At 72.0% G+C, this 53,317-nt stretch carries 60 protein-coding genes and 2 pseudogenes (1 of these 62 cut by a window edge); 42 read left to right on the top strand and 20 right to left on the bottom strand.

The genetic code is table 11. The annotated features are described in order from the left end of the window. The first annotated feature begins 74 nt into the window (after positions 1 to 74). Complete coding sequence (locus tag ACIO5D_RS09755) at positions 75 to 812, top strand: pyridoxamine 5'-phosphate oxidase family protein (RefSeq protein WP_400794600.1); 738 nt, start codon at positions 75 to 77, stop codon at positions 810 to 812. Here the strand turns inward: ACIO5D_RS09755 and ACIO5D_RS09750 are convergent. Next, positions 787 to 1,794 carry a diacylglycerol kinase gene (locus tag ACIO5D_RS09750; RefSeq protein ID WP_400794598.1) on the bottom strand — a complete coding sequence of 336 codons (1,008 nt, stop codon included), beginning with the start codon at positions 1,792 to 1,794 and terminating at the stop codon, positions 787 to 789. The genes ACIO5D_RS09755 and ACIO5D_RS09750 overlap by 26 nt on opposite strands. Further along, complete coding sequence (locus ACIO5D_RS09745) at positions 1,791 to 3,413, bottom strand: FAD-binding oxidoreductase (RefSeq protein ID WP_400794596.1); 1,623 nt, start codon at positions 3,411 to 3,413, stop codon at positions 1,791 to 1,793. The genes ACIO5D_RS09750 and ACIO5D_RS09745 overlap by 4 nt, the downstream gene beginning before the upstream one ends. A gap of 20 nt (positions 3,414 to 3,433) precedes the next feature. Between ACIO5D_RS09745 and ACIO5D_RS09740 the strand changes: the two genes are divergently transcribed. After that, complete coding sequence (locus tag ACIO5D_RS09740; protein ID WP_400794594.1) at positions 3,434 to 4,033, top strand: TetR/AcrR family transcriptional regulator; 600 nt, start codon at positions 3,434 to 3,436, stop codon at positions 4,031 to 4,033. Then, complete coding sequence (locus ACIO5D_RS09735) at positions 4,030 to 5,640, top strand: glycerol-3-phosphate dehydrogenase/oxidase (RefSeq protein ID WP_400794592.1); 1,611 nt, start codon at positions 4,030 to 4,032, stop codon at positions 5,638 to 5,640. Before ACIO5D_RS09740 ends, ACIO5D_RS09735 begins: the two co-directional genes overlap by 4 nt. Positions 5,641 to 5,648: 8 nt before the next feature. On the opposite strand, the gene ACIO5D_RS09730 is transcribed toward ACIO5D_RS09735, so the two are convergent. After that, the gene (locus ACIO5D_RS09730) at positions 5,649 to 5,942 is read right to left on the bottom strand and encodes a hypothetical protein (protein ID WP_363604334.1); all 294 of its coding nucleotides are present in this window, start codon (positions 5,940 to 5,942) and stop codon (positions 5,649 to 5,651) included. 214 nt (positions 5,943 to 6,156) lie between these two features. On the opposite strand from ACIO5D_RS09730, the gene ACIO5D_RS09725 reads away from it, so the two are divergent. Beyond that, positions 6,157 to 6,732: a TerD family protein gene (locus tag ACIO5D_RS09725; RefSeq protein WP_363604335.1), complete on the top strand. Its 576-nt coding sequence runs from the start codon at positions 6,157 to 6,159 to the stop codon at positions 6,730 to 6,732. On the opposite strand, the gene ACIO5D_RS09720 is transcribed toward ACIO5D_RS09725, so the two are convergent. Beyond that, the gene (locus ACIO5D_RS09720) at positions 6,714 to 7,991 is read right to left on the bottom strand and encodes an FAD-dependent monooxygenase (RefSeq protein ID WP_400794590.1); all 1,278 of its coding nucleotides are present in this window, start codon (positions 7,989 to 7,991) and stop codon (positions 6,714 to 6,716) included. The genes ACIO5D_RS09725 and ACIO5D_RS09720 overlap by 19 nt on opposite strands. Before the next feature lie 207 nt (positions 7,992 to 8,198). On the opposite strand from ACIO5D_RS09720, the gene ACIO5D_RS09715 reads away from it, so the two are divergent. The 8 genes from ACIO5D_RS09715 (at position 8,199) to ACIO5D_RS09680 (ending at position 15,123) form a co-directional block, all read left to right on the top strand. Continuing rightward, entirely contained in the window at positions 8,199 to 10,256 is a 2,058-nt protein-coding gene (locus ACIO5D_RS09715) for an FAD-dependent oxidoreductase (protein ID WP_400794588.1), read from the top strand. A gap of 126 nt (positions 10,257 to 10,382) precedes the next feature. Beyond that, positions 10,383 to 10,922: a PadR family transcriptional regulator gene (locus ACIO5D_RS09710; protein WP_363604341.1), complete on the top strand. Its 540-nt coding sequence runs from the start codon at positions 10,383 to 10,385 to the stop codon at positions 10,920 to 10,922. Positions 10,923 to 11,030: 108 nt separating this feature from the next. Continuing rightward, positions 11,031 to 11,807: a hypothetical protein gene (locus tag ACIO5D_RS09705; protein ID WP_400794586.1), complete on the top strand. Its 777-nt coding sequence runs from the start codon at positions 11,031 to 11,033 to the stop codon at positions 11,805 to 11,807. A 156-nt stretch (positions 11,808 to 11,963) separates the two neighbouring features. Then, positions 11,964 to 12,383, top strand: coding sequence for a hypothetical protein (locus ACIO5D_RS09700; RefSeq protein WP_400794584.1), 420 nt, complete (start codon positions 11,964 to 11,966; stop codon positions 12,381 to 12,383). A gap of 305 nt (positions 12,384 to 12,688) precedes the next feature. After that, entirely contained in the window at positions 12,689 to 13,120 is a 432-nt protein-coding gene (locus tag ACIO5D_RS09695; protein WP_400794582.1) for a hypothetical protein, read from the top strand. Positions 13,121 to 13,502: 382 nt separating this feature from the next. After that, positions 13,503 to 13,739, top strand: coding sequence for a hypothetical protein (locus ACIO5D_RS09690; RefSeq protein ID WP_400794580.1), 237 nt, complete (start codon positions 13,503 to 13,505; stop codon positions 13,737 to 13,739). A 113-nt stretch (positions 13,740 to 13,852) separates the two neighbouring features. Then, on the top strand, positions 13,853 to 14,146 hold the full coding sequence (locus tag ACIO5D_RS09685; RefSeq protein WP_400794578.1) for a hypothetical protein: 294 nt from the start codon (positions 13,853 to 13,855) through the stop codon (positions 14,144 to 14,146). Between the two features lie 551 nt (positions 14,147 to 14,697). Continuing rightward, complete coding sequence (locus ACIO5D_RS09680) at positions 14,698 to 15,123, top strand: spore-associated protein (RefSeq protein WP_363604353.1); 426 nt, start codon at positions 14,698 to 14,700, stop codon at positions 15,121 to 15,123. A 165-nt stretch (positions 15,124 to 15,288) separates the two neighbouring features. Here ACIO5D_RS09680 and ACIO5D_RS09675 read toward each other — a convergent pair whose 3' ends face one another. Continuing rightward, on the bottom strand, positions 15,289 to 15,948 hold the full coding sequence (locus tag ACIO5D_RS09675) for a hypothetical protein (RefSeq protein ID WP_400794575.1): 660 nt from the start codon (positions 15,946 to 15,948) through the stop codon (positions 15,289 to 15,291). A 121-nt stretch (positions 15,949 to 16,069) separates the two neighbouring features. On the opposite strand from ACIO5D_RS09675, the gene ACIO5D_RS09670 reads away from it, so the two are divergent. From ACIO5D_RS09670 to lanL, 9 genes are all read left to right on the top strand, one after another. After that, entirely contained in the window at positions 16,070 to 16,477 is a 408-nt protein-coding gene (locus ACIO5D_RS09670) for a hypothetical protein (RefSeq protein WP_400794573.1), read from the top strand. Between the two features lie 754 nt (positions 16,478 to 17,231). Continuing rightward, positions 17,232 to 18,707 (top strand): aldehyde dehydrogenase family protein, encoded by a 1,476-nt coding sequence (locus tag ACIO5D_RS09665; RefSeq protein WP_400794571.1) that lies wholly within the window; start codon positions 17,232 to 17,234, stop codon positions 18,705 to 18,707. A gap of 75 nt (positions 18,708 to 18,782) precedes the next feature. Next, positions 18,783 to 20,357 carry a GMC family oxidoreductase gene (locus tag ACIO5D_RS09660; RefSeq protein ID WP_400794569.1) on the top strand — a complete coding sequence of 525 codons (1,575 nt, stop codon included), beginning with the start codon at positions 18,783 to 18,785 and terminating at the stop codon, positions 20,355 to 20,357. 70 nt (positions 20,358 to 20,427) lie between these two features. Then, on the top strand, positions 20,428 to 21,642 hold the full coding sequence (locus ACIO5D_RS09655; protein WP_400650068.1) for an LLM class flavin-dependent oxidoreductase: 1,215 nt from the start codon (positions 20,428 to 20,430) through the stop codon (positions 21,640 to 21,642). A gap of 12 nt (positions 21,643 to 21,654) precedes the next feature. Then, positions 21,655 to 22,797 (top strand): substrate-binding domain-containing protein, encoded by a 1,143-nt coding sequence (locus tag ACIO5D_RS09650; RefSeq protein WP_363604362.1) that lies wholly within the window; start codon positions 21,655 to 21,657, stop codon positions 22,795 to 22,797. Continuing rightward, the gene (locus ACIO5D_RS09645) at positions 22,794 to 24,398 is read left to right on the top strand and encodes a sugar ABC transporter ATP-binding protein (RefSeq protein ID WP_400794567.1); all 1,605 of its coding nucleotides are present in this window, start codon (positions 22,794 to 22,796) and stop codon (positions 24,396 to 24,398) included. The genes ACIO5D_RS09650 and ACIO5D_RS09645 overlap by 4 nt, the downstream gene beginning before the upstream one ends. Then, entirely contained in the window at positions 24,395 to 25,426 is a 1,032-nt protein-coding gene (locus ACIO5D_RS09640; protein ID WP_400794565.1) for an ABC transporter permease, read from the top strand. Before ACIO5D_RS09645 ends, ACIO5D_RS09640 begins: the two co-directional genes overlap by 4 nt. Before the next feature lie 146 nt (positions 25,427 to 25,572). Further along, entirely contained in the window at positions 25,573 to 25,740 is a 168-nt protein-coding gene (locus ACIO5D_RS09635) for an SflA family class IV lanthipeptide (protein ID WP_363604368.1), read from the top strand. Positions 25,741 to 25,868: 128 nt separating this feature from the next. After that, a complete protein-coding gene (gene lanL, locus ACIO5D_RS09630; RefSeq protein ID WP_400794563.1) occupies positions 25,869 to 28,487 on the top strand; it encodes a class IV lanthionine synthetase LanL in 2,619 nt (872 codons plus the stop codon). Positions 28,488 to 29,015: 528 nt separating this feature from the next. Here the strand turns inward: lanL and ACIO5D_RS09625 are convergent. Further along, positions 29,016 to 29,768, bottom strand: coding sequence for an SDR family NAD(P)-dependent oxidoreductase (locus ACIO5D_RS09625; protein ID WP_363604370.1), 753 nt, complete (start codon positions 29,766 to 29,768; stop codon positions 29,016 to 29,018). A 280-nt stretch (positions 29,769 to 30,048) separates the two neighbouring features. On the opposite strand from ACIO5D_RS09625, the gene ACIO5D_RS09620 reads away from it, so the two are divergent. After that, positions 30,049 to 31,833: a hypothetical protein gene (locus tag ACIO5D_RS09620; RefSeq protein ID WP_400794561.1), complete on the top strand. Its 1,785-nt coding sequence runs from the start codon at positions 30,049 to 30,051 to the stop codon at positions 31,831 to 31,833. A gap of 172 nt (positions 31,834 to 32,005) precedes the next feature. On the opposite strand, the gene ACIO5D_RS09615 is transcribed toward ACIO5D_RS09620, so the two are convergent. Together ACIO5D_RS09615 and ACIO5D_RS09610 are read right to left on the bottom strand one after the other, a co-directional pair. Further along, on the bottom strand, positions 32,006 to 32,416 hold the full coding sequence (locus ACIO5D_RS09615) for an Imm10 family immunity protein (protein WP_363604372.1): 411 nt from the start codon (positions 32,414 to 32,416) through the stop codon (positions 32,006 to 32,008). Between the two features lie 71 nt (positions 32,417 to 32,487). Next, the gene (locus ACIO5D_RS09610) at positions 32,488 to 32,964 is read right to left on the bottom strand and encodes a DUF1453 domain-containing protein (RefSeq protein ID WP_363604373.1); all 477 of its coding nucleotides are present in this window, start codon (positions 32,962 to 32,964) and stop codon (positions 32,488 to 32,490) included. A 71-nt stretch (positions 32,965 to 33,035) separates the two neighbouring features. Here ACIO5D_RS09610 and ACIO5D_RS09605 point away from each other — a divergent pair, with 71 nt between their 5' ends. Next, on the top strand, positions 33,036 to 33,653 hold the full coding sequence (locus ACIO5D_RS09605; protein ID WP_400794558.1) for a TetR/AcrR family transcriptional regulator: 618 nt from the start codon (positions 33,036 to 33,038) through the stop codon (positions 33,651 to 33,653). Positions 33,654 to 33,774: 121 nt separating this feature from the next. Next, entirely contained in the window at positions 33,775 to 34,650 is an 876-nt protein-coding gene (locus tag ACIO5D_RS09600) for an aminoglycoside phosphotransferase family protein (RefSeq protein WP_400794556.1), read from the top strand. Between the two features lie 268 nt (positions 34,651 to 34,918). On the opposite strand, the gene ACIO5D_RS09595 is transcribed toward ACIO5D_RS09600, so the two are convergent. Continuing rightward, positions 34,919 to 35,389 carry an ATP-binding protein gene (locus ACIO5D_RS09595; protein ID WP_363604376.1) on the bottom strand — a complete coding sequence of 157 codons (471 nt, stop codon included), beginning with the start codon at positions 35,387 to 35,389 and terminating at the stop codon, positions 34,919 to 34,921. 189 nt (positions 35,390 to 35,578) lie between these two features. Here ACIO5D_RS09595 and ACIO5D_RS09590 point away from each other — a divergent pair, with 189 nt between their 5' ends. The 10 genes and pseudogenes from ACIO5D_RS09590 (at position 35,579) to ACIO5D_RS09545 (ending at position 40,496) form a co-directional block, all read left to right on the top strand. Further along, complete coding sequence (locus ACIO5D_RS09590) at positions 35,579 to 36,409, top strand: Scr1 family TA system antitoxin-like transcriptional regulator (protein ID WP_400794554.1); 831 nt, start codon at positions 35,579 to 35,581, stop codon at positions 36,407 to 36,409. Then, positions 36,406 to 36,594: a DUF397 domain-containing protein gene (locus tag ACIO5D_RS09585; protein ID WP_400794552.1), complete on the top strand. Its 189-nt coding sequence runs from the start codon at positions 36,406 to 36,408 to the stop codon at positions 36,592 to 36,594. Before ACIO5D_RS09590 ends, ACIO5D_RS09585 begins: the two co-directional genes overlap by 4 nt. A gap of 85 nt (positions 36,595 to 36,679) precedes the next feature. Then, on the top strand, positions 36,680 to 36,922 hold the full coding sequence (locus tag ACIO5D_RS09580) for a DUF397 domain-containing protein (RefSeq protein WP_400794550.1): 243 nt from the start codon (positions 36,680 to 36,682) through the stop codon (positions 36,920 to 36,922). 87 nt (positions 36,923 to 37,009) lie between these two features. After that, positions 37,010 to 37,198, top strand: coding sequence for a DUF397 domain-containing protein (locus tag ACIO5D_RS09575; RefSeq protein WP_400794548.1), 189 nt, complete (start codon positions 37,010 to 37,012; stop codon positions 37,196 to 37,198). Positions 37,199 to 37,549: 351 nt separating this feature from the next. Next, positions 37,550 to 37,813: a hypothetical protein gene (locus tag ACIO5D_RS09570; RefSeq protein ID WP_400794546.1), complete on the top strand. Its 264-nt coding sequence runs from the start codon at positions 37,550 to 37,552 to the stop codon at positions 37,811 to 37,813. Then, the gene (locus ACIO5D_RS09565) at positions 37,785 to 38,315 is read left to right on the top strand and encodes a DUF6879 family protein (RefSeq protein WP_363604384.1); all 531 of its coding nucleotides are present in this window, start codon (positions 37,785 to 37,787) and stop codon (positions 38,313 to 38,315) included. The genes ACIO5D_RS09570 and ACIO5D_RS09565 overlap by 29 nt, the downstream gene beginning before the upstream one ends. Positions 38,316 to 38,342: 27 nt before the next feature. After that, positions 38,343 to 38,546, top strand: a pseudogene (locus ACIO5D_RS09560) (helix-turn-helix domain-containing protein); the annotation flags it as partial. Positions 38,547 to 38,608: 62 nt separating this feature from the next. Further along, entirely contained in the window at positions 38,609 to 39,841 is a 1,233-nt protein-coding gene (locus ACIO5D_RS09555) for an ASCH domain-containing protein (RefSeq protein ID WP_400794543.1), read from the top strand. After that, the gene (locus ACIO5D_RS09550; protein WP_363604389.1) at positions 39,834 to 40,256 is read left to right on the top strand and encodes a low molecular weight phosphotyrosine protein phosphatase; all 423 of its coding nucleotides are present in this window, start codon (positions 39,834 to 39,836) and stop codon (positions 40,254 to 40,256) included. The genes ACIO5D_RS09555 and ACIO5D_RS09550 overlap by 8 nt, the downstream gene beginning before the upstream one ends. Positions 40,257 to 40,292: 36 nt before the next feature. Then, positions 40,293 to 40,496, top strand: a complete 204-nt coding sequence (locus ACIO5D_RS09545; protein ID WP_400650024.1) for a DUF397 domain-containing protein — start codon at positions 40,293 to 40,295, stop codon at positions 40,494 to 40,496. A gap of 67 nt (positions 40,497 to 40,563) precedes the next feature. Here ACIO5D_RS09545 and ACIO5D_RS09540 read toward each other — a convergent pair whose 3' ends face one another. Then, a complete protein-coding gene (locus ACIO5D_RS09540; protein WP_400650022.1) occupies positions 40,564 to 41,055 on the bottom strand; it encodes a pyridoxamine 5'-phosphate oxidase family protein in 492 nt (163 codons plus the stop codon). A 419-nt stretch (positions 41,056 to 41,474) separates the two neighbouring features. Here ACIO5D_RS09540 and ACIO5D_RS09535 point away from each other — a divergent pair, with 419 nt between their 5' ends. From ACIO5D_RS09535 to ACIO5D_RS09525, 3 genes are all read left to right on the top strand, one after another. Beyond that, entirely contained in the window at positions 41,475 to 42,185 is a 711-nt protein-coding gene (locus tag ACIO5D_RS09535) for a hypothetical protein (RefSeq protein ID WP_400794541.1), read from the top strand. Between the two features lie 90 nt (positions 42,186 to 42,275). After that, positions 42,276 to 42,530 carry a hypothetical protein gene (locus ACIO5D_RS09530; RefSeq protein WP_400759635.1) on the top strand — a complete coding sequence of 85 codons (255 nt, stop codon included), beginning with the start codon at positions 42,276 to 42,278 and terminating at the stop codon, positions 42,528 to 42,530. 292 nt (positions 42,531 to 42,822) lie between these two features. Next, the gene (locus ACIO5D_RS09525; protein ID WP_363604601.1) at positions 42,823 to 43,467 is read left to right on the top strand and encodes a dihydrofolate reductase family protein; all 645 of its coding nucleotides are present in this window, start codon (positions 42,823 to 42,825) and stop codon (positions 43,465 to 43,467) included. A 144-nt stretch (positions 43,468 to 43,611) separates the two neighbouring features. On the opposite strand, the gene ACIO5D_RS09520 is transcribed toward ACIO5D_RS09525, so the two are convergent. Next, positions 43,612 to 43,815 carry a hypothetical protein gene (locus tag ACIO5D_RS09520; protein ID WP_400794540.1) on the bottom strand — a complete coding sequence of 68 codons (204 nt, stop codon included), beginning with the start codon at positions 43,813 to 43,815 and terminating at the stop codon, positions 43,612 to 43,614. Between ACIO5D_RS09520 and ACIO5D_RS09515 the strand changes: the two genes are divergently transcribed. Beyond that, positions 43,814 to 44,296 carry a hypothetical protein gene (locus ACIO5D_RS09515; protein WP_400794538.1) on the top strand — a complete coding sequence of 161 codons (483 nt, stop codon included), beginning with the start codon at positions 43,814 to 43,816 and terminating at the stop codon, positions 44,294 to 44,296. The two genes, ACIO5D_RS09520 and ACIO5D_RS09515, sit on opposite strands and share 2 nt — an antisense overlap. A 114-nt stretch (positions 44,297 to 44,410) precedes the next feature. On the opposite strand, the gene ACIO5D_RS09510 is transcribed toward ACIO5D_RS09515, so the two are convergent. The 3 genes from ACIO5D_RS09510 to ACIO5D_RS09500 all read right to left on the bottom strand — a co-directional run bounded on the left by ACIO5D_RS09510 (position 44,411) and on the right by ACIO5D_RS09500 (position 47,726). Continuing rightward, the gene (locus tag ACIO5D_RS09510) at positions 44,411 to 45,742 is read right to left on the bottom strand and encodes a M64 family metallopeptidase (RefSeq protein ID WP_363604403.1); all 1,332 of its coding nucleotides are present in this window, start codon (positions 45,740 to 45,742) and stop codon (positions 44,411 to 44,413) included. 259 nt (positions 45,743 to 46,001) lie between these two features. Next, positions 46,002 to 46,472, bottom strand: a complete 471-nt coding sequence (locus tag ACIO5D_RS09505; RefSeq protein ID WP_400794536.1) for a GNAT family N-acetyltransferase — start codon at positions 46,470 to 46,472, stop codon at positions 46,002 to 46,004. A 66-nt stretch (positions 46,473 to 46,538) separates the two neighbouring features. Beyond that, on the bottom strand, positions 46,539 to 47,726 hold the full coding sequence (locus tag ACIO5D_RS09500; RefSeq protein WP_400650006.1) for a GDSL-type esterase/lipase family protein: 1,188 nt from the start codon (positions 47,724 to 47,726) through the stop codon (positions 46,539 to 46,541). 341 nt (positions 47,727 to 48,067) lie between these two features. On the opposite strand from ACIO5D_RS09500, the gene ACIO5D_RS09495 reads away from it, so the two are divergent. The 3 genes and pseudogenes from ACIO5D_RS09495 to ACIO5D_RS09485 all read left to right on the top strand — a co-directional run bounded on the left by ACIO5D_RS09495 (position 48,068) and on the right by ACIO5D_RS09485 (position 49,631). Next, entirely contained in the window at positions 48,068 to 49,051 is a 984-nt protein-coding gene (locus ACIO5D_RS09495) for a DUF4331 family protein (RefSeq protein ID WP_400794534.1), read from the top strand. Between the two features lie 53 nt (positions 49,052 to 49,104). Further along, positions 49,105 to 49,269: pseudogene (locus tag ACIO5D_RS09490) on the top strand (type II toxin-antitoxin system RelE/ParE family toxin); the annotation flags it as partial. After that, positions 49,266 to 49,631: a helix-turn-helix domain-containing protein gene (locus ACIO5D_RS09485; protein WP_400794532.1), complete on the top strand. Its 366-nt coding sequence runs from the start codon at positions 49,266 to 49,268 to the stop codon at positions 49,629 to 49,631. The pseudogene ACIO5D_RS09490 and the gene ACIO5D_RS09485, both read left to right, overlap by 4 nt. A 118-nt stretch (positions 49,632 to 49,749) precedes the next feature. Here the strand turns inward: ACIO5D_RS09485 and ACIO5D_RS09480 are convergent, their stop codons facing one another. Beyond that, entirely contained in the window at positions 49,750 to 50,025 is a 276-nt protein-coding gene (locus tag ACIO5D_RS09480) for a hypothetical protein (RefSeq protein WP_363604410.1), read from the bottom strand. Then, on the bottom strand, positions 50,022 to 50,312 hold the full coding sequence (locus ACIO5D_RS09475; RefSeq protein WP_400794530.1) for a hypothetical protein: 291 nt from the start codon (positions 50,310 to 50,312) through the stop codon (positions 50,022 to 50,024). Before ACIO5D_RS09475 ends, ACIO5D_RS09480 begins: the two co-directional genes overlap by 4 nt. Positions 50,313 to 50,755: 443 nt before the next feature. Between ACIO5D_RS09475 and ACIO5D_RS09470 the strand changes: the two genes are divergently transcribed. After that, on the top strand, positions 50,756 to 51,811 hold the full coding sequence (locus ACIO5D_RS09470) for a right-handed parallel beta-helix repeat-containing protein (protein WP_400794528.1): 1,056 nt from the start codon (positions 50,756 to 50,758) through the stop codon (positions 51,809 to 51,811). A 141-nt stretch (positions 51,812 to 51,952) separates the two neighbouring features. Here the strand turns inward: ACIO5D_RS09470 and ACIO5D_RS09465 are convergent, their stop codons facing one another. The 4 genes from ACIO5D_RS09465 to ACIO5D_RS09450 form a co-directional block, all read right to left on the bottom strand. Further along, on the bottom strand, positions 51,953 to 52,123 hold the full coding sequence (locus ACIO5D_RS09465) for a hydrophobic protein (RefSeq protein ID WP_363604414.1): 171 nt from the start codon (positions 52,121 to 52,123) through the stop codon (positions 51,953 to 51,955). A 74-nt stretch (positions 52,124 to 52,197) separates the two neighbouring features. Continuing rightward, positions 52,198 to 52,551: a hypothetical protein gene (locus tag ACIO5D_RS09460; protein WP_363604416.1), complete on the bottom strand. Its 354-nt coding sequence runs from the start codon at positions 52,549 to 52,551 to the stop codon at positions 52,198 to 52,200. Beyond that, the gene (locus ACIO5D_RS09455) at positions 52,548 to 53,021 is read right to left on the bottom strand and encodes a hypothetical protein (protein ID WP_363604417.1); all 474 of its coding nucleotides are present in this window, start codon (positions 53,019 to 53,021) and stop codon (positions 52,548 to 52,550) included. Before ACIO5D_RS09455 ends, ACIO5D_RS09460 begins: the two co-directional genes overlap by 4 nt. Positions 53,022 to 53,123: 102 nt before the next feature. After that, positions 53,124 to 53,317 carry the final stretch of a putative bifunctional diguanylate cyclase/phosphodiesterase gene (locus ACIO5D_RS09450; RefSeq protein WP_400794526.1) on the bottom strand. It continues 2,980 nt past the right edge of the window, so 194 of the gene's 3,174 nt are visible here — the last part of the coding sequence; its start codon lies off the right edge, out of view; the stop codon is at positions 53,124 to 53,126.

Genomic DNA, 53,317 nt, shown 5'->3' with positions numbered 1-53,317 from the left:
ACGTCGGGCGTCGGCCGGACCGGAATCCGGCCGACGCCCGCGGAGCAACGAGCAGCCACCAAACAGGAGATGACATGGAGCGATCCGCCACCAATCCGGCCACCTACACGCCCCCTTTGAAGGACGAGGAGTCCATCAGGAAGGTTCTCAAGGAGGGCTTCGTCTGCCACGTCGCGTACATCGACACCACGTCGACGCCCCATCGCCCCCTGGCGGTGCCGATGGTGTACGGGTACAAGGACGGTGGTGGCGACGCACTCGGAACGCTGTACGTGCACGGCGCGCCGGACCAGCCCCAGCACCCCGACCCTTCCCGACTGCACGTCCTGGTCGGCAACAGCAAGGGGCTGGGGGTGCCCGTCTGCCTGACGGTCACCCTGCTGGACAGTCTGATCCTCGGACGCTCGGCGTACCACAGCTCCGTCGGCTACCGATCGGTGGTGGTGAAGAGCACCGCGTACGCGATCGAGGAGAAGGACGACTTCGGCACGCTGGAGACGCTCGTCGAACACATCGTCCCGGGCCGCTGGGCCGACACCCGGCAGCCCAGCACGCTTGAGATTCACGGGGATTCGGGAGCGACGCACCCCGGGACCATGGTCCTGCGCATCGGCCTGGACGCTCCGGCCGAGGCCACGTTCAAAGCCCGTACCGGCGGGCCGAAGAGCGAAGAGAAGGTGGATGTGGACAGCGACTACTGGGCCGGGACGCTCCCGATTACGGAGGTCTACGGACCCCCGAGCCCGGCGAGCAATCTCAAATCCGGCATCAAGACCCCCGACTACCTCACGAAATACTCCCGGAAGGGGTGACGCCCGGGCGCGGCATCGTCGGTGGCGCGGCCGGACGGGGCGTCAGGACGTGCAGGGCGCCCCGGGTGACGGTGACGTCGATCGGGAGCGGGGCGATGAACTCGCCGTCGGCGTAGGCGGTGATGCCGGGGGACTCGACGCGTACCGATGCGGTGCGGTGGGTGGTGACCTCCGGGTGGTGGACGTGGGTGCCCTTGAAGATGCTGGGGAAGAAGCGGGCGATCCGCAGCCGGGGCATGGCCGCGACCAGGGTGAGGTCGAGGAGGCCGTCGGTGTGGTCGGCGGCCGGGCAGATGATCATGCCGCCGCCGTAGCTGCGGGTGTTGCCGATGGCGGCCAGGGTGAGATCGCGTTCGATGACGGTGCCGTCGGCGAGGGTGAGGCGGAACGGCAGCGGGCGCAGGTTGGCGAACTCGGCGAGGATGGCGAGGTTGTAGCGCATCCGGCCGCGCGGCCGTCGCAGCCGGTTGGCGCGGTCGCTGACCAGCGAGTCGAACCCGGTGGCGAGGACGGAGCCGAACCACCGGGACGCCCCGTCGGCGCCGGTGATCCGGCCGAGGTCCACGGCCGTGGTGTGCCCGCCGGCTATCACCTCGGCGGCGGCCTCGGGGGAGCGGCGCGGGAGACCGTACTCGCGGGCGTGGTCGTTGCCGGTGCCCGCCGGGACGATGCCGAGCGGGACGGCGGTGCCGGCCACCGCCTGGAGGGCGAGGTTGACCATGCCGTCGCCGCCGACCACCACCACCGCGTCGTAGCCGTCCGCCACGGCCTGCCGGGCGAGACGGCGGGTGTCGTCCGCCGAACCGCCCGCCAGGGAGGCCGTGTCGACGCCGAGCGCGCGCAGCCGGGCGGTGGCGCGGCGGGCGGCGGGTTCGGCGTGACCGGCGCCCGCCGCCGGGTTGGTGAGCACGGCCACCCGGCCGATCCGTCCGGGGCCGTCGGCGTGATCCGGCTCCTTGACGGGACCCCCCGGCCCGGTCATGGGATCAGCTTGCCGGGGTTGAGGATGCCCACCGGGTCGACGGCGGCCTTGACCGCGTGCAGGATCCGGACGCCCAACTCGCCGATCTCGTCGGCCATCCAGGGCCGGTGGTCGGCGCCGACGGCATGGTGGTGGGTGATGGTGGCGCCGGCCGCCGCGACGGCGTCCCCGGTGGCGCGCTTGGCGGCGGCCCACTGGGCGAGCGGGTCCGGGCCCTGCGCCGCGACCACGGTGAAGTAGAGCGAGGCGCCGGTCGGGTAGACGTGCGAGATGTGGCAGAGCACGAGGGAGCCGGGGAGCGCGGTGGTCAGCGCCGACGTCACCGCGACCCGGAGGGCGGGCAGGCGGCGCCAGTCGGTGGCGGTCTCCAGGGTCTCGCAGAGGGCGCCCGCGCCGAGCAGCGAGTCGCGCAGATAGGGCGCGTTGAAGCGGCCGTGCTCCCACGCCCTGGCCGGTGCCTCGCCGAGCGAGGTGCCGCCGGCGGCCAGCAGGACGGCCCGGGTGAGCCGGTGGCGGGCGGTGACCTGCTCGGCGTCGCCCTCGAAGACCGTCACCGCCAGGCAGCCGCTCACGGCCGGTTCCCCGCCGATCTGCTCGGTCATCGCCAGGTTGACCGCCGTCTCGGCCTCGTCGGAGAGCCGGATCACGGTCGGGCCGGTGCCCCGCTGCTCGACCGCGCGCAGCGCGTCCGCGCCGGTCGTGAAGTCCGGGAAGTTCCAGGCCTCGTAGGCCTTCACGGCCGGGACGGGGTGCACCCGCACCCGGACGGCGGTGATCACGCCGAGGGTGCCCTCCGAGCCGAGGAACAGCTCGCGCAGGTCAGGGCCGGCCGCCGAGGCGGGGGCGCGGCCGAGGTCCAGGACCCCGGCCGGGGTGACGACGCGCAGGCCGCGCACCATCTCGTCGAAGCGCCCGTACCCGGCGGAGTCCTGGCCGGAGGAGCGGGTGGCCGCGAAGCCGCCGATGGTGGCGAAGCGGAAACTCTGCGGGTAGTGGCCGAGTTCGAAGCCGCGCTCGGCCAGCAGCGCCTCTGCCGCCGGACCGGTGAGACCGGCGCCGAGGACGGCCTCGCCGGAGATCGCGTCCAGGTCGAGCAGCCGGTCGAAGCGGCGCAGGTCGAGCGAGACGACGGCGGTGAAGCCCCCGCGCTCGGGGTCGAGGCCGCCGACCACGCTCGTCCCGCCGCCGAACGGCACCACGGCGATGCGGCGTTCGGCGCAGAGCGCGAGGACGGCCGCGATCTCGTCCTCGCTCCCGGGCAGCACGACGGCGTCGGGCGCGTCCTGCGGGGCGCGGCTGCGGCGGCGCAGCAGGTCGGGGGTGGACTTGCCGCCGGCCCGGGGGAGCCGGTCGGCGTCGGCGGCGCTGAGGTGCGCCTCGCCGACGACGGCGGCGAGCGCCTTCAGGTCCGCCTCCGCCAGCAGCGAGGGGCGCAGCACGACCTCGGCGGCGGTGGGCCCGGGGCCCGCGTCGCCGGTCACGCCGAGGGCGGCGGCCAGCAGGGCCTTGATGTCGGCGGGCAGTTCCCTGGCGAGGGCCGGATCGCCCCAGGCGTCCCACTTCATCGGGGGGAGCGGAAGCGCGGCGCCGGCCGGTCCCGCTTGCGTCTCAGATGCCATGCGTTACAGTTTCACACATCATGTCAAGTAGTAACGCTGAGCAGCCAGGGGTGTCCGAAGCCCGCAGCACCGACGACGCGATCCTCGACGCCGCCGCCGACCTGATCGTCCATCTCGGCGTGCGCCGAACGCAGTTGGCCGAGATCGCCCGCCGGGCCGGGGTCAGCCGGCCGACCGTCTACCGGCGCTGGCCGGACGTCCGCGCCGTCATCGGAGCGCTGCTCACCCGCGAGATCCGCGCCACCCAGGCCACCGTGGCGCTCACCGGGGAGGACCGCGCGGCCTTCGTCGACGGGGTCGTCGAGGTCGCCGTCCGGCTGCGCGACCACCCGGTGCTCGGCGCGCTGCTGCGCTCGGCCGACTCGGACACGCTCTTCGAGTACGTCGTCGAACGGCTCGGCACCAGCCAGCGCGGCCTGCTCGAAGCGCTCCGCACCGGTATCGAGCAGGGGCAGGCGCACGGGTCGATCCGGGCCGGCGAGCCCGTCGAACTGGCCGCCATGGTGCTGCTGATCGCCCAGTCCACCGTCCAGTCGCACCGCATGGTCGCCCAGTTGCTGCCCGAGGCGGCGTGGCGGCGCGAACTGGCCAGAGCACTGAACGGATACCTCGCGCCATGACGCCGAACGCCCGGCCGCCCGCCCAGCGTTACGCCGGCTCGACCGCCGGGCCCTTCGCGGGTACGACCCGGCTCAACGCCCGCCGCCGCACGGTGGAGCTCGAAGCGCTCGCCGGGCGCCCGGCCGTCGACCTGCTGGTCATCGGCGGCGGCGTGACCGGCGCCGGGGTCGCCCTGGACGCCGCCGCGCGCGGGCTGCGCACCGTCCTCGTCGAGGCGCGCGACCTCGCCTTCGGCACCAGCCGGTGGAGCTCCAAGCTGGTCCACGGCGGCCTGCGCTACCTCGCCTCCGGCCGGATCGGCGTGGCCCGGGAGAGCGCCGCCGAACGCGGCGTCCTGATGACCCGCACCGCCCCGCACCTCGTCCGCCCGCTGCCCCAACTGGTGCCGTTGCTCCCGGGGTTGATGCGCCCCGGGCAGGCCGCGCTGGTGCGGGCCGGCTTCCTCGCCGGGGACGCGCTGCGCCTCGGTGCCGGTACGCCGGGCACGTTGCTGCCCCGGGTGCGCCGCGTCGACGCGGACCGGGCGCGCCGGCTGGTGCCCGGCCTCAGAGCGGTGGGCCTGGCCGGCGCCCTGGTCGCGCACGACGGCCAACTGATCGACGACGCCCGGCTGGTGGTGGCGCTGGCCCGGACCGCCGCGCAGTACGGCGCCACCGTGCTCACCCGGGTGCGGGCGGGCGCCGTCACCGGCACCTCGGCCCGGCTCACCGACGCGCTCACCGGGCAGTCGTTCACCGTCACCGCCGGTGCCGTCGTCAACGCCACCGGCGTCTGGGCGGGCGAGGTGGACCCGTCGATCCGGCTGCGGCCCAGCCGGGGCACCCATCTGCTGTTCGACGCCGAGGCCCTCGGCCACCCGACCGCCGCACTCACCGTGCCCGTCCCCGGCTCCACCAGCCGGTTCGTCTTCGCGCTGCCGCAGCAGCTCGGCCGGGTGGCGGTCGGGCTGACCGACGAGGACGCGCCCGGGCCGATCCCGGACGAGCCGGTGCCGACCGACGCCGAGACCGGCTTCCTCCTGGACACCGTCAACGCGGCCCTGCACACCGCGCTGACCAGGGCGGACGTACGCGGCGCCTACGCCGGACTGCGGCCGCTGCTGGACACCGGCGGCGGTGGCACCGCCGACCTCTCGCGGGAGCACGCGGTGCTGGAGTCCCCGTCCGGCGTGATCACCGTGGTCGGCGGCAAGCTCACCACCTACCGGCGGATGGCCGAGGACACCGTGGACACCGCCGTCCGGCTGCGCGGGCTGTCCGCCCGCGCCTGCTGGACGGCCCGGCTGCCGCTGGTCGGCGCCCCCGGGCACCGGGACGGCCACCCGCTGCCGGTGGGCGGCGCGCCCGCCTCGCTGCTCGCCCGGTACGGCGGCGAGGCCCGGTCCGTCCTGGCGGTCGCCGAGGCGCGGCCGGGTGCCGCGTGTGCCCCGATCGCCGAGGGCATCGACGTCACCCGCGCGGAGATCGCGTACGCCGTGACGCACGAGGGCGCGCTGGACGTCTCCGACGTGCTCGACCGCCGGACCAGGATCGGTCTGGTCGCCGAGGACGCCGAGCGCGCCCGCCCGGCCGTCGAGGAGATTCTGACGGACCGTCAGGCGGGTTGACGGCGCCGTCAGCGCTCCACGTGCTCGGCCATCGGCCGCACCGTCCCGCCCAGTTCCAGGACGCAGGCCAGCGGATGCCCGGCCACACCCGTGCGCTCCAGGCGCACCGAGAGCGGCAGCGGCGGCTCCTCCGCCAGCTGGGCGGCCAGCGTGAGCGGATAGACGCCGTGCCCGTGGACGCGGTGGAAGGCGCACTCCTTGCCGTCCACCAGGACTTCCGTCTCGGTGATCCACCCGGAGCGGACGTTCACGGTGACGGAGTGGCCGGCCTGGTCGAGGTGGAAGCTGTGCCGCTGGCGCATGGGGACCTCCCGCGCGGGGGCCTGGACGGGCGTACCGCCCGCACGGTCAGTGTAGGTCGGCCGCCGCCGCGGGGCCGGGCGGGAGGACGGGTGAGGGGGCGGGGGAGTGAGTGAGCGCGGGGTGGCCGGCGGACGCCACCGTCTGCGGGTGGATTCTCGTGATCTCTACAGTGTTGTAGATTCATCGAAAGGGAGAGCAACCGAGGAGGGCATCGTGGGAGTTTCGCTGGCCAAGGGTGGCAACGTCTCGCTGAGCAAGGAGGCGCCGGGCCTGACCGCCGTCATCATCGGTCTCGGCTGGGACGTGCGCACCACGACCGGGGCCGACTACGACCTGGACGCGAGCGCGTTGCTCTGCAGCGCGCTCGGCAAGGTGGTCTCGGACCAGCACTTCGTCTTCTTCAACAACCTGCGCAGCCCCGACGGCTCGGTCGAGCACAGCGGCGACAACCTGACCGGTGGCGGCGACGGCGACGACGAGCAGATCAAGGTCAACCTGGCCACCGTCCCGGCGGACGTGGCCAAGGTGGTCTTCCCGGTGTCGATCTACGACGCCGACGCGCGGCTGCAGAGCTTCGGCCAGGTCCGCAACGCGTTCATCCGCGTGGTCAACCAGGCCAACGGGCAGGAGATCGCCCGTTACGACCTGACCGAGGACGCCTCGACCGAGACCGCGATGGTCTTCGGCGAGCTGTACCGCAACGGCACCGAGTGGAAGTTCCGCGCCATCGGCCAGGGCTACGCGTCCGGCCTGCGGGGCATCGCGACCGACTACGGCGTCAACGTCTGAGCTGCTGAGGCATTCTGACGGGGTTTCGGCGGCTGCCCGAGCGCGTGGCCGCCGAACCCGCCGGTGCCGGCGAGCTGGTGCCGCCACCATGCGGTCATCGCGGCCTCGTCCATGGTCGCCCAGTCCGGCGCCGCGGTGACCTGCGCCTGCCCGAGGCGGCGGCCGATCTCCACCAACTCCCGCCCGGCGGCTCCGCGTTCGCGGTCGTACGTGGAGAGCAGGCCGGTCCAGCCGTCCGCCGCCCGCCAGGCGTCCTCGAAGGCGCAGGCGTCCTGGACGGCCTTGACCGCGCCGCTGGTGTTGTGCGGGCGGACCACGGTGGCCGCGTCCCCGGCCAGCAGCAGCCGGCCGGCGGTGCGGCGCGGGGTCGCCAGGTCGTAGATCGGCTGGAGGAAGGTCCGTTCGCGCGGGGTCAGGCCGATCACCCCGGCCCAGTAGGCCGGCAGGTGCCGCTCGGCGAGCTGCGCCAGCTCGTCGAGCCGTGCCGGGGTGAGCGTGCCGGCCGGGATGCTGGTCGGGCCGTCCAGCGGGAGCCAGTGCGGCGTGGGGGCGTAGAACACCCAGTTGACCTGGGTGGAGCCGGGCGTCAGGCCCGGGATGCGGTAGAGCACCACCTGGCCGCCGCGGTAGCAGACGGTGATGACCTCGTTCTCCGGCCAGAGCGCCGGGCCGCCCGGCAGCTCCTCCAGCAGTTCGGAGCCGAAGCTGCCGCGCCAGCAGACGTAGCCGGCGTAGTCGGGGCTCGCCTCGGGGCAGACGGCCTCGCGGACCACCGACCGGTAGCCGTCGGCGCCGATCACCAGGTCGTGCCGCTCCCGTTCGTTGTCCGGGCCCGCCACCCAGGCGTGTTCGTCGTCGCCGCCCACGCCCGTGACCGTCGCGTCCAGCCGGAAGGCCACGGTGTCGGGAGTGCGCTCGCGCAGCGCCTGCCAGAGCACGCCCCAGTGGTAGGAGTGGAATGGCATCGCCTGCGCCCAGAGCCGCCGCCCGCGCGGGTCGGCGCCGCCGTCCCGGCCCTCGCGGGTCACCCAGTGCCGGGTGGTGATCCGGTGGCGGCGGATGCCGTCGTCGAGGTGGCCGGCGCGGACCAGTTCGGCGTAGCGGTCGTCGTGGACGCAGAGCCCGACGCCGCGGTCCTCCAGCCGGCCGGGGCTGCGCTCCAGCACCACCACGCGATCCGCGCCGCCGCGGGCGGCCGCCCGCGCGAACGCGCACCCCGCGATGCTGCCGCCGACCACGGCTATCGATCGGTCTCGCATGGCCGTTCCCTCCCCGAAGAGCTGCGAAGACTTCACTTCGATACGACAATACGCACACCGTGGCCTGGGCTGGTGGGCAGTTGGCGAATTTCGGGCGGGGGCGGGTGGGGCGAGTGTCGGAGTCTTATGCAACTTGTTGCATAGCGGTCGGACCTTCCCCTACCGTGTGGTAACAACGAGCCGCCGCACGCCGCACAGGAGACGTCGATGAGCGCCACCGCCCAGCAGCCCCAGGTGTCCCCCGCGCCCTACCCCCACCTCCTCAGCCCGCTCGACCTCGGCTTCACCACCCTCCCCAACCGCGTGATCATGGGCTCGATGCACGTCGGCCTGGAGGAGGCCCCCGGCGGCTTCGACCGGATGGCCGCCTTCTACGCCGAACGCGCCCGCGGCGGCGTCGGCCTGATCGTCACCGGCGGCATCGCCCCCAACGAGGCCGGCCGCCCCTGGGAGGGCGGCGCCATGCTCACCACCGAGGCGGAGGCCGCCCGGCACCGCGTCGTCACCGACGCCGTCCACGCCGCCGGCGGCCGGATCGCGCTGCAGATCCTGCACTTCGGCCGCTACGCCTACCACCCGGACCTGGTCGCCCCCAGCGCCCTCCAGGCCCCGATCAGCCCGTACCCGCCGCACGCGCTCACCGCCGAACAGGTCGAGCGGACCATCGAGGACTTCGTCCGCTGCGCCGCCCTCGCCCGGGCCGCCGGGTACGACGGCGTGGAGATCATGGGCTCCGAGGGCTACCTGATCAACGAGTTCATCGCCGCCGCCACCAACCACCGCGAGGACGAGTGGGGCGGCCCCTACGAGCGGCGGATGCGCTTCCCGGTCGAGATCGTCCGCCGGGTCCGCGAGCGGGTCGGCCCCGACTTCATCCTGATCTACCGCCTCTCCATGCTCGACCTGATCCCCGGCGGCTCCACCCTGGCCGAGGTCGTCCGGCTCGCGCAGGCCGTCGAGGCCGCCGGCGCGACCGTCATCAACACCGGCATCGGCTGGCACGAGGCCCGGATCCCCACCATCGCCACCTCGGTGCCGCGCGGCGGGTACGCCTGGGTGACGAAGAAGGTGATGGGCTCGGTGAACGTGCCGCTGGTCGCCACCAACCGCATCAACACCCCGGAACTGGCGGAGCGGTTGCTCGCCGAGGGCAGTGCCGACCTGGTGTCGCTGGCCCGGCCGCTGCTCGCCGACGCCGACTTCGTCGCCAAGGCCCGGGCCGACCGGTCCGCCGCCATCAACACCTGCATCGGCTGCAACCAGGCCTGCCTGGACCACACCTTCAGCGGCCGGATCACCTCCTGCCTGGTCAACCCGCGCGCCTGCCACGAGACCGAACTCGTGCCGGGACCGACCAGGCGGCGCAAGCGGATCGGCGTCGTCGGCGCCGGACCGGCCGGCCTCGCGTTCACCGTCTCGGCCGCCGAACGCGGCCACACCGTCACCCTCTTCGACGCCGCCGAGACGATCGGCGGGCAGCTGAACATCGCCCGGCGCGTGCCCGGCAAGGAGGAGTTCGACGAGACGCTGCGCTACTACCGCACCCGGCTGGCCGAGTTGGGCGTCGAGCAGCGGCTCGGCGCGCTGGTGGACGCGGAGCGGCTCGCCGCCGAGGGCTTCGACGAGATCGTCCTCGCCACCGGCGTCACCCCGCGAACCCCCGCCGAAATCCCCGGAGTCGACCACCCCAGCGTCCTCGGCTACCTGGACGTGCTGCGGGACGGCGCGCCCGTCGGCGAGCGGGTCGCCGTCCTCGGCGCGGGCGGGATCGGCTTCGACGTCGCCGCCTACCTCACCGACCAGGGCGACGGGGCCAGCCTCAACCCGGCAGTATTCCAGCGCAATTGGGGCATCGACCCCGAGTACCGCGAGCGCGGCGGCCTGCGCCGGCCCGAGCGGCCCACGCCCCCGCGCAGCGTCCACCTGCTGCAACGCAAGACCACCAAGGTCGGCGCAGGCCTCGGCAAGACCACCGGCTGGATCCACCGCACCGAGCTGAGGCACCGCGGCGTCACCATGGTCGCCGGGGTGACCTACGAGTTGATCGACGATGCCGGCCTGCACCTCGTCGTGGACGGCGAGCGAAAGCTGCTGCCCGTCGACACCGTCGTCCTCTGCACCGGCCAGGAGCCGCGCCGCGAACTGGACGCCGCCCTGCGCGCCCTCGGCCTCACCCCGCACCTGATCGGCGGCGCCGACGTGGCCGCCGAACTGGACGCCAAGCGGGCCATCCGGCAGGGCACCGAACTGGCCGCGGCGATCTGAGCCGGCTCGCGACCGGAGCCGGCTCACGGCCGGGCCTCCCGGGGCCGGACTCTCCGGGAGGCCCTGACTCTCCCGGAGGCCCGGGCCTGCCGGGGGCCCGGGCCGGCCCGTCCTAGGATCGGCCGCATGTCCCTGCCGCACGCCATCCTCACCGCCCTGCTGGAGAAGCCGTCCTCCGGGCTGGAGCTGACCAGGCGGTTCGACAAGTCGATCGGCTTCTTCTGGTCCGCCACCCACCAGCAGATCTACCGCGAACTGGGCCGCCTGGAGACGTCCGGCCTGATCCGGGCCCTCCCGCAGGCCGGCCCGGTGCGCGGGCAGAAGAAGGAGTACGAGGTGCTGCCCGCCGGTCGCGCCGAACTGGCCCGCTGGACGGCCGACGGCGGCGAGCCCAAGGCCGTCCGCGAACCGCTGCTGCTGCGTCTGCGTGCGGCGGCGGCGGTCGGAGCGACCGGCCTGGACGCCGAGCTGACCCGCCATCTCGCGGTGCACCGAGCGCAGTTGGCCGACTACCAGGAGATCGAGCGGCGGGACTTCCCGGCCGAGAAGGCCGCGGACGAGAACCGGCTCCAGCACGCCGTACTGCGGGCCGGGATCGGCCTGGAGACCTTCTGGGTGGAATGGCTCACCGAGACCCTCGCAACCCTCCCTCCGGAACGGCCCTGACCTGCGGCACCGCCGTCCCGGCGGGCGGCGGACCGGGCCCGGTGGGAGACTGGACGCCTGTCCCTGCCCGAACTCTCGACCGGGGGCCGTATGTCTCGTATACCGCGCATGTCCCAGCCGAGGCCTCTCCCCGCCCTCGCCGCCGCGGCCGTCGCCACGGTGGTCACCCTGGGCACCGCCGACATCGCCGCCGGGGCCGCCGTCCGGCCGGGCCCGGCGGCCGGCCCGCTCCGGCCCCCTGCCGCCGCCCCGGCCGACGGTCTGCCCACCGCGGACCAGTTGAAGGCCGCGCTGCTCACCGCCGCCGAACTGGGCCCGGACTTCACCGAAGCGCCGGCCGCGGCGAGCCCCTCGCCGGGCAGTGCCCCGGCCCCGGCCAGCGGCTGCACCGGGCTGACCGCCCTGCTGAACCGGCACAACACCCGGCTTTCGCCCCAAGCCGTCCACCAGGAGACCGAGTTGGACGGTCCCGGCTCGAACCCGATGGTGACCGAGGCCCTCACCGCCGAGGATCCCGCCGGGCTCACCGCCGATCTCGCCGCCGCCACCGACGCGTTCACCAACTGCCACAGCCTGACCTTCGGAGCCGGCACCGACCAGGCCGTGACCTTCACCGTCACCCCCCTCGTCCTCGGCGACCGCCCGGGCACGCCCGCCGTCCGCCTCGACGGCACCCTCTCCGGCGTGCGGCTCAACGGCTGTCTCGGCATCGAGCGCTTCGGTTCCGTCGGCCTCTTCTACGGCTTCTTCCAACGCGACAGCGACTCCCCCCAACTCGCCTCCCTCTACTACCGCGCCGCCGTCGCCAAGGCCGAACGCACCCTGGGCACCCCGGCCGGCGGCGCCGCCTCCCCGGCCGCCACGACGGTGGTCTTCAGCGGCTGAGCGCGACGGCCGCCGCCCGCCCGGCCCTCCTCGGCCCGCCGCCCCGACGGCCGGTGCGGGTGCCCCCGGTGATGGAACCGTTCGGCCGGCTGCCGCGTCCAGATCTCAGAGACCGGTCGCCCTCGTGCGCCAGGACAGCTTGCCGGGAGACGCGTCATGAGTTCTGCGAGAAGCCGGGCGGCGGGTTGGGCGTTCGCCGTCGCGGCCGGCGTGGCGGGGATCGTGGCGACGGTGGCGGCCCCGTTCGGCGCCCTGTCCGAGGGCTTGTCGGCGGACCGCGATTCCGTCCTCGGCGGCCGGGTCGAGATCGGCCTCGTCGGCACCGCCCACCCGGGCGGCTTCGGGGAGTTCGGGACGTCCTCGCTCGTGCTGCCGACGTTCGACTCCGTCGCCGACGCACTGCGGGCGGAGGCCGCCCGCCTGGCGGGGAACGGCTGGCAGCTGCCCACCCCGACCGCGAGCGCGACCGTCTCGATCGTCAGCCCCGGCGGCACCGGCGCGGCCACCATCGAACTCGCGGACGGCGCCCTCGGCACCTCCACCGACGACCGGACCGTCAGGTCGGCTCACGAGTGACCGGAAGACGCCCGGCGAAGCCGACCATGGCCGCCGATAGGGGGGAAAGTCTGATGAATGACGCATCGACAGTTCGGTATGCCGTCCGTGCCGGCCTTGTTGCCCTGTTGATCGGGGCAAGTGCGTGCAGCGGTTCGCATGGCGGCGCCGAAGGCGCGACGACCGCCCCAGCCGCTCCGGAGACCTCGGCGGGACGGCCCTTGGCCGGTGACACAGTCCGGCCGACGTTCCCGGAGTCGACCAGACGGCGAGTGCTGGAATCGGCGGCGGAGGAGGGAAAGGCTCCGGGCGATGGTGGGGTCACCGTGATGGAGTACGACGGTGGGCATGATCCGTCGCTTATCTGGCAGACGGCGAGCAGCGGCGACATCTGCGTCGCCGAGGTCGACGGTGGGGTCACCGGGTGCTCGAAAGCCGTAGAGATCGAGAAGCGGCCCACCCCGGGGGTCGGAACAATGCTGCGCTTTAGGCTGGTCGACAGCCAGGGGCGTCAGGCATGGACGGTCCTTCTCATCGCCGCTGGCGAGTCCGTCGAGAAGATCTCCTGCCGGCAGCAGGACTTCCCGGTGCGGAAGGCGTTCACGGCATCGGTCGGTGGTGTCCTGCGAACCGTCTACACCACTGTGGTGCCACGCGATCTCCCGGGCGACTACCGGGTCGATGTCCGGCGGGACGGACAGCCGTTGGCGGACCACGTGGTGATCAACCCGGAACAGGTCGCAGCTGTTCAGTGCTGAGCGTCGTCCTGGTCGCCTCAAACGCAGTGAGGGAAACGGGGGCAACGTCAGCGGGTCGGTGGGAATCGGCCCGGACGTCTTCGGAAGCTACGGAAAGTCATTCGGCTCAACGAATCCGCGCGGAAACTCGGTCGACACCATCGACGGCGGTGCTGGTTGGGGAATGGGTGTCGGTGCTGGTGCCGGGTTCGGCAACGCCTGGATCGGAAAGCTGTTCACGTGGTGAGCCGTGAGCGCCAACAGAAGTGACATGTCTACATGTAGTCGATCTGATCAGACCCTCTCGTCGACGATAGGGTGACGCCGCGGGCGAGACTCAAGAGGTTGCTCGCGAGCCCTGCCGCTCGAACCTTCATCACTTCACTTGGCGTTGGGGATGGAAATGGCTGAGTTCATTATGGCAGTTCCCTGGTTCATTATTTTCGGCGGCGGCGGTATCCTTGTCGCGTGCGACTTCAGATGGTTGGCGGAGAAGGTTTTTAACCTCATCGACCGCTATTCAATCGCCAGCCCCGGGGAGGCTGCGCCGAGAACGATCCGCATCGTTGATGCTATATTTGTGGCGATTTCCGTGTTCGGGGTCTTCGTCATCGCGCTGTCCCACGCGCAGGGGAACTGATGCGACAGTTTAGATGAGCTGGGAATCCTTCACCTTGTGGGCGGTTTCTTGTTCTTTGCGTTCGGTATTACTGCCCTTGTGATCAGGATCTTTTAGATTCGATCGTCGGGGGGATGGCGCGGTCTTCGGCGGTGAAGAGGGGTGCGCCGGCCGGTATCTCTGTATGCTGCGTCTTTGCGGGGATGTTGTCGGGAGTTCTTATGGATGTCGCGTTTTTTCTGATTCCCTTGCTCCTGGGCATAGCCATTGTCACGGACTTCCGGGAATGCAGCAAGCTCTTCATGCAACCAAGTAGGAGGTCTGCGAAGGAGGGGCCCGCCGGCGTTCACCTGCTCGCGGGGTGGGTCTTCATCGTGCTGTCGGCCGTTCCTCTTCTGTCGGCGCTGATCAGGTTCCTCGTGGGCTGATCGAACGTCAACCACAACAGTTGAGGCTCTGTCCACTCCCTGGAGTGGACAGAGCCTCAACTGCTTGTCGAGGTGGATCGCGGTGTGACGGGGGTGGTCTCGACAGGAACGTCTGGCGTGGGGCCTCTGGGCTCCATGCCGGACGTTTCTGTTGGGTTCTCCTGTCGTGGCTCCGCGGGCATGGCTGCCGATGGTCCGGTCGACGACAAAGCGGGAAATGTCGTCGGCGGCGACCTGCCCGGCGAGGCCACGGGCGAGCAGTCGGTCGAGGACCGGACGCCCGAGGGCGCCGGAGGCGGCGGTGGCGACGATCACGGCGCAACCCGCGCCGCCCGGGCGGCGGTTGGTCAACCCGATTTCTCCTCCGCGGCTTCGCTGTCGCTCGCCGCGCGCCCTTTCGCATTCGTGCAAGACGCAGGGTTCGACGGTGGGCCAGTCTCGCTCAGGGGGCGGTCGTATCGGGCGCCGGCCCGGCCGACGTCGTGCCGCGGGCCCGGACCACCCCGTCCGAAGAGCGTCGCGAACAGCAGGAGCGACAAGAGGAGACAGTCATGTTCTTCCGAACGTCAGCCCGGGTAGCAGCTCTTGTCGCCACCGCCGGTACGGCTCTGGTCGCGGTGCCCGCGACCGCCGGCGCCGCGACCACCGGCTACACCCCGCAGTCGGCCTGTGGTTCCAGCTATGAGACGAAGGACTCCTTCGATCTGCCGGGCGGCACCTCGACGGTGTATCTGACCTACAGCAGGTCGACCGGGCAGAACTGCGTCGCCACCATCAAGAACACCAGGGTCGGCACTCCGACGCTGACCGGCGCCTACCTGACCTTCGGGGACGGCAGCGGCAGGCAGGAGGACGCCAGGAACTTCAGCTACTACGCCACGGCCTACATCTACGCGCCCGGGCAGTGCATCTACTACGGAGGCGAGGACTACAACTCCGGTGGCTGGTGGGGCAAGGGGCCGGGCTGGTGCGGCTGAGGCGGACCGGGCCCGGTCCGCCCCGACCTCGGGTTGACCCGCGCCGGACGCACTGAGGCCGGTAGGCGCTGATCCGCCGCCCCTGGCACGACGCAACTGCCCGTCGGCCGGTACCGGCCGACGGGCAGTTGCGGTGCGTCGTCGGTCAGGAGAGGTCTCTCGGCATCACTGCGCGGTGCCGTCCGGGTCTTGCCGCAGCTGGTCGACGAGCCGGTCGATCGCCGCCCGCGCCTCGCTCAGGGGCGCGCCGGTGGCATTGCGCCAGGTCCGGATCGCCTCGACGCGGTCGCCCGCGAGCGCGTGGGCGGCGGCGAGCCGGGCGTGGAGGGGGTGGCCCGGGAGCCGGGCGGGGACGGGGCGGCCGCGTGGTTCGCCGGCCCGGCCGCTGGGGTCGTGTTCGTCGAGTGCGGCGTGCAGACCGTGGAGCGGTGTCCGGTCGGCCGGTCCTGCGGTGCGGACCGCCACCAGTTCCCAGTCGTAGTCCGTACCGCCGGGCTGGTCGTCCTCCGCTCCGAGGCCCAGCAGGCCGGGGTCGTCGATCAGTTGGCAGACGTTGTAGAGCAGGTCGTGCTGCATGGCCCGTACCACGTCGGTGAGATCGTCCGGGTCCACGCCGCACGCGAGGATCCGGTGCAGGGTGGCCGGGACCGGGTGCTCGGGGGCACCCTCGGACGGCCGGTTCCTGAGCCAGGCCTCGATCCACGAGGGCTGCCCGCCGGTGCGGCCGTCCTCGTCGACGACCAGGCTCCACAGGGCGTTGGCGAAGGCCTCGTGCGGACGGGCCGGCGGGCCCTCGGGGCCGGGATCCTCGTACCGGGTCGTCATCCGCCCACACTCCCACAGGGGACGCCGGGCGAACCAGCCGCCGCGGCTTGCCCGGGGGACGGACCGGGTGGCAGTGTCCGTTCCGGCCGGATGCCCGGCGGAACGGACGAATGAGGGAGACATGGTGGAGGCGGACCCCCGGACCGTGGCGGCCGCACCGGCTGGGGTCGCGCGAGCCCGGGCCGGGATCGCGCAGGGCCTTCCGGCGCCGCTGGTGGCGTTCTGGGAGGTGACGGACGGCCTGCTCACCGACGCCGGTACGGCCGTGTACGCGGCCGGCTGCATCGGCGAACGCAACACCACCTACGAAGTCGCGCAGTACGCCCCGGGGTTCGTCCTCGTCGGGGACGACAGCGGCGGCCGCGGGTTTCTGCTGCGTGCCGACGATCCCGGCTCGCCGGTGTTCTCCTCGGACCTGGGCGATCTGGACCCGGCGGACTTCGAGGTCGAGGCACCGGACTTCGCGTCCTGGCTCGAGGTGGTCTGCCCCGGTCTGGCCCCCGGTCCGCTCCCCGGTCTGGTCCCCTGACGAACGGCACCCGTACCCGCCGCACCCCGGCCGCACCCCCGCAGTCCCCCGCGGCCGCCGCGGTCTGTGGGGAACGGCCCCGCGGCGGCCGGTCGGACCTCGCCGGGGCGCCGGGCGCCGGGCGGGTCCGGGAGGAGGAGCCGGACCCGCCCGGGACCCTGCTGCGCCCCGCCGCAGCACCGTCTAACCCGCCGTCGGGCATCCAAACCCGGCAGCCCGCGCGGGCCGCCGTGAGCGCTCCCGATGGATCGTCGGGTACCTGCGTCGGTTCACGCATGCGGTCCCTCTCCCTCGCTCGACGGCCGGTCCGAATGCGTACCCGCGGTGGATCCGGCTCCCCGGCCCGTCCGGCCGCACCGGGGGCGAGACGGTCTGTGCCACCTGTCGCGGAACCGGCCCCACCGGGACGCCGTCCGCGCCAGTGTTGCGGTGGTGCGAACGGGCGTTGCGGCGGGATCACGTATCCGCCAACAGGCCGATCCCATCATGTGGAAACCTTGATTCGGCCCCTCCGATCGTGGAAACCTCCTGTCGCCAGCACGCGCCGAGCCGAAGGGAGCAGCCAGATGACGACGCCTCAGCTGCTCACCCGAGCCGCGTCCTGTTGTCGGCGCTGACGCCTTCGGCGCCCTCCCTCCGTCCCCGGCCGGCCAGACCGATTGCCGTGTGGTGAGAACAGGTGCCGTCCGACGCGCCCCCGTCCGCCGTCGCCCCGGCGTGACCGTACGCCCACCGACATCCCTTTCCTCCTGATTTGCGAGCAAAGATGGCCCCGCAGCTCACCCCCGTCGTCCGCACGTTCCTCGACAGCCGCCCCGGCTTCCTGCTCGGTGAGGAGACCGGTGTCCGGGCCGCCTCCGGAGCGGTGCTCCCGGTGCTCGACCCCTCGTACGGCACACCGTTGGCGGAGGTCCCGGCGGCCGGGCCGGAGGACGTCGACCGGGCCGTCCGGCTGGCCGGGGCCGCCTTCGCCGACGGCCGCTGGCGGGCCAGGCCGCACCCCGAGCGGGCCGCCGTACTGCACCGGATCGCGGACCTGCTCCAGGCCAACGCGGAGCACCTCGGGCAGCTGGAGTCGCTGGACGCGGGCATCCCGTACGCGACGGCCCGGCACCTCGCGTACGGCGCCGCCGAAACGTTCCGGCACTACGCGGGCTGGACCGGCCGCCTCTACGGCGACGTCAACCCGACCGCGCCCGACGTGCACTCGTACACGCTGCGCCAGCCCGTCGGCGTGGTCGCGGCGATCGTGCCGTGGAACATGCCGCTGCTGATGGCCGCCTTCAAGCTGGCCCCCGCGCTGGCGGCGGGCAACAGCGTCGTCCTCAAGCCCGCCGAGCAGACCCCGCTGAGCGCCCTGCTGCTGGCCCGGCTGGCGCTGGAGGCGGGCCTGCCGCCCGGCGTGCTCGCGGTGCTCACGGGGGACGGCACGGCCGGTGCGGCGCTGGTCGACCACCCGGGGGCGGACCTCGTCGCCTTCACCGGCTCCACCGAAACCGGCCGGGCGATCCAGCGCGCCGCCGCCACGGGCGTGAAGCGGGTGCTGCTCGAACTGGGCGGCAAGAGCCCCAACATCGTCTTCCCCGACGCGGACCTGGACGCCGCCGTCGCCGCCGCCGGAGCGACCGCCTGGCAGCACTCCGGCCAGATCTGCTTCGCCGGCACCCGGCTGCTCGTCCACCGGTCGGTCCACGACGAGGTGGTGGAGCGCGTCCGCGCGGACGCCGCGAAGCTCACCGTCGGCCCGGCGTTCGACGAGGGCACCGACCTCGGGCCGCTGATCTCCGCCGCCCAGCTGCGCCGGGTCTCCGGCTACCTCGACCTGGCCCGCGAGGCCGGCCTCGACCCCGCCGGCCGGGTGCTCGACCGGCCCGGCCACTACGTCACCCCGACCGTGCTCACCGGGGTCGACCCGCACTCCCGGCTCGCCCAGGAGGAGATCTTCGGGCCGGTGCTCTCGGTGTTCGCCTTCGACACCGACGAGGAGGCGCTGCGCCTGGCCAACGGCACCGCGTACGGGCTGGCGGCCGGCGTCTGGACCAGGGACCTGAGCCGGGCCCACGCCTTCGCCCGGGACCTGCGCGCGGGCACCGTCTGGGTCAACACCTATGGCCTGCACGACTTCTCGGCCCCCTCTGGCGGTGCGGGCCAGTCCGGGCTGGGCCGCGAGCACGGGCGCGAGTGGATCCACGCGTACACCGAGCCGAAGGCCGTCCACGTCCAGCTCTGAGCACCGGGGCAGGCCCGTGCCCGCGCTACCCCACCAGCCCCGCAAGCCCCCCCACGAGGCAAGGAATTCATCACCATGGCAGAGTCGGCCGACTATGTGATCGTCGGCGGCGGCACCTCCGGCCCGGTGCTCGCCGCCAGGCTGGCCGAGGACCCGTCCGTCAGCGTGCTGCTGCTGGAGGCCGGCGGGCCGCTGACCCAGCGCGAGAGCCTGGCCCCCGCGCTCTGGCCGTACACCCTGGGCGGCGCCCTCGACTGGGGCTACGCCACCGTGCCGCAGCCCGGCCTGGACGGGCGCCGGGTGCCCTGGCCGCGCGGCCGGGTGCTCGGCGGCTCCTCCGCCCTCAACCTCGGCGGCTGGATCCGGGGCAACCGGGCCGACTACGACGCCTGGGCCGCGTACGGAGGCCCCGGCTGGTCCTGGGACACCCTGCTGCCGCTCTACCGCCGCGCGGAGGACAGCGGACGCGGGCCGGCGCCCTGGCGCGGCACCGGCGGACCGGTCCGGCTCCAGGAGGCGGGCCCGGCCGGCCCGTTGTACGAGGCCGTGCAGGCCGCCGTCGAGCAGGCGGGCTACGGCGGGAGGACCGACGTCAACGGGCCGGACCAGTTCGGCAGCGACACCCAGGAAATGATCTTCGTCGACGGGGTCCGGATCACGCCCGCCGCCGGCTACCTGGCCGATGCCGCCGCCGGGCACCGCCCCAACCTGACCGTCCGCACCGGAGTGCACGTCACCCGCGTCCTGTTCGAGGGCGATCGGGCGACCGGCGTGGCGCTCCAGGGCCCCGACGGGCCGGCCGAGATCCGGGCCCGCCGCGAGGTCGTCCTGGCGGCGGGCGCGATCGGCAGCCCGCAGCTGCTGCTGCTCTCCGGCCTCGGCCCCGCCGACGACCTGGCCGCCCTCGGCATCCCCGTCCGCGCCGACCTGCCCGGCGTCGGCGGCAACCTGCACGACCACCTGCGGGTGCCCTTCGTCGGCCTCGCCGCGCCCGGCGCCCCCGGGCCCGCCCCGGCCGTACCCACCGAGGAGAACCTGCGGCTCTGGGAGGACGGGCGGCGCGGCCCGCTGCGCGACCTCGCGGGCGGGGGAGTGGCCTTCCTGCGCACCGACCCCGCGCTCACCGCCCCGGACATCGAACTGCTGCTCGGCACCGGACCGCAGCCCGGCCACGACCCCGCCCGCACCGGCTACCTGCTCGCCCCGGTCGTCCTCCAGCCGCGCAGCCGGGGCCGGTTGCGGCTCGCCTCCGCCGACCCGGGGGACGCACCGCTGCTCGACCCGGGCTACCTCGGCGACCCGGCCGACCTGAACACCCTGGTCGCCGGGTTGCGCGCGGCCCTGCGGGTCGCCGCCCAGCCGGCGCTGCGCCCCTGGACGGCCGAGCAGACGCTGCCCGCCGACGCCACCGACGAGCGGCTCGCCGCCCACGTCCGGGCCACCGCCGACACCGTGTTCCACCCCGTCGGCACCGCCCGGATCGGCCGGGACGACGACCCGGACGCCGTGGTCGACCACGCCCTGCGGGTGCGCGGCGTCCAGGGCCTGCGGGTGGCCGACGCCTCGGTGATCCCGGTGATCACCCGGGGCCACACCATGGCGCCCGCCGTCCTCGTCGCCGAACGCGCCGCCGACCTGATCCGGCGCTGACCCCGTTACCGACCCCGACCCCGGCCCCGGCCCGACGCCGGTCCCGTCCCCGATCCCTGGGAGCCCCCGCATGACCCCCGCCCCCGACGCCCCCGACGCCCGCGTCCGCCTGCTCTGGTACCTGACCAGCCCCGACGGCCCGCTGCCCTGGGAGGAGAGCGGCCGCTGGCCCACCGGCTTCGGCCACCTGCGCGAGCTGGCCCGCACCATCGACCGGCTCGGCTACTACGGCGCCCTGCTCGGCACCGGCCGCGACGACGGCCTGACCGTCACCGCCGCCCTGCTCGGCGACACCGAGCGGCTGCGCTTCCTGCCCGCCGTCTACCCCGGCCTGCACTCCCCGGCCAAGCTCGCCCAGATCGCCGACACCCTCCAGCGCTTCTCCGGCGGCCGGCTCCTCTTCAACGTCGTCAACGGGCAGGACGCCACCCTGGCCGGGTACGGCGTCCACTACGAGCACGACGAGCGCTACGACTTCAGCGCCGAGTACTGGGACGCCTACCGCCGGGTCCACCGGGGCGAGCACCAGGCGTACGAGGGCCGCTACGTCCGGCTCGCCGCGCGGCCCGACGACGAGGGACCGCTCTCGCCCTGGCCCAACGACCCGGTGCCGGTGCCGCTCTGGGGCGCGGGCACCTCGCCCGCCGGAGTCGCCCACTCCGTCGGGCTGCTGGACACCTACCTCAGCTTCGCCGACACCCCCGCCCGGCTCGGCGAGAAGTTCCGCCGGGTCGGCGCCGAGGCAGCCAGGCTCGGCCGCACCCTCAACTACGGCACCCGGTTCCAGATCATCGTCCGGGAGACCGAGGACGAGGCCTGGGCCGCCGCCGAGGACCTGCTCCACCGCACCGGCCACCGCACCGCCGTGGACCTCGCCGGGTGGAACCTGCGCGGCCGGTCCCTCGACGACTTCCGCACCGAGGACCCGGCCGTCGAGCGCCGGCTCGCCGCGCTGCGCGCCGGGCGGCTGCCGGAGGTCCGCGACCTGGAGGTCCACCCCAACGTCTGGACCGGGCCCAGCCTCTTCGGCTTCGACGTGGTCTCCCCGGCCTCCGGCACCTACCTGGTCGGCAGCGCGGAGAACGTCGCCGCCCGGATCCGCGAGTACCGCGCGGCGGGCGTCGAGTCGTTCATCCTCTCCGGCTTCCCGCTGATCGAGGAGGCCCACCGGGTCGCCGACCTGCTCTTCCCGCTGCTCGACCTGGACCCCGCCGACCCCGCCGACCACGCCGACCCTGCCGCTCCCGCCGCGACGCCCGCCGCCGCACCCGCCCTTCACGCCTGAGGACCCGCCACCATGCCCAGCCACCGCGTACTCACCGCCGCCGCGCTCGCCGCCGCCACCGCCCTGGCCGCCACCGCCTGCGCCCGGCCCGACCACGGCCCCGCCGCCGGAGCCGGCTCCGCCCCGCCGGGCGCCGTCAAGAACCAGGCCGCCGTGGACGCCGCCAAGGCGTTCCTGGCGCCCTACCTCACCCGGACCGCCACCTGGAACGGCCCGGCCGACTCGCCGCCGGTCGCCCCCGGCAAGACCATCGTCTACCTCAACCGCTGGACCTTCTCCGAGACCAACACCTACGTGGTGGAGACGGCCAGGAAGATCGCCGACTCGCTCGGCTGGAAGTTCGTCGCCGTCGACGTCAGCAAGGACTTCAACGCGGGCGTCACCCAGGCCCTCCAGCTCAAGCCGGACGGTCTGATCTCCATGGTCACCGAGGGCGACGCCGACAGCGCCGCACTCGCCCAGATCGCCGCCGCCAAGGTGCCGCACATCGACTTCACCCTCGGCACCACCGACTACAACCTCAGCAACCCCGGCATCAGCCACATCATCGACTACCACTACTACGACCAGGGCCGGATCACCGCCGCCCAGGCCGTCGTCACCACCGGTGGCGACGCCCGGCTCGGCCTCTTCCGGACCGCCCCCAACTCCTCCAACCGCCAGGAGATCCAGGGCATCAAGGACTGGTTCGCGCAGAACGGCGGCGGCGCCGTCGCCGCCGACCAGCAGATCCCGGACGGGCTCCACGGCACCCCCCAACTCGGCCAGGCCGCCGTCGCGTTCGTCCAGGGCCACCCCGAACTCAACGTCCTCTGGCACGAGTACGACGGCATCGCGATCAGCGCGGTGCCCGCCATCCGCGCCGCCGGGCTGGCCGCCAAGGTGCCGCAGATCTCCAACGAGGGCGATGCGCCCACCCTCAACTTCATCCGCACCGGCGCCGGCCAGATCGCCGACGTCGCGCCCTCGTACGGCTGGGCCACCTACGCGGCCTTCGACGACCTCAACCGGATCTTCAACAACGTCGAACCGCCCAAGGACGACGGCGTCCCGCTGCGCCTGCTCACCAAGGACAACCTGCCGCCCGAGGGCGAGCGCTTCGACGGCGGCTACGACTACGCGGGCCACTACCGCAAGTTGTGGGGTGTGAAGTGAGCCGGGCCCCGAGCGCCGCGCCAAGTGATGCCCCGACCGCCCCGGCCGGGGCCGGGAGCGCCGCCGCGCTGGAGGTCCGCGGGCTGAGCAAGTCCTTCGGCGCCAACCGGGTGCTGCGCGACCTCGCCTTCGCGCTGCGCCCCGGCGCCGTCACCGCGCTGCTCGGCGAGAACGGCTCCGGCAAGTCCACCCTGGTGAAGGTCCTGGCGGGCGTCCACGCCCCGGACGGCGGCGAACTGGCCGTCCACGGCGAGCCCTTGGCCCTGCCCCTCACCCCCGACCGGGCCCGCGCCGCCGGGCTGCGCTTCCTCCACCAGGACCTCGGCCTGGTCGAGGAGTTGACCGTCGCCGACAACCTGGCGCTCACCCTGCGCGAGCGCCGCCCGGCGCTCGCGCCCGTCAACCGGCGGGCCGAGGCGGCCCGCGCCGCCGAACTCCTGGACGCCTTCGCGGTGGCCGCGCCCGCCGGAGCCCATGTGGCCGACCTGCCCGCCTCGCAGCGCGGCATGCTGGCCGTCGCCCGGGTCTTCGGCGACGTGGGCGCGACGCCCGTCGTCTTCCTGGACGAGCCGACCGCCGCCCTCGCCGCGGACGACGTGGCCCGGCTGTACACGGCCGTCCGGCGGATCGCCGAGCGCGGCGCGAGCGTGGTGCTGATCTCGCACCGGCTGGAGGAGGTGCTGGAGGTCGCCGACCAGATCCTCGTCCTGCGCGACGGGCGCCTGGTGGCCGACCGGCCCAATCAGGGCCTGACCGTCGCCCGGCTGGTGGAGGACATGACGGGCCGCCCGCCGGCCCCCGTCGACACCGCCGCGCCGTCCCCGGCCGCGGGGGAGCCGGTGCTGGCCGTCCGGGGCCTGCGCGGTGCCCGGCTGCACGGCGTCGACCTGGAGCTCCACCCCGGCGAGGTGCTCGGCGTCACCGGCCTGGTCGGCTGCGGGCGCAGCGAACTCGCCCGGATCGTCGGGGGCTCCCAGCGCCCCGCCGGCGGCGCGGTCGAGGTCGACGGGCGACCCCGGACCTTCCGCTCGGCCGCCGACGCGATCGCCGCCGGGATCGTCAGCGTGCCGCAGAACCGCCACCTCCAGGGCGTGATCCTCGACCTCACCGTCCGGGAGAACCTCACCCTCGGCGACCTGCGCCCGGTCAGCGGGCGCTGGGCCGTCAGCGGCGCCCGGGAGCGCGCCGAGGCGCGGCGGCTGATCGAGGAGTTCGACATCCGCCCCGGCGACCCCGAGGCCGACGTCCGCTCGCTGAGCGGCGGCAACCAGCAGAAGGTCGCGCTCGCCCGCGCCGTCCGGCTCGCGCCCCGCGTCCTGGTCCTCGACGAGCCGAGCCAGGGCATCGACATCGGCGCCCGGGAGGGCATCGCCCGGGTCGTGCGGCGGCTCAGCGAGGACGGCGTCGCCGTGCTGCTCGCCACCTCCGACCTGGACGAGCTGATGGACCTCGCCGACCGGGTCGTCGTCCTGGACCGGGGCCGGGTCACCGCCACCGTCCCGATGGCCGGCACCGGGCGCGCCGAGCTCTTCCACGCCATCACCGCCTCGGCCGGTGCTCCCGCCGCCGGCTCCGCAGCCCAGAAAGGCACCGCCGCATGAGCGCGCAGGCCGCTGCCCCGTCCGCCCCGTCTACTTCGTCCGCCCCTTCCGGCCCGTCCGCCCCGTCCGCCCCGTCCGCCCGGTCCAGGACCGCCCTGCGGCTGGCGGCCCAGTGGTCGCTGGCCGGGCTGCTGCTCGCCTTCGTGGTCTTCTTCTCGATCGCCCGGCACGGCCAGTTCGACACCGGCACCAACGCCCGGGCGATCCTCTACGCCCAGTCCGTCACCGTGGTCGTCGGCATCTCGGCGATGATCTCGGCGACCGTCGGCGAGATCGACATCTCGATCGGCGCCGTGATGACCATGAGCGGCGTCCTCACCGCCTGGGCGTACGGCCAGGGCTGGTCCACCCTCCCGGCGGTCGGCCTCGGCCTCGCCTCCGGCCTGGCCGCCGGGGCGCTCAACGCGCTGCTGATCGTGCGCGGGCGGATCAACTCCTTCATCGCCACCCTGGCCGTGACCACGCTGCTCACCGGCTTCGCCCAGCTGGTCACGGGCGGGCTGACGCTCTACAAGTCCATCCCGAACGGCTTCAACGACGCGGTGGCCTCCACCGTCGCGGGCATCCCGCTGATGGTGCTGTACGCCGCCGCGATCGCCGGTCTGCTCGGCTATCTGATCTCCCGCACCCCGTTCGGCCGGCGGATGCGCGCCAGCGGGACGGGCCGGGAGGCCGCCGAACTGGTCGGCATCCGGACCTCGCGGTATGTCACGGCCGGGCTGATGACCGGCGCGTTCGTCGCCGCGGTGGCCGGGGTGCTGAACACCGCCCGCCTCCAGTCGGCCGGCCCCGACGGCGGCTCGGCGGTGATGCTGGGCTCGATCGCCGCCGTCTTCCTCGGCGCGGTGGTCTCCCCGCGCGGCCATCTCAACGTCGGCGGCACCGTCCTGGCGGTCCTGACGCTGGGCATCGGCATCTCGGGGCTGACGATGATGGGCGCGCCCTCCTGGGTGCCGGACGTCTTCAACGGCCTCGCCCTGATCGCCGCCCTGCTGATCTCCCGGGCGGGCCGCCGCACAACGAGGTGACCGCACGGACCACGCGGGCCCTGCTTGGAAATTCACTGCCGTGAGGCGCCAACGTCGCGTTGTCACATCTCTATTGCGCACCCATGGGGATGGCTAGCATGGGCGCTCCGCAAGGGATCAGCCAAGGTGAATGGGAGGAACCACCCATGAGTGCACTGGTACTGGACATCCGCGACGCCGGCCTGCTGGACATCGACGACGAGGTGATCGCGTTCGAGGACGAGTTCGACGCGGACCTCGCTCCGGCGGCGTGTCTCGCCGACCCGTTCGTCACCTACGTTCCGACACGGTTCGACTGTGCGGTGAACTCCTGACCTTCGCCGCGCACATGGCCACCGGGGACACCGGGGCCACCGGGTGACCGCCGCGCGGGCGACCGTGCGGCGGTCACCCGCGCGGTGTGCGGAGCGCGCCGGGCCGGACCGGGGGGAGTGGAGGACGAGTGCCGTCAACAGCACCGGCGGGCGCACAGCCGGACCCGGGTACGGCCGAGGCCCTGCGGGAACGGATCGCGGCCCTGGTGGCGTCCGAGCCCGGCGTGCGGCGTCAACTGCACTGCGATGACGACTGGTTGTACCTGCACGACCCGGACATGCCGGTGCTCGCCCACGGCTGGAAGCTGCACGTCTCGGCCCGCCCCGACCAGTTCCCCCGGCTGCTCGACCTGGTGCTCCCGGTCCTGCTCCGCCGCACCTGCGACGCCAAGTTCGCCGCCGGCGTCGCCGTGCTGCGCGAGCTGAACTCCGGGCTGCGCGCCGCGGCCGCCGTCGGCAAGGCGGTCACGGTGTACCCGCCCGAGGGTGAAGTGGTATCGCTCGGAACGGAGTTGGCGAACGCGCTGGCCGGCTGGGACGGGCCGAGGGTGGTCAGCGACCGGCAGGTGCGGGCGGACGCTCCGGTCTACTACCGCTACGGCCTGTTCCGGGTCGCCGCCGACGACTCGGCGCTCACCATGGCCGGCCCGGACGGGCGGACGTTTCCCGGCCTGGCCGAGGCCAGGTACCGCCAACCACCGTGGGTGAGCGACCCGTTCGCCCCGTACCCCGCCGCTCGGCCGGCGACCACCCGGGTCGGCGACGGCCGCTACCGGATCACCGCCGGGATCACCCGCTCGCCGAACGGCCATGTGTACCGCGCGGTCGAGGCCGCCACCGGGCGGGAGCTGGTGGTCAAGCAGGCGCGGGCCTTCGTGGCCGAGGACGCCGCCGGCATCGACGCGCGTGGCCGCCTCCGGCACGAGCGCCGGGTGCTGGCCGCGCTGGCGGGTGTGCCCGGGGTGCCGCAACTGGTCGACTACTTCCGGCACGGCACGGACGAGTACCTGGTGAGCAGCGGCTGCGGGCCGCGCGACCTGCGCCGGGACGTGCTCGAATCCGGTCCGTACGACGCTTCCACCGGCGGCGGGGACGGGCGCGGGCGTGACTGGTGGTCGCTGGCGCGCGGCCTGGTGCGGGTGCTGGACGCGGTGCACGCGCGCGGCGTGGTGATGTGCGACCTGAAGCCCGCGAACGTCGTGCTGAACGCGTCGGGCGGGTGTTCGCTGGTGGACTTCGGGGTCAGCGCCCTCGACGGCGAGCGCCCCGGCGGGGCGACCCCGGGCTACGGGCTGCCCGGCGCGCTGGACGCCCAACCCGCCGACGACTACTACGCGTTGGGGACGACGCTGCACTACGCGCTCACCGGTCTCGACCCGGTCGTGATCGACCCGGACCACGCGACCAACCGCGACCGCACCCTGGCCTGCCTCACCGGCGTGCTCTCCGATCCCCACCATCCGGCGGCCGCACTGGTGGTGGGCCTGCTGAGCTTCGGCGCGGAGGAGCGCACGGCCGCCGCGGCGGCGCTGCGGGGCGGCGGGAGGCTGCCCGTCCGCGCCTCGGTCCGCCCGCCCCGCGTCACCGCCGGGCTGCTCGGCGACCTCGTCGACCACACGGTCACCGACTGCGTGCGGATGGCCCGCGAGCTGGTCGCCGCCGACCCCCGGGGCGGGGAGCCGCGCGTCCTGCTCTCGTTCTACGACGGCGGCGCCGGCCTCGGCCTCGAACTGCTGCAGCACGCCGAGCGCCCGGACGCCCGCGCCGCCGCCGCCTCGCTGGCGCACTGGACGGCCGCCCACCCCGCACTCGGCCGCCTCAACCCCGCTCTCTACGAAGGCCGGACGGGCGTCGACCTCTTTCTCGCCCACGCGGCCGATCTGCTGGGTACCGCTCCGCCGGCCTTCGTGGAATGGCACCCGGCCGACGGCTGCCCGACGGACCAGACCGCCGGAGCGGCCGGCATCGGCACCGGCCGGCTGCTGCTGGCCGAACGGGCGCGCGCGGCCGGCCGCGCCGGGGAGGCGGAGCGGCACCTCGCGGTGGCGGCGGCGTGCGCCCACCGTCTGGTCACCGGCCCTCCCGCCGGGCCCCGGGAGACGCCCAACCCCGGCACCGCGGCACTCGCCGAGGGCTTCGCACACGGCCGGGCCGGCCTCGCCCACTTCCTCCTCGCCCTGCCCGATGCCCTGCCCGATGCCCTGTCCGGCGCCCTGTCCGGCGCCCTGCCTGACGCCGGGCCCGAGGCCGCCGCGCGCCGCATCGTCGACGCCCTCGCCGACGACATCCCGCGCCTCGTCGAAGCCGCCGCCCGCCCCGGGGCCACCCGCCGCTACGGCTCCTGGTGCCGGGGCCTGGCCGGCATCGGCATGGTGCTCGTCCAGGCGGGCCGCCACTACGGCGAGGACGGGTACGTCACCCTGGCCACCGACGCGGCGGCCGCCTGCCGCGCGCTCGCCCCGAGGATGGGCCTGGTCGTCCAGTGCTGCGGCCTCGCGGGCGTCGGGGAACTCCTGATCGACCTGGCCCTGACCACCGGGGACGAACAGCACTGGCACGCCGCCGAGGAGATCGCCGGCTTGATCCTGACCCGCGGCGGCGGTCCGGTGGGCTTTCCGGTCTTCCCCGGCGGCAACCCCACCACCGAGTCCGCAGCCTGGGCCGTCGGCACCGCCGGGGTGCTCTCCTTCCTGCGCCGCCTGCACCGCCGCGGCGGCCCGAGGCTCGGCATGCTGATCCAGAGCTGATCCGCGACCACGGCGGCAAGACCGTCGCGGTTGCCCAGGTCAGCGCCGCGTGGCTCGGAGTGGGAAGTCGGCGGGTCCGACTTCCTGGTCCGCCGGCCGACCGCCCCGAGCCGGCCTCGGCCGTGGCCTGAACGAGCAGCGAGGAACGCGGCGCTGCTGCGAAGCGCATCCCGCTGCCGCAGCAGGCACGGGGTGAGCAGACAGCCGGGCGCGCCGATGACCACCGGCTCGGACGGTTGTAGCCGACCCGCTCGGCCTTGCTGGGCTTGTGGCTGAAGCGGGCCTGCGGATCGTGCGGGGAGACGAGCTCCACCGATGACCACGGGGCCGGGGCCGGGGCGGGGTGGCAGGGTTCCCGTCGGCAGCTGCTGCGGACGGTGAGTGCGAGGGACTGTGGCGCCTGCTCAGCCGGTGCCGAGAACGGCCGGTACCTGTCCGTCAACGATGGGGCCGGTGACGCGGTGTCCTGCCGGACGCCTCCGAGCCGGTGTCGTACGGCCGGGGAGCCGCCCGGCAGGCCGGAGGGAGTCAGACGGCCGTGCGGCCGCCGTCCACGGGCAGTACGGCGCCGTGGACGAAGCTCGCCGCGTCGCTGGCCAGGTAGGCGATCGCTTCGGCGATCTCCTCCGGTTCGGCCGGTCGGCCGGCCGGGGCCTGGGAGGCCAGGGCGCCGAGCTCCTCGCCCATGCCGGCCGTGCCCTCGGTGCGCACCGGCCCGGGGCGGACGGCGTTGACCCGCACCCCGCGCGGGCCGTACTCCGCGGCCCACGCCTTGGTCAGCAGTTCGACGGCCGCCTTGCTCGACCCGTACAGGGCCATGCCCGCGGCCCCGTACGCGGCGACCATGGTGCTCACATTGACGATCGCACCGTGGCCCCGTTCGGCCATCGCCGGCGCGAGTTCCGCCACCAGGTGGAACGGCGCCTTCACATTCAGCGCGTAGACGGTGTCGACCTCGCTCTCCGCCGCCTTCTCAGTGGGCCCGAACGGGTAGACGCCCGCGTTGTTCACCAGGATGTCGACCCGGCCGCCGCCCAGGTCCACGGCTTGCCGGGCCAGTTGCCGCACCAGCCGCGCCTCGCGCAGATCGGCGGCGACGAAGTCGGCGCTGCCGCCACCGGCGCGGATGGCGGCGACCACGGACTCGCCGCGGGAGCCGTCGCGGCCGGCGACCAGTACATGCGCTCCCCGCTGCGCCAGCAGCGCCGCGGTGGCGGCACCGATGCCGCTGGTCGCGCCGGTCACCAGGGCCACGCGCCCGGTCAGATCAAACGAACCCATGAGGTTGTCCTCCGTGTCGGAAAGGGTGAGCTGACATACGGGGAAGCGCTCCTTCCCCGAGGGATTCCGTTCTCGTCATCGGCGATTCCCGGGGCCCGCTTGACCAGCGACCACAGCGTGCGGCGGCCGAACAACCGACCCCGGTTGAGGTTCCCGTCCGGGGAGCGGATCGTGGGAGCGTCCCGGTCCGTCGTGCCGCGCGGCCCCGAGCAGGCGCGCGGCAGCCGAGCAGCCGTGCGCCACCCGAGCAGGGGCGAGCACGAGCACCCGAGGGGAACCCATGGCGTCCAGCAGACGCAGCCGCCTCCGCGCCGCCGCGGCGTTCACCGCGGCGGTCCTGGTGGCCGGCTGCTCCTCCTCGTCGGGCGGCAGCAGTCCGTCGCCCGGCGGCGGCAGTGGCTCGGTGTCCGCCGGGGTGGCGATGCTGCGGCAGAGTCTCGCCGCCTTCGAGAAACCGCTGGGCGCCGACGACGCCGGGCGCGCCCTCGACAGCCTGTCGGCGGCCCTGAGCAGTGCCGCCGCGCAGGGGGTCAGCCAGGACACCATCGGCATCGAGCTGGTGAACTGGGAGCTGCGCCGGCTGAGCACCCCGGAGGGCCGGCAGACCTACCTGGCCAACGGGGCCGCGCTCAGTGGGCACATCGTGCCCGCCGCCGGCTCCTCGGCGCCCGCCGCGCCCACCCTGGGTGCCGGGGCGGCCGCGTACCAGGACAGCCCGAACCCCGGTGCCGGGCTGTCCTTCTACTTCGTCAACGGCATCCTCAACAACTTCGACTCGGCGACCCAGGGGAAGCAGCTCCTGGAAACCACGCTGACCCAGAAGCTGGGCTACCCCGTCCACATCAACCTCGCCTTCAACGCCTCCCACGCGAGCATCGCGCTGTACACCTTCGGCGCCTGCGGTGAGGCGCAGCGCGTCACCAAGAACCACCCCGTCCCGGAGACCGAGCAGCTGGTGAAGCAGGTCTGCACGCTCGGCGCAGGCGCTATGGCCGCTACGCTCGTCCTGACGGACGTCGTCAAGAACGACTTCAGACAGACGATCGTGCAGCGGGTGGCAGACCCGGACTTCGCGTCCGACCCGGTCAACGTCAAGCTGATCGCGAACGTGCAGCAGGATCTCAAGCAGGGCAACCGCGTCGTGCTGCTCTCGCACAGCCAGGGCGGGCTCTTCCTGCGCAACGCGTTGCCGAGGATCGGGACCGGGCTGCCGGTCGGGGCGCTCCTCGTCGCCCCGCCGTACGGCACCGGCGACGAGCTGAACGCCAACGGGATGCGGGACGTCATGTTCGAGCACGACTGGCTGCTGGAGGAGGGAGTCTCCCAGGTCAATCCCACGGTCACGGCTGCGGATCCGCAGCAGGTCTACGACGGCAGCACCTTGTCGACCTACCTCATCCACTACCTGGCCAACTACCTGTACTGCGGCTCGGCTTCGGCGAACCAGATCGGCGACCGGGCGCGCGAGGTGGTGGACTACGTCAACTCGGTGCCCGCCTCCCGAGGTGGCCCGCGGCCTGCGCTGCCGGGGACGGCGCCCCACGGTGACGGCCTGCCTGTGCAGGTGGAGGGCTGCCCGGCACCCCAGTCGGGGAGCGGGACTCCCAGCGAGAGTCCGACCACCGGGACACCGTCCGAGAGCCCGTCCGAAACCCCCTCCGGGACGCCGTCCGAGAGCCCGTCCGAAACGCCGACCGCCGAAACGCCGTCCGGGACACCGACCGGCACGGAGCCCACCGCCGCCTACTACGTCTTCATCCTCAACAACGTCGCGGACCCCGGGAACATCCTCATCGGCACCCTCCAGGACGTCACCGGAAAGCGGACCTGCGACTTCACCGACGGTGGGAACTGCGCCGACCAGGGCGGCGCCGACGTCCCCTTGCAGTACACGGCGCAGCTGGGCCCGTTCCCGAGCCGCGCGGACGCCGAGGCCGCCTACTGCGCCAACGCCGCCAGCCCGCACGCCGGCCCGGGCGGGTCCGGCACCAAGGTCTACATCTTCGGCGGCAGCTACTGGGCCGACAACGTCAGTGTCAGCTGCCCCGCCCCGCCGAGCCCGTAGCGGTACGCGTGATCGGGTGGAGTCGCGCGACCGCTCCCGTTCGGAAGGCATGCCCCGGCACGTCACGTCCGCAGAGCGGCAAGGTCACGCGAGCCGGTCCCCTGGTCATGACGACCGCCCGCTGAACTGTCAGTCGTGCAGCTCGATTCCGGGTCGGCGGTGGGTATGGCCGTCAGACGACGACGCGCGTGGGCAGGGCGTCGGCCCGTCCGTAGGCCAGGACCTCCGGGAGGACCTCGCGGAACCGGGCGAGGTCCTCGGCCGGCGCCTCGATGGTGGCCTCGATCTCGGGGTCGTCCAGCCCCAGGGCCGCCAGGTCTGAGGGGTCCAGGCTCACCCGGAGGACGTTCCCGGTCAGCACGACTTCGCGCACACATCCGTACGCGGTCCCCTGATCGGCCGTGACCAGGCAGTGGGTGTCGAATCCCAGGGCGATGTCCTGCTCGTCCGGCTCTTCTTCGCCGGACATGAACAGCAGGATGAAGCCGCTGCCGTCCGCGTGCTCGGCGAGGCCGGCCTCGGCGAAGTAGCTGTCGGGGTCCGTATCCGCAGCGGCGGCCCGGGCGGTGAACCGATAGGTCATGGCACGGTTCTATCAGGGGCGCTCATCGAGGTCGGGCGGAGGGTTGGACGGGTACGGGGCGTGGCAACGGGTCAGCGGGGGCGCGCCGGGGCGAAGGGGATGCCGGAGGTCAGGCCGCGGTGGCCGATCATCAGGGACTCGCCGAGGAAGCTCACCCCGATGGAGAGCTGGACGGGGCGTGCGTTCTCGTGCATGCCCAGCTTCGCCGCCAGGGCGCCGAAGCCGGCCGTGACCGCCAGGGTGCCGATCACGGCGAGGAAGGTCCGGCCGGTGTAGCGCTGCCACAGGACGCCTTCCCTTTCGAGGAGTTGGACGGTGGCCCCGCGGAGTGCGCCGAGTACCGCACCGAGGGCGCTGCCGGTGACGACCCAGATGAGGTCGGTGCCGGTCAGGTCCTTCGCCTTGGTCAGGGACAGGATGCCGATCCCGGTCAGGATCACCGGGGCCGCGAAGAGGTCCCTCGCGTTGACCGGTTCGCCGGTCAGCCGTTTGATCACGACCGCGGTCACGACCACCGCGACGATCGCGGTGAGCAGCCAGGGGTTCACGCACGTACCACCCATCTTTATGGCAGGGTCGAGCTAAAAAAATGTTAGCCCGACCGTGCTATAACGGCAATGTGCCCAAGATCGTCGATCCCGTCGCCCGCCGCAGATCAGTGGCGCAGGCCGTCCTGTCCGTGGCCGCCCGGCACGGGCTGGAACACGCGTCGCTGCGCAACGTCGCCGACGAGGCCGGACTCGCCATCGGCTCGGTCCGCCACTACTTCGCCGACCACGAGGAGTTGATGACCTTCACGATGCGCGAGCTCGGTCAGCGCATCGGCGACCGCGTCCGCGCGCACGCCGAGCGGCTTCTCGCCCCCGACGGCCCCACCGACCGGCGGGCCGTGACGGAGGAACTCCTGGCCGAGTTCCTTCCCCTGGACGAGGTCCGCCGCCAGGAGGCCGCACTCTGGCTCGCCTTCACCGCCGCGGCACACACCCGCCCCGAACTCCGGCCCTGTGCGGCCGAGATGCAGGACGGCATGCACGCCCTGCTGTCCCGCGTGCTGTACGAAGCCCGGCGCGCCGGCGGGCTGCCGGGCGGCCTGGACATCGAACTGGAGAGCACGCGACTGGCCGCCCTCCTCGACGGACTCACGATGCAGGCGACGCTACGACCGGACCGTTACCCGCCGGAGCTGCTCCAGCAGGTGGTGCGGCGGCACCTGGACGCGCTCAAAGCGGGCAGCTGACCTCCGGGCGGTGAGCTCGGCACGCCCGGTCCAGGGGGTGGGTGGCACGGCCAGGGCCGCTTCGGACCGCTGCGCGAAGAATCGTGCGGGCATCGTCCGGAGGATCACGCAGACTGGCACCGTGACTGACATCAGCGTCGAGCTCGTACGCACTCTGGTCTCCGAACAGTTCCCCGAGTGGGGTGACCTTCCGGTCCGGCCGGTGGTCCGTCAGGGCTGGGACAACCGGACCTTCAGGCTCGGCGAGCAGCTGGTCGTGCGCCTGCCCAGCGCCGAGGGCTACGTGGCCGGCGTCGAGAAGGAGGACCGCTGGCTGCCCGTTCTGGCGGAGCACCTGTCGATACCCGTACCGGTACCGGTCGCGACCGGTCGCCCGGCGGCGGGCTATCCGTTTCCGTGGTCGGTGCGGCGCTGGTTGCCGGGAGAGACGGTCGAGGCCGCCACGGGCCTTGACCGGATGCGGCTGGCGCGCGACCTCGGGGCGTTTCTGACCGCCCTCCGGAACGTCCCCGCCGAGCAGGGCCCGGCCGCCGGCGGTCACTCCTGCGGCCGGGGCTGCCACCCCGGCGTCTACGGCGACCAGGTCGAGTGCGCGCTCGACCGGCTCAAGGATGTCGTCGATGTCGCGGCGTGCCAGGCCATTTGGGCGAGCGCGCTGGAATCGGCCTGGCCGTTCCCGCCGACCTGGTTCCACGGTGACGTCGCCGTCGGGAACCTGCTCACCACCGACGGAAAGCTGTCCGCGGTCATCGACTTCGGCACCTGCGGCGTCGGCGATCCCGCCTGTGACCTCGTCATGGCGTGGACGTTCTTCGTCGGTGACGAGCGGAGAGCATTCCGGGAGGCCGTCGACCTCCCTGACGACGCCTGGCGACGGGCGCGGGGGTGGGCGCTGTGGAAGGCGCTGGTGACCATGGCCGGACTGTCCAGCCCTGACCCCGAGGGCGCCCAGAGCCGGATTCTCGTCCAGGTGATCGAGGACCCGCTCATCGACTGATCAGGAGCCGGCCCGGCCGAGCTCGGTGTATCTGGGGGGAGAGGAATGGGAAGTCGGTGGGGCCGACTTCCCGGTCCGGTTTCAGGGGTTGGGAGTTGGGGGTGGGGCTGGGCTTGGGGTTGGAGGGACGGTGGTGAGGGTCTGGATGCGGGGGACGGGGTCGGGGAGTCGGTGGGGAGCGGCCGGGTAGACCCAGGCCGTGAGAGCGAGGAGGAGGGTCAGCGGGAGAAGGGTGAAGGCGCCGACGGCGCTGGGCGTGAGGGGGCGCTCAGGCGGCATGGGGGGCGTGGGCGGGGAGGTCGAGCTCGGCCCAGACCGTCTTCGCGTTCGGCAGGCGGGGGATGGTGCCCCAGCGGTCGGCGAGCGCGTCGACCAGGGTCAGGCCACGCCCGGTCTGGGAGTTGGCGGTGCAGGTCGTCGGGATGACGGGGAGGCGGTCGCCCCGGCAGTCGGACACCTCGATCCGGAGGACGGTGCCGCCCTCGGGGGTGGTGGTGAGGGTGAGGGAGAGTTCGAACCTCCGCCCCGGGAGCCGCCCGTGGGTGCACGCGTTGGCCGCGAACTCCGCGATGATCAGGAGCGCGGCGTGGAACGGCTCGGTGGCGGTGGCATCCAGACGCCAGGAGGTGAGCTGGTGTCTGGCGATGCGTCGGCAGACCGCAGCGCCCTTGGGGGAGGCGGGGAGTTGGGTGGTGTGGGTGCGTGGAGTCGCGATGTCGAGGGGAATTTCGGACTTCATGAGACAAAGCCTGCCGGGTTGGAAGTACCCTGACCATGCCGCAGGTGAGTACTGAGCGTGCTTGTGCGAGTGCGTACGGTTGCTTGTCTGGGTCGATGGGCGTGACCTGAATCAGACGCAAGATACGGGGTGATCGCAGTGGGTGGAGTGCGTGTTGGCGGCGAGAGCGGAGAAGCGAGGCCGGAGCCGTTGGAGGATCCCGAGGGCACGACGGACTTCTTCCGGGCCCTGGGCAAGCAGATCAAGCTGCTGCGGGAGCGGTCCGGCCTGACCCAGAAGGAGTTGGGCGAGAAGGTCGGCTACACGGAGGCCTTGATCGGCTCGGTCGAGCGGGGTCGGCGCACCCCGCAGCCGGAGTTCCTGGACAGCGCGGACAAACTCCTCGACGCGGGCGGTCTGTTGAGCGTCGCGAAGGACGACGTCACTCGCGCGAAGGCCAAGGCGCGGGTGCGTCACCCGGCCTGGTTCCGGGACTTCGCGGGGCTGGAGGCGGAGGCCGTCGAGATCCACAACTACAGCACGCTCGACATCCCCGGGCTGCTGCAGACGGAGGCGCGGGCGCGGGCGCTGTACGGGATGCGCCAGCCGCTGCAGGCGGAGGACGTGATCGAGCAGCGGGTCGCCGCCCGCATGGCGCGACAGGAGATCCTGACGTGCTGGCCTCGGGCCATGTTCAGCTGGGTGATCGACGAGAGCGTACTGATGCGGCCCCTGGGCGGGTGGGACGTGCACCGGGGCCAGTTGCGAAACCTGCTGACGGTGGGGCAGATGCGCGGCATGTCGATCCAGGTGATGCCGTTGGACCGGACAGAGCATGCCGGTACCGGTGGTTCGTTCATTCTGCTCACCCCGAAGGGCAGAGCGCAGGTCGGCTACGTCGAGGGGCAGCAGACTGGCAGGCTGGTCACGGACATGGAGGATGTCCGTATCCTTGCCGCACGGTACGGCACCCTCAGGGCGCAGGCCCTCGCTCCGCAGGAGTCCCTGACCTTGATCGAGAAGATGCTGGGAGAACGATGAGCACGGAACTGGCGTGGTTCAAGAGCAGTTACAGCAGCAACGACGGTGGCGAGTGCGTCGAGGTCGCCGAGGCGCCCGGCACCGTCCATGTGCGTGATTCCAAGGACAAGAGCGGTCCGCAGCTGACGTTCGAGCCGGCCGCGTGGAAGGCGTTCGTGGAGTTCGCTGCCGCCGCTTCGGTCTGAGGCTTCCCAACGGCCCGTCGCTGGTCAGCGGCGGGCCGTTGGCGTACCGTCGAGCCGTCCGCGTTGTCCCAGGGATGGGGGAGCAGTGAGCACGGAACTGGCGTGGTTCAAGAGCAGTCACAGCGGTAACGAAGGCGGCACCTGCGTCGAGGTCGCTTGGCGTAAGAGCAGTTACAGCAGCAACGACGGTGGCGCCTGCGTCGAGGTTGCCGAGGCGCCCGGCACCGTCCATGTGCGTGATTCGAAGGACAAGAGCGGTCCGCAGCTGGCGTTCGAGCCGGCCGCGTGGAAGGCGTTCGTGGAGTTCGCCGCCGCCGTTGAAGTCTGAGTGACTTTCTTCAGTGGCCCGTCGCTGGTCAGCGGCGGGCCACTGACGTACCGTCGATGGACCGTGTTGTCCCGGGATGGGGGAGCCATGAGCACAGACCTGGTGTGGTTCAAGAGCAGCTACAGCGGCAACGACGGTGGCGAGTGCGTTGAGGTCGCCGAGGTGCCCGGCACCGTCCATGTGCGTGATTCCAAGGACAAGAGCGGTCCGCAGCTGGCGTTCGAGCCGGCCGCGTGGAAGGCGTTCGTGGAGTTCGCCGCCACCGTCGAAGTCTGAGCGGCTTCCCTCAGCGGCCCGTCGCTGGTCAGCGGCGGGCCGCTGACGTACCGTCGATGGACCGTGTCGTCCCGGTACGGGGGAGCCATGAGCGCAGATCTGGTGTGGTTGCCTCTGGCCGGCGGAAACATCCTTGACACGCCGCAGAGTTGACGGTCTTCCTTCCTGGTGCATCCTGCCTGTTTCGGGTTGTTCGGGACCGCTGTTGGTCACCCGTTGGTCACGTGACTATCGGGCACCGTGGCCCCCCACTTCGCTGCCGATGTCCTGACAGGCGGTGCATGTGCGCGCCACGATGGGTCACGCGCAGCCATGCAAGATCACGCAAGCAAAGTGACAGGAGGGGTGGCAATGCCAGTACGGTTCGTAGGTATCGATCCGGACACGGGGAAGTCGGGAAGCCCTACCGCCTGGGTCGATGAGGACGAGCGAGAGATCTTGCTCCAGGGGTGGGACCCCAGTACCAAGAAGCTGGCGGAGATCCATGCCGCCGGCCACGGGCCCGACCACGACAACACGATCCCCGACGACGAGTCGGTGATCAGGATTCCGTTCCGGATGATTCCGGTCTTGAGGAAGGCCTGCGATGACGCAGAGCGCTCCCAACTTCGATGAGCTGCTGAAGGCTGCCCGGGTCTCTGCCGTGCACCTTGAGATGCGCGACGCCTACGGCGTTGAGGACGAGGCGGAAGACTTCGCCAACTGGCTGTCCTCTGGCCAGAGGGACGTTGATCCGGAAGGCGAGTACTGGAAGCCCTGGGCCGAGGCGATCTCCGAGAAGGTCAGCCAGGGAGTGACGGTCAGGCGTGCCCGGATCATCTCGGAGCCGGTCACTGACTACATCAAGTACGAGCATGCCGGGACTGTCGTGAACCTCTCGGCCGGCGAGCAGGTCCGTTGGCTGCCGCGCCGTCTGGCGTCAGACATCGCCCTGCCGGGCAATGACCTCTGGATCTTCGACGGTGACAAGGTCCTGTTCAACCACTTCACCGGTACAGGCGATTGGGCGATGCCCGGCCTTGAACTGCGGACCGAACCAGCAGTCGTAAAGCTCTGCGTGGCCGCGTTCGAGACCGTTTGGGAACGCGGCGTCCCTCACGAGAAGTACAAGGTCTGATCTACGGCGACACCGGATAGCCGGCCCATGTCTCTGTCGCCGTCTTCGTCTGCTCAAGCAGCTCGCGAAGCAGTCGCTAGAAAGCTCCGAACCCTCAAAGGCGAAGCTCGACTCAAGGGCAGTGAGTTGGCCGCCCGGTGTGGCTGGAGTGAGTCCAAGGTCTCACGAATCGCCCACGCGAAGACCCCACCGTCCGGTGACGACGTTCTCCGGTGGTGTATGGCCTGTGGCGCGGAGGACCAGGCCGCAGACATCATCGCAGCCAATCGCCAGGCCGACGAGATGTACGTCGAGTGGCGCAAGGTCCACCGAGACGGGATGAAGTACGCCCAGGACAGCGAGACGGAAGAGCTGGAGAGGACACGACTGACCCGTGTCTACTGCTCCAATGTGGTCCCGGGGCTCGCGCAACGACGCGGCTACGCTACAAGCCTGTTGGCGGCCACACCGGGATCGAGTACACCGTCAGCACCTACACTGAGCAGCAGGTCAGCCCCGAGTTCCGCGCCGAGTTCATCCGCACCCTTGAGCACCTGGACGAGATCCGATACTGGCTCTCTCCCGCCAGCGGCACCGCGCACATCCGCCTGCCCTGCCCGGTCTGCGGCTGGGCGGAGAAGTGCGCCGACCGTACCCGACTGCTGGAACTGGACGACAGCGGAGCCTTGTTCGAGGCGGTGTGCTTCGACCACGGTCGGTACGAGGCCGACATCACGCCGCTCGGTGGCGGCTACATCGACCTGGCCACCCTGTACCGCAACGTGGTCAAGGAACGGTCTTACCGGTCCGATGACGGCGCGCTTCACGTCATGGTGAAGGGCGGCGACTGGGCGCCCGGTTGCCAGCTGGTGGACGGAGCGCACGCCGCCATCGGCGAGGCCTCCGGCCCGCTGCCCCTTCGCATCTTCGCCCCTCAGATCCTCGGCAGCGACGGAGGGAAGCTCTCGAAGAGCCTCCTTCGTGAAGCTGCCGACGCCGGACTCGTGGTGGAAGGCGTCCCCTCCAGGTGGCTGCTCGACCCCTCCGACTGGCCCGGCACCCACGCGGACTACGTGAACGCGCTCTCGGGACTCGGCGAGCTGATGCTGAGCAACCCGAGGCACTTCTACCGGTCCTACACCACGACCGCATTGGAAGCCCTCATGACCACCCGCCAGCCTGCCCAGTCCCAGTCTCAGGCGCATGGCCGTCCCCGCAACATCCAGATCTACAAGCAGTACTTCGACCTGATCGCCAGTGGCGAGAAGACCGTTGAGGTCCGCGTCGCCTACGACTCCATGAAGCGGATCAAGGTCGGCGACCTGCTCAACTTCACCTGCCGGGAAGAGCAGTGCCTGACCCGGGTGACCCGGGTCGGGACTTACCGGACGTTCAAGGAGATGTTCGGGACCGAGGACGTGAAGGCGGTCAACCCGCGCGCGACCGAGGCCGAGCAGCTGCGAGCGATTCAGGCGATCTTCCCAGCGGCCAAGGAAGCCCTCGGAGTCATCACGTTCGAGATCGAGAGGGTGAATCCCGATGCGTAGTGACAGGCGGAAGGTGCTGGTCGTTTGTAAGGGAAACCACTGTCGTTCCCCGATCGCAGCCCTGATCATCGCCGAGCGATCCGGAGGGGCACTTGACGTGCGGTCGGCGGGCATCCGCAACTGGCACGTGGGCAAGCCCGCGCACCCGCTGATGATCGAGGCCGCCGCCGCGTTCGGCTACGACCTGACCGAGCACCGAGGCGCCGCGCTCGACGCGGAGCTTCTCAAGTGGGCTGACGACCTGATCGCCATGGACGACGAGACCGCCCTTGCCGTCGAAGTGCTCGCCGGTCCGGACCGGCCGGTGAGGATCCTGGCGTCGGGCATCGCCGACCCGTGGGGCGGTGGCCCCGAGAGCTTTGCCGAAGCCATCGTGGAGATCCAGGAAGCCGCAACACTGTTCTACGCGGCATAGGCCGCCCGTGGCCGCCCCGGCGTCCGTCGTTCCCCCGTGGCGGATGGCCGGGGCACCATCACGTCCACCAGCTGTCTCCGAACCCCTCGGCAGACGCTGTTCCTGGAGATCAACGAAGCCACCGAGGTGCCCGGCACCGTCCATGTGCGTGATTTCAAGGACAGGAGCGGTCCGCAGCCGGCGTTCGCCCCGGCGGCCTGGCGGGCATTCGTCGAGTTCGCCGCCGCCGTCGAAGTCTGAGCGGCTTCCCTCAGTGGCCCGTCGCCAGCGCCGCATCGGACAACGTTCGCCCTGTTGTGACTAGGACTCAGCGTTTGAGGGGCGCGTTGGCAAGGGGCCCCTGTTCCAGCCAGGTTCCGTCGCGCATGATGACTCGTCCGGGTAGTTCCTGCTCGCCTCGCCAAGCACGCACCGTCTTCGGCACCACGCGCACATACAGGTACGACCCTTCCTCCGCGCGTGGGTCCCACCCGAACTTGTCGGCGAACGCCTGGGCTGCATCTGCGGGCACATCCTGGGCCGAGAAGCCCTCCGCCTCACCCTGGAGGAGCACCACATCGAAGGTGTCCGGCAGTGCCAGTCGTACGCGCGGCTCTTCGCGGACGTTGCGCGCAGTCACTGAAGTGCCGCTGGTGCACATCCACACTGCTCGCCCGTCCCACAGGAACCACAGGGGTACCTGGTGCGGCCCATGCTCAGGGTGGGCCGTCGACACCCATACGTCCCGCTCGGCGATGAGCCGTTCCAGAGTGTCGCGTACCCGCTCCGCCGTCTGGCGCTGAATGCTTGCCGTGGTCATGATCGGCGATCCTAGCCACCGGGTTTCAGGCGCGCATGAGGCGCGCGACCTACGTCCAGCGGCCGACGAACCACTCAGCCCTCGCCCCGGGGCGGCCAACGGGGTGTTCGGCGTGGACAACGGAAGTGCCCGGTCACATGACGCGTCGCCCCGGTGATCGCCAACTCGGGTGTCGGCCCGTCAAGCTATGCCGCCCGGCTCGTCCGGCTGCCGGTCCCTCAGCTGGTCGATTGCGCTTCCGCCGTGATCGGCACCGGGCTGCCCAGGGCGTTGCAGTCCGGTGACACGGAATGCTCTATTCCGTCGATTGCTCGCACTAGGTTCGGTCGTGCAAGCCGCCGCATTGCCTCGCGGTTCCCGCACGAAAGAGGTTGGCAGTGTGCGCGCCCTCACCCCGTACTGCGCTCAGGAGAACCCGCATGTCCCCCTTGACGACCCGCCGCGCGGCCACCGTTCGCACGCTGGCCGGCACCGTCCTGGCAGCCGCTCTGATCGTCCCGGCCGCGACAGCCTGCAGCTCCGCGTCCGACGCGCACGGCACTACCGCGGCAACCACGCCTGCCGCGCCCGTCACGTCTGCGCCCGTCACGCCTGCCGCGCAGGGCACCGCCGCTCCGGCCACCGCGACCGGCACACACAGCACCACACCGGCTGCCCCGCCCGCTTCGCCGGCCTCGCCCCGGGCCACCGCACCGGCCACCACGGCCAAGGCGAAGCCCCCGGTCCACACCCAGCCCCTGGTGGACGGCAGCACGGCCGAGGTCCAGGAGGTCGGGGCCCAGCACTACGTGGCCAGGATCGTCCACAACGGTGATGTCCTCGCCACGCTGGAGACGACCGACTCCGACGCCGGACTGGACGCCAACGACATGTTCGTCGTGCTCTCGCTGGACGGCCAGGTCCACTCCTGGATGGGCGGCGGGCACCAGGGACCGGGCACGTTCAAGCTCGCGGGCGGTTGGACGGCCAAGGTCACGAAGATCGGCGAACTCCGGTACCGCGCGCAGATCCTCGGCTACGACAACGCCGTGAACGGCACGCTGGAGTCGAACCAGCAGGACGTCGGAGGCGTCGCCAACGGCGTCTACATCGTGCTCACCGCCGGCGGCGAGATCAGCGCCCACATGTAATGAAGCACTACTGGGCAGCGGCAGGTCACTGACGTACCGTCAATGTGCCGTGCTGTCCCGGGACGGGGGAGCCATGAGCACAGACCTGGTGTGGTTCAAGAGCAGTCACAGCGACAACGAGGGCGGCCGGCGCAGGCCGATCCGGCGCATCCGCAGCTTCAGGCCGCCCGGGGCTGGGCCGCCTGGGCGCTGGTCATGAACGCCCGGGTGGCGCAGGCGCTGGAGCTGTTCCAGGTGATGGGTCGCGAGGTGGCCGGCCCCTGGCGCTACTACGACGATCCGCAGGAGGCCTTCGACCGGATGCGCGAGATCGCCGTGCAGGCGATCGCTCGGGCGAAGGCCTAGGTCGTTTGCCCTCGGCGATTCCACCAGCTGGAGCAAAGGGCGACTGTAGATCAGGTGGGCGGGTGCGCCTGGTCCCACGGCACCACCATGGGGGGACGGATGACCGACGTCGAGGTGCGGTGGCGCGGATGGCCGTCGAGATGGCGCATCTGCAGCTCCATGTACGGCGTGGCCTCCCGACGCGCCTTGAAAAAAGTTACGGGCCGTTGTCAATCCGGCCCCGTCAGGTTCGACATCATGATGTGTGGTGCCTCGCCACACGATGACGCGACAAGACCTGACGAGGAAACACGTGAATCAACTGCTCAGAGTCATGAACTTCAACGTCTCGAGTGACGGAATCGGTGCCGGTGAGCACCAGAGTCTCGACAGACCGTTCGGCTATGACCACCCCGAGAAGCTGTTCGCCTGGGCCGGAGCCACGGCGAGCTGGCCGATGCGCACGGATCCCGGGGGGAGCCGGGGCCTCGACGACTACTTCACGCGAGACTTCGCACGCAACATCGGTGCCGAGATCATGGGCCGCAACAAGTTCGGGCCCCAGCGCGGGCCCTGGCAGGACCACGAGTGGCGTGGCTGGTGGGGTGACGAGCCCCCGTTCCGCACTCCGGTGTTCGTCATGACTCACCACAGGCGTCCGTCGTTCACGCTCTCCGACACCACGTTCCACTTCGTCGACGGCGACCCGGCCACGGTCCTCGAACGGGCGCGGGAAGCGGCGGAGGGCAAGGACGTCCGACTCGGTGGCGGGGTTACTGTCATCCGGCAGTTCCTTGATGCCGACCTCGTCGACACCATGCATGTGGCGGTCTCGCCGGTGAAGCTCGGGTCCGGGCTGCGACTCTGGGAGTCCCCCGATGAGCTGCTCGACCGGTTCCACCTGGAGGTCGTGCCCAGCCCGAGCGGCGTTACGCACCACCTGTTCTGGCGGAGGTGACCGCGAGGGCCCACTCGGGATGCCGGCGCGGTGGATGTCGGCATCTCATTGACATCCTCTCCGTGCTTCAGCGCGGGGAGGATGTCAAATCACCGGCGAGAACCGACCTGTCCCACGCAGCCCGCACGGGGACGCACCCGACGCCTACTCGTCGGAGCGCTGTCGATGGTGCTGCTGGCCGGGGTGTGCGTGTTCGCCGCGTCGGCCAGCATCGTGCCCACGTCGTCGCAAGCGGCGGCCGGCGACCCGTTCGATTTGGCGGATCCGGCGGATCCGCAGGTCCTCGCCGTTGTCCTCGAAGAGGACGTCGCCGGGGGCGTTGGTGCCATCTGCTTGGATGGCGGACATGAGCGACGCCGCGCAGATGTGGATCACCGCAGTCCCCCCGTTCGGGCCGGACGAGCGCGGTGTCCTGATCGGGATCGACCTCCAGACCGACGACCCCGGTCAACTCATGATCTCCGCCCTGACCGACCGGGGGCACGAGGGCGAGGAGGGTGTCTTCTACCTTCTCCCGGACGACCTCTGGGCCCGGTACGAGCGGACCGGCGACCGGCTCGCCGTCCGCGTGCTGGCCTGGCCCGAGTCGATCGACCAGCAACTGGCGGGGGGCGACGACGCCTTCCGGGAGGCCGTCGCCGGTCTGCGGCGTGACGACCTCGTCGACGGCCGGGTCACTCTGCTGCGCCGGGAGATCGAGACGGACTTCCTCGCCGCCCCCGAGCAGGGTGTCCTGCTCGTCGAGCATGCCGGCCGGGCGACGCTGCCGGAGCTGTTCGCCGCGTTCGAGCAGGGCGAGACCGGGTTCGCGGTCATCGGAGCGGACTGATGGGCGTCTTCCGGGACTTGGCGGCGCGGTGCGGGAGCCGGACGCGGCCCGACCGGCTCCCGCCGCGCCCTGGTGGACGGCGTGACGGAAGCCGGGTGTGCCGGGCGGCTGCGGTCAGCGGGTGACGTTCCAGACCAGGCTGCGGGTGAGTGCGGGGGTCAGGGCCGGGTCGATGACGGACGGGGTGGGGTCGGTCGCGACGGCGCTGAGCTTGTGCGTGGTGGGCTTGGAGCCGGCCTTGCCGAGGTCGGACATGGCGATCGTCCTGCGGTCGCGCAGGGCCGTCACCTCCTTGCCGTCGAGGTACCAGCGCAGGCGGGTGCCGGAGACGGGGAGGTCGACGGTGAGGCGGTCGGTCGCGGTCAGCCGGGTGGTGGTGGGCGTGGCGCTGGAGAGGGTGGAGGCGTGGCGGTAGAAGCCGGCGATCATCGCCTCGCGGCCGGGGAGGTTGAACTCGCGTCCGAGCGACCGCATGACGGAGTTGTCGGTCGGCCGGTAGAGGCCGGACGGGTAGTTACTGGCGCCCGCGTAGGCGCCGACGGTGCCGCCGTCGGGTGAGGTGCGGCCGAGCCAGCGGTACCACTTGGCCTGGTCGTGGCGCATCCGGTCGGCGGTCAGGGTGGTGATGTTGGCCTGGGCGGGTTCCGCGCCCTTGTAGGGGCCCTGGCCCTCGGCGACGTACTCGTCCGCGAGCTTGCCCAGGGAGTGGCCGGTCTCGTGCACCGCTATCTGGCCGGACGCGCTGTTGCCCCCCGCCACGGTGGCGATGCCCTCGTAGCCGAGCGGGGACTGGATGCCGCTGTAGCCGGCGCCGCCGTACTTGGCGGTGTTGGCGACGACGATGACGAGGTCGGCCTGCGGGGCCTTGGCGGCGTAGCCCTCGACGGCCTTGACGTCCACGCAGAGCAGCCGCTCGATGTTGCTGCACCAGAAGTTCGAGCCGAGCGCGGTCTTGCGGACGGTGCTCTGCTTCGGGTCGCCGGAGACGCCCGACTGCGCGGAAACGGCGTTCACGGCCCACACGTTGAACAGTTTGCGGTAGCTCGCGTAGGGCTCGACGGCGCTGATGTCCTTCCACTTCGCGGCGGCGTCGGTGCGGAACTTGCCCTGCTCCGCCGCCGTGTAGCCGTCGCCGATCACGACCACGTCCAGTTTGGTGTCCGTGCTCCCGTTGTTGACGATCGAGGTGACGGTGCCGTCGCCCGCGGCGGCCGCGGCCATGGACTGGGCGCCGACGAACGGGGAGGCCGCAGGGACCCTGGTCCGGCTGATGGCGCCGTCCTCGGCGAAGACCTCGACCTCGGGATCCTCCAGGGGCGCGGTGATGCCGATCGGGGCGGCCGGAGCGGCGACCGCGGGGCCGACGCCGATGGCGATGCCGGCGCCGAGGGACGCCAGCGTCGTGGCGCCGGCCAGGAGGACCGAGGTGAACCTGCTGTTGCGCAAGGGAGTTTCTCCGAATCGGTTGGCAGCGTCGAGCGGTGACGAGCGGGCGTGACCGTGCGGTCGGCCGACCCGGCATCCCGGGGGGCCGGTACGGGACATGCCTTGCACCTGACAACACAGAAATGACGGAGCGTCAGCTAACTGGCGGTCATGGCGTGCCCACCACCTCACTGGTGGATACGGGCGGATCCGCTCGGTCGGTTCACCCTGTGCTCGACAGGGCAGCGCCTCAGGGAGGTCGCTGCCGCCGGGAGTGCCGTCAGCCGAGCGTCTTGCGCATCTTGACCGAGGTCGTCTCGTAGCCGAGCGACTCGTACAGGCCGCGTGCGCCCGCGTTGAACCCGAAGACGTTCAGGCCGAGGGTGCGCGCGCCCTGGGCCCGGGCGTACTCCTCGCCGAGGAGCATGGCCGCCCGGCCGAGGCCCCGGCCGCGGTGGTCGGCGTCGATCGCGATGTCCCACACCCACCAGGCGCCCGCGTCGTCGCTGGTGTCCGGCCCGATCCAGAGGTGGCCGACGGCCGCACCGGCGTCGTCGAGCACGTCGAACACCGCGTGACCCGGCGTCGGTGCCCCGGACGGGAAGGAACGGGCCATGCCCTCCTCCGCCTGCCGGTGGGCGTCCTCGGGGGTGTGCCCTGCGGCCACGAGGTCTTCGGCGTACGCGGTTCGGCTGCGGTCGAGCCAGCCGGGGAGGCGGTCGGCGTGCAGGTGGCGGAGGGTGGCGGGCACGGGGTCAGCCTCCCACACCACCCATCGCGGGCCTCACCTCGCCCCCCGGGCCGCCGAACCCCGGTGTCAGCCGCGCCGCTCGGCGAAGGGGCCGCCGGCGGTGAAGGCCAGCCCGGCGAAGCGTTCGCCGATGCGGCGGTGGGTGGCGGTGTCCGGGTGGAGCTGGTCGGGCAGCGGCAGTTCGGCGAAGTCGGCCTGGCCGTACAGCTCGCGGCCGTCGAGGTAGTGCAGGTTCGGGTCCTCGGCCGCCCGCTGCGCCACGATCCGGGCCAGTTCGTCCCGGATGACGCCCAGGGCCAGCTTCCCGTTCGCGCGCTCCGCCGGATCGCCGGCCGCCCGGAACCGTATCTGTCCGGTGCTCATGCCGCTGAAGTCCGGGGCGCTGGGGCCGGGCGTGTCCTCGTGGATGGGGCACAGGATGGGCGAGGCGACCAGCAGCGGTGCGGTGGGGTGGCCTTCGCGGACGGTGTCGAGGAAGCCGTGCACGGCGGGGGTGAAGGCGCGCAGGCGCATCAGGTCGGTGTTGACCAGGTTGATGCCGATCTTGACGCTGATCAGGTCGGCGGGGGTGTCCCGCAGGGCGCGGGCGGTGAACGGGTCGAGCAGGGCGTTGCCGCTCAGGCCCAGGTTGATCAGCTCCACACCGCCGAGGGAGGCGGCGACGGCGGGCCAGATCGCGGTGGGACTCGCGGCGTCGGAGCCCTGACTGATCGAACTGCCGTGGTGCAGCCAGACCTTGCGGCCCCGGTCCGGCACGGGCTCGACGGGGGCGTCGGTGCGCAGGGCGATGAGTTCGGCGGTCTCGTTGTGCGGCAGCCAGATCTCGACGTCCTTGACGCGGTCGGCCAGGCCGGTGAAGCGGACGGTGCCGGGCGGGCCGGGCTCGGTCGTGGCGGTGCGGGCGGTCATGTCGATGGTGAGGGTGTTACCGCCGGTCACGGTGGACTGGCCGGCCGGGCGGCCGTCGACGAGCAGGTCGTACACGCCGTCCGGCCGGGGCGGGGCGCCCACGTAGACCCGCTTGGTGGGCAGCGTGTCCAGCTCGACGGCGGTGGCCCTGGTCCGGAAGACCAGCCGCACGCCGGAGGGCTGGGATTCCGCCATGGCGAGCTGCCCGTCGGTGTACTGGGCGCGGGCCCGGGCGGGGAGCCGGTGCGGCAGCACCCCGTGCGCGGTGCGCTCCAGGTCGAGCGCGCCACGCAGGAGGTCCGCGGTGACGGGCGTGGTGATCCAGTCGTGCTCGGTGGTGTGCATGATCTCAGCCTATTGATCGGAGTATTCGGAAGGTCCGGAGGGTTCTGCGTCCTCGGCGGCTCCGAGGTGCCGGTGCGCGTGGTCAGGGCGCGCGCGGCCAGGGCGTGGGCCGGTTCCGCAGCGGGGCGTCGGGCGCGTCCAGGACCCGGGTCCAGGTGTCCTGGGTGTCGGGGCACTCGGGGCCGTGGACCACCATGACCGGCCGCGGATCCGGGCCCGTCCGCCAAAGGGGCGGACGGGCGGGTTCTGTGCGGGTGTCCTCCCCGGCCGGTACCGCTCGCGCTGGTACGACGGTGCGGACAAGCCAGGGGGGTTGCGCAGAGACGAGGTAGCCCAGCGCCATGTCCCACCACCTCAGCGGTCCCAGCCTTCGCTCCCCCCGGGGCGACGCCCGGCTCGACCTCACCGACCTCTTCGCCTTCCCGGCCTCCGACGCCTCCGGGCGCACCGTTCTGATCATGAACGTGAACCCGTACGCGCCCACCCGGGCCGCCGAGTTCCACCCCGACGCGGTGTACCGGATCAACATCGACAACGACGGCGACAACCGCGCCGACGTCGCCTACTCCTTCGTCTTCTCCGCCCCTGACCCCGCCCCGGGCGCAGGCACCGGAGGTCAGACCGTCACCGTGTACCGCGCGACCGGCGGCGCCGCGCAGAAGCACGAGGCGGGCGGGGAGAAGCTCTTCGCGGACGTCCCGGTCGCCTTCGGCGACGCACCCGACATCGCGGAGGCGGGCGGCTACCGGCTCTCCGCCGGCCTGCGGAGCGACCCGTTCTTCGCCGACCTGGAGGGCATCGTCAACAACTTCCAGTGGACCGGCAGGGACGCGATGGAGGACGCCAACATCTTCGGCCTCGCGCTCGAAGTGCCCGACGCGGACCTCGGCCCGGACCCGACGATCGGCGTCTGGGCGCGGGTCAGCCTCCACGTGGACGGCCAGTTGCTGTCGGTGGACCGGGGCGCCCACCCGTCCCTCACCGCGTACTTCAACGCCGAGGAGGTCAAGGACGCCTACAACGCGGGCGAACCGGCCGACGACTGGGAGAAGTACCGCGAGGCGTGGACGGCCGTGCTCCAGCACGCCGGCGACTACACCACCCAGGCGGCCACCGAGACGCTGAAGCTCGTCCTGCCCGACATCCTCCGCTACGACCGCTCCCGCCCGGCCGGCTACCCCAACGGCCGCACGCTCAGCGACGACGTGACGTCCGCCCGCCTCACCATGGTCTCCGGCGGCAAGATCACCAGTGACCACATCCCCCCGCACACCGACCTGCTCCCCACCTTCCCCCACCTCGGCCACCCGCACCCGGTCAAGTGACCCCCGGGGGCTGCCCGTTCACCCCGGGCAGCCCCGCCCGGGGCGTATCCTCCTGGCGAAGCCCTGACCGGCGCATCGTATTGTTGACGGTGTTCCGCGAGACACGGCAGCGTGAGGCGGTCGAGGTCGAACGCGCCCGGCAGGCGCAGAAGGTGTGCGAGGCGGACCACGGTCCTGCGGAGCACGGCTATGACCGGAGCAAGGAGGAGAGTCCGTGAACCACTCCCAGTGGAAGACCCGTCGGACCAGGACGCTCCTGGGGGAGTCGGTCGAGGAGTCCTCGGCCTACGTGGAAGCCGGGTACGCGTTCGCGCTGGGTCAGGCCGTGTATGACCGGCGGGCGGAACTCGGCCTGTCGCAGACCGAACTGGCGCGGCGAGCGGGCATGACCCAGCCGCAGATCTCGAACATCGAGGGCGGCGACTCCGTGCCGACTCTGCCGTTGCTGACCCGTCTCGCCAAAGCCCTGGATGCCTCCCTGACCATCGATCTGGACGGCGACACCTCGGCCTTCGCCTTTTCCGCACACCACCGGAGTCCGTCCGGCGAAGCGTCGCCGGGTGGGCGTTCAGCGGCTTGAGGTCCGGGCCGGGAGGCTGCGGTGCGGTGTTCACCTGCCTCCCGGGGCATGGGCGCTCGGCCACCTGCCACGTCTGGGCAGGGTGCGGGGCGGGTGGCCGGGGGAGCGATCCGGTGCCTCACCCCTGTGGGGACCGTCTGGCCAGCCTTGGCTGGTCACCGTCGCGAGCGACGTAGAAATTGCCGAGAGATTCTGCCGTTCCGGCGTTCTTCAGTTCCTCGGGCACCACAACCTCGTGCAGTGTTCTGCCCTTTGACGGTCTTACCCCGCCGTCCGTGGGGGTGTCCCGGTCCAGCGGGCGGTGTCCGGCCGGTCCGGAGGCGGCCACGATGTTTCCGTCTTCGTCAACGAGAACGAGCAGCCGCGCCGCGTGGCCGCTCTCGTGCGAGGTCATGTCACGCCGCCTCCCTCCAGGTGGAACCAGATGTCGGCGGTCGACGGATTCCAGACGCCCTGGATGTAGGAGGTCTGCGCCCCGCCGAACACGGCGGTGTTCTCGGTGCCCTGCCATTGGATGACGAGGGTGCGAGGATCTCCACCGCCGCCGCTACTGCTGTCCAGTACCGCCGTGGCAAACTGCGGACCGTTGTAGACGCCGTTGAAGGTGTAACCGAACTCCGCGGCCTGGCCGTGTGCCAGGAACAGGCGGGCGGCTCCGGGGGCTGGATATTGCCACGTCATAATGTGACCTCCGAAATTGGCTGCGGCACCTTTTCGAAGGGTGCCAGTACTCACGTCTGGCACGTCCTGCGAGCCAGACGTGATCCGCGGGCTCGGCGGAGGCTTGTGGGGATCGGGCCGGCCGGGCTCTCCGGGCAGGTATTTGTCTCGAATGGCCAGTATTTCGTCTGCTTTCAGTCAACCGCCAGGCCGCGTGAGATGCAACCCGCCTGCGGGCATTTCTCGATCCCGGGCCGACGTGCCGGCTCCATGGTTTGGTGACGCGCTGACACGGCCATCACGCGGCGTTAGTCAATTTTTGCAACCGCTCCGGAAAGCCTCCGGATTTCCGCCGGCCATTCGGCCTCCCGTCGTCGGCCGGGCGAGCCGGGCGAGCCGACGCGTCAGCCGTTGACGTCGATCGCCGTGCCGTACAGCCGGGTCACCCGCAGGGGGCGACCCGGGTGGGGATCGCACCCCCGGCCGCCGCCGCGACCGTCATCAACGTCGCGACCACCGGGGCCGACGCGCCGGGGTGCGGCCCGGTCGCCGCGCCCTGCGCATCGGTTCCGTTCGCCTACAACGAGGCCGCCCCCGGGGGCACCGTCAGGGTGCAGGCAGGCACCTGTGTCATGACCACCCCTTTGGTCATCCGGAAGGCCGCTCTGCATTTCGAAGGCGCCCGGGCCGGCGTGGACGCCCGCACCCGCACCCCCGGCGGTCCGGGTGAGACGGTCATCACGACCACGCTCAACACCCCGATCCAGGAGGACATGTGGATCGCGCAGGCCAACGGGGTGTCGATCGACGGTTTCACCTTCACCGGCAACGCCGACGGCGCGGGGGTGAGCACCAGCGAGAACTTCAGCGGCTACCAGGTCAAGAACAACATCTTCTCGAACAACCTCAAGGGATTCGCCCCGTCGTCCAACGGTGCGATCGCCTCGGTCTTTCAGCAGAATCTCTTCTTCAACAACAACAGCTCCACACTCCACCCCGGAGCGCAGGGCGACGGGGTCTTCACCTTCCGGCCGCTGGCGAACGCGACGTTCTCGAACAACAAATTCCAGGACAACGGCAACTCGCCGATCAATATCGCCGGGGGTGAAGTCCCCGGGGCGACAAAGAACATCGCCACCAACGACAACAGTATGGACGGCGAGTTCCCGGTCGTCTTCGTCGCCGTCTCGGACGTCGTCGTCACGCGGAACAGCATGATCGGCGGCTTCAGCGGTGTGCAGGTGTCCGGCGCCTGCCACAACATCGCGATCACGCACAACGTGATCGCCGACAAGACCCACGGCGGCATCCTGCTCTTCACCGGGTTCGCCGCGGTGACGAACACGAATATCACCATCGAGGACAACACCATCGAGCGGACCGGAACGTTAGGTCACCAGGTCGTCAGTGAGCCCGCCAGGGCCATCGTCGTCGGCGAGCACCACAAGCCCCCGCACAGGACGGCACCCCGCGAAGGGTCCTCCGCCGAGGAGGGACCCGACGGCCGGGAACAGGCCTGACGGCCGGGGGAACCCCGCTCCGTAGGCCGCTCACCTCGCGCCCCGTGCCGGACGTCCGGCCCGGGGCGCGCGCTGCTTCCCGGCCGGTCGGCGCGGCGGCCAGGTGGGTTCGCACTCCGGGTCATCGGCAACGACAGGCGGTCACCAGCGATACCAGCGAGCGTTGCCACCGCGGCCGGAGGCGCCGTGGACGAAGAAGCCGAGGAACCACACCACCAGGCCGGCGAGCGCCACCCACCACAGCAGGTGGATCGAGAACCCGATGCCGGCGATCAGCACGATGACGAGAAGAGCGAGCAGCAGAGCAATCATGACGGATCACCTTCCGAACCGGCACCTTCCCGGTTCGGGTACGGATCATGCGGACGGGCGCGGTTTGGAGAAGCTCAGTCCGTGGCCTTGGGATGGCCAGTTCCCGCGTAAGTGATCCAGGCAGTGCGGTTGGCGTCGTCCAGCAGGTACCGGATGCGTCCGCCGCCGGTGACCTCGTACTGCCGGCGTTCCAGTTCCTGGCCCTTGAAGATGCCGGTACCGAGCTTGCCCTTGAGGCGGTGCTGACGGTCGGGGTTGTCGGCGGCGCGGGGAGTGGCACGGATCTTCTCGAAGGCACGACGCAGGTTGCCCGCTGCCTGGCGGCCCAGGTGTTCCCAGCCGTCGGCGGCCTCGGTGTTGGCGAAACGGAGGTCGTACTCGCCGCCGATCGGCGGCGGCGCGGCCCGCTCTCCGCGCTTCGGGCTCACTCTGCGACCTCGGGCACGGGGACCGGCCCGAGGTCGCCGTCGGGCTCGCGGGTGAGGAGGGCGAGCAGGGCGGGGTCCGCGTAGATCTCGGCACTGTGTCGCCACTGAGTGAGCAGGAGCGCGATCGGGGCCAGGTTGTCCAGGGCCACCGCGCCGCGCGCCGTGTCCACCAGCTCGGAGAGCAGGGTGTCGATGTCCTCGGTGGGCAGGAAGGTGCTCCACGGCAGGGCTTCGGGCAGTGCCTGGCGGAGGGCGGCGATGTTCTCCGTCCGCACCAGCCCGGCCAGCAGGCGCGAGGTGAAGTCCACGACCGAGGCGTCCCGCTCCATCTGGTCGACGCGCATCAGGGCGAGGTCTCCCGCGTCGCGCCGCCGCAGCCGTAGCGCGCGGACGGCGTCCAGCCTGCGTGTGGTCGCGGCGGGATGGTGGAGCAGCTCGCTGAAGGGCACGTCCTCGTAGGCCGCAGGCATGACATCCACAGTAGCTCGGATGTCGGTCGCCGGGGTGGGCGACCGCGGCCTGTTCCCGTACGCGCGGATGTTCGCGCGACGCCGTTGGGGCGTCGCGGTCGGTCACGTGGTGTCCTGGCGGGATGGTGTCAGGCAGGTGTCGGCCAGGATGAGGGTGCGGGCCTGGGCGGAGGTCAGGGGGCGGGCGAAGAGGTAGCCCTGGCCGAGGGGGCAGCCCATGGCGGCGAGCAGGTCGCGCTGGTCGGCGTTCTCGATGCCCTCGGCGATGACCTGGACGTCCAGGGTGTCGGCGATCC

This window comes from Kitasatospora sp. NPDC087315 (assembly GCF_044744345.1).
Classification (GTDB): domain Bacteria; phylum Actinomycetota; class Actinomycetes; order Streptomycetales; family Streptomycetaceae; genus Kitasatospora.
This window is presented reverse-complemented; position numbering and strand designations above follow the sequence as displayed.

Coding starts and splice junctions, on each gene's coding strand:
- ACIO5D_RS09755 (WP_400794600.1), top strand. CDS start 75: ATGGAGCGATCCGCCACCAATCCGGCCACCTACACGCCCCCTTTGAAG.
- ACIO5D_RS09750 (WP_400794598.1), bottom strand. CDS start 1,794: ATGACCGGGCCGGGGGGTCCCGTCAAGGAGCCGGATCACGCCGACGGC.
- ACIO5D_RS09745 (WP_400794596.1), bottom strand. CDS start 3,413: ATGGCATCTGAGACGCAAGCGGGACCGGCCGGCGCCGCGCTTCCGCTC.
- ACIO5D_RS09740 (WP_400794594.1), top strand. CDS start 3,434: ATGTCAAGTAGTAACGCTGAGCAGCCAGGGGTGTCCGAAGCCCGCAGC.
- ACIO5D_RS09735 (WP_400794592.1), top strand. CDS start 4,030: ATGACGCCGAACGCCCGGCCGCCCGCCCAGCGTTACGCCGGCTCGACC.
- ACIO5D_RS09730 (WP_363604334.1), bottom strand. CDS start 5,942: ATGCGCCAGCGGCACAGCTTCCACCTCGACCAGGCCGGCCACTCCGTC.
- ACIO5D_RS09720 (WP_400794590.1), bottom strand. CDS start 7,991: ATGCGAGACCGATCGATAGCCGTGGTCGGCGGCAGCATCGCGGGGTGC.
- ACIO5D_RS09715 (WP_400794588.1), top strand. CDS start 8,199: ATGAGCGCCACCGCCCAGCAGCCCCAGGTGTCCCCCGCGCCCTACCCC.
- ACIO5D_RS09710 (WP_363604341.1), top strand. CDS start 10,383: ATGTCCCTGCCGCACGCCATCCTCACCGCCCTGCTGGAGAAGCCGTCC.
- ACIO5D_RS09705 (WP_400794586.1), top strand. CDS start 11,031: ATGTCCCAGCCGAGGCCTCTCCCCGCCCTCGCCGCCGCGGCCGTCGCC.
- ACIO5D_RS09700 (WP_400794584.1), top strand. CDS start 11,964: ATGAGTTCTGCGAGAAGCCGGGCGGCGGGTTGGGCGTTCGCCGTCGCG.
- ACIO5D_RS09690 (WP_400794580.1), top strand. CDS start 13,503: ATGGCTGAGTTCATTATGGCAGTTCCCTGGTTCATTATTTTCGGCGGC.
- ACIO5D_RS09685 (WP_400794578.1), top strand. CDS start 13,853: ATGGCGCGGTCTTCGGCGGTGAAGAGGGGTGCGCCGGCCGGTATCTCT.
- ACIO5D_RS09680 (WP_363604353.1), top strand. CDS start 14,698: ATGTTCTTCCGAACGTCAGCCCGGGTAGCAGCTCTTGTCGCCACCGCC.
- ACIO5D_RS09675 (WP_400794575.1), bottom strand. CDS start 15,948: ATGACGACCCGGTACGAGGATCCCGGCCCCGAGGGCCCGCCGGCCCGT.
- ACIO5D_RS09670 (WP_400794573.1), top strand. CDS start 16,070: ATGGTGGAGGCGGACCCCCGGACCGTGGCGGCCGCACCGGCTGGGGTC.
- ACIO5D_RS09660 (WP_400794569.1), top strand. CDS start 18,783: ATGGCAGAGTCGGCCGACTATGTGATCGTCGGCGGCGGCACCTCCGGC.
- ACIO5D_RS09655 (WP_400650068.1), top strand. CDS start 20,428: ATGACCCCCGCCCCCGACGCCCCCGACGCCCGCGTCCGCCTGCTCTGG.
- ACIO5D_RS09650 (WP_363604362.1), top strand. CDS start 21,655: ATGCCCAGCCACCGCGTACTCACCGCCGCCGCGCTCGCCGCCGCCACC.
- ACIO5D_RS09640 (WP_400794565.1), top strand. CDS start 24,395: ATGAGCGCGCAGGCCGCTGCCCCGTCCGCCCCGTCTACTTCGTCCGCC.
- ACIO5D_RS09635 (WP_363604368.1), top strand. CDS start 25,573: ATGAGTGCACTGGTACTGGACATCCGCGACGCCGGCCTGCTGGACATC.
- ACIO5D_RS09625 (WP_363604370.1), bottom strand. CDS start 29,768: ATGGGTTCGTTTGATCTGACCGGGCGCGTGGCCCTGGTGACCGGCGCG.
- ACIO5D_RS09620 (WP_400794561.1), top strand. CDS start 30,049: ATGGCGTCCAGCAGACGCAGCCGCCTCCGCGCCGCCGCGGCGTTCACC.
- ACIO5D_RS09615 (WP_363604372.1), bottom strand. CDS start 32,416: ATGACCTATCGGTTCACCGCCCGGGCCGCCGCTGCGGATACGGACCCC.
- ACIO5D_RS09595 (WP_363604376.1), bottom strand. CDS start 35,389: ATGAAGTCCGAAATTCCCCTCGACATCGCGACTCCACGCACCCACACC.
- ACIO5D_RS09585 (WP_400794552.1), top strand. CDS start 36,406: ATGAGCACGGAACTGGCGTGGTTCAAGAGCAGTTACAGCAGCAACGAC.
- ACIO5D_RS09575 (WP_400794548.1), top strand. CDS start 37,010: ATGAGCACAGACCTGGTGTGGTTCAAGAGCAGCTACAGCGGCAACGAC.
- ACIO5D_RS09570 (WP_400794546.1), top strand. CDS start 37,550: ATGCCAGTACGGTTCGTAGGTATCGATCCGGACACGGGGAAGTCGGGA.
- ACIO5D_RS09565 (WP_363604384.1), top strand. CDS start 37,785: ATGACGCAGAGCGCTCCCAACTTCGATGAGCTGCTGAAGGCTGCCCGG.
- ACIO5D_RS09550 (WP_363604389.1), top strand. CDS start 39,834: ATGCGTAGTGACAGGCGGAAGGTGCTGGTCGTTTGTAAGGGAAACCAC.
- ACIO5D_RS09540 (WP_400650022.1), bottom strand. CDS start 41,055: ATGACCACGGCAAGCATTCAGCGCCAGACGGCGGAGCGGGTACGCGAC.
- ACIO5D_RS09535 (WP_400794541.1), top strand. CDS start 41,475: ATGTCCCCCTTGACGACCCGCCGCGCGGCCACCGTTCGCACGCTGGCC.
- ACIO5D_RS09515 (WP_400794538.1), top strand. CDS start 43,814: ATGAGCGACGCCGCGCAGATGTGGATCACCGCAGTCCCCCCGTTCGGG.
- ACIO5D_RS09520 (WP_400794540.1), bottom strand. CDS start 43,815: ATGTCCGCCATCCAAGCAGATGGCACCAACGCCCCCGGCGACGTCCTC.
- ACIO5D_RS09500 (WP_400650006.1), bottom strand. CDS start 47,726: ATGCACACCACCGAGCACGACTGGATCACCACGCCCGTCACCGCGGAC.
- ACIO5D_RS09495 (WP_400794534.1), top strand. CDS start 48,068: ATGTCCCACCACCTCAGCGGTCCCAGCCTTCGCTCCCCCCGGGGCGAC.
- ACIO5D_RS09480 (WP_363604410.1), bottom strand. CDS start 50,025: ATGACCTCGCACGAGAGCGGCCACGCGGCGCGGCTGCTCGTTCTCGTT.
- ACIO5D_RS09475 (WP_400794530.1), bottom strand. CDS start 50,312: ATGACGTGGCAATATCCAGCCCCCGGAGCCGCCCGCCTGTTCCTGGCA.
- ACIO5D_RS09465 (WP_363604414.1), bottom strand. CDS start 52,123: ATGATTGCTCTGCTGCTCGCTCTTCTCGTCATCGTGCTGATCGCCGGC.
- ACIO5D_RS09455 (WP_363604417.1), bottom strand. CDS start 53,021: ATGCCTGCGGCCTACGAGGACGTGCCCTTCAGCGAGCTGCTCCACCAT.